Below are 52,031 nucleotides of genomic sequence, written 5' to 3'. Positions count from 1 at the left end.
CCGACTCATGTATATACATGAGTCGGCCCCTTGCGAAGCTTTTCTCGCACCAACACCGGCTTCGATACCTCCCTGCTTCCTTGAAAATTCTACCTCAGAGCAAGGGGATGTCTTCTTATCAGCACCTCCTTCACCGTATTGCAGCTGGCTATTGGCTAGACCCTCCCCAAGTCGGCCCTAGGTGCTAGGTGAGTAGCAGCAATCCCTGGCTAAATAGCTCTACCAACGAGCCATCACATGTAGTCCGCAAGTGTCGTTACCCCAGCGCACAACAGGCTACTGGCACGGGCCGCTGAGCGAAGCAGCCCATATCAGTAGCTTGCTACCCACACAACCCGATGAACGTGTGCCCTGGACCAGCCAGATAGGCGGTAGAGTTCCTGTTTCCTACAGCAACCCAGACAATGCTCCTCCCCTACCCTAGCCCGGCCCGGCCAAGCTACTTGGTGTAGCGTTTGTGACGGCGACTGAGTTCAGCTTCTTCCTTGGCCGCCAATATGGCTTCCTGTTCGGGGGGCAATGGCTCGCGCGCCTGGGCTTTATCCTGCAGGTAAGTCGTCAGTGCGCGTTCCAACACCTCCTGCAGCGGCAGGCGAGCCATGTACGCGTACGTAAACCACTCCCGAAACACAGCGGGCGGTAGGTTATTCGTAAACGGAATACGCAGCGGCTTTTCTTCCGGAACCTTTTCTTCTATACGTACCGTACTTACGGTACTTTCCGTACGTATGATATTAGTAGGCGTATCTCGCTGGGTTGGCTGCAGCGGAATCTGCTCCCGCGCTACTGAAGGATGCAGAATATCGTCGTGACTAGGAGCGGGCGAAGCCAGCCGTACCGGGGGCATTTTTTTGGGTGGCATCGGATTAGTGGAGACGGGTGAGAAATTCGTCCGTAAGCGCTCGATAATCAGTAGCGCCATTGGAGCTAGGCGCCCAGTCGTAGATAGGCTGCTGGCCCGCCTGCGATTCGTCCAGCGCAACGTTTTCCCGGATAGTCTGCTGCATCACCAACTTGCCGAGTACTGGGTCAGCTTCGAGCGCGCGGGCGTACTGATGGTGCAGTGCCTTGCGGTACGTGCGGGCGTACTTCGTAAAGAAGATACCCCCAATGCGCAAGTTTGGGTTGAAGTTGCGGCGAATGACCCCTACCATCTCCACCACCTTGGTCAAACCTTCGCTGTTAAAGAAATTAGGCTGCAACGGGATAAAAACAGCTTCACTGGCCACCATCGCCGACACGGCCAGCGTACCCAGGTAGGGCGAAGTATCGATGAGCACAAAATCAAACTGCGCGGGCAAGGAAGGCAGCCCTGCCACGAGGGCCTGGCCACCAGTCAATGCAATAGTGAGGTCCTGAAGAACATTACGAAAAAACCAACCGTAGTCCATTTCCTGCCCTAGTAGCTTTTCTTGCCTCGTAAGGTCTTCACCCGCCGTAATGCAGTATAGATTGGGGGCAGCTGCATTGAGCTGTGAGTACAGGCCGCCACCAGTGGCTAGGGCTGCCGCCAACGACCCCGGCACAGCCGGCAGTTCCGCAACAGTGGAACTGGCGTTGCCCTGGGGGTCGGCATCTATCAGCAAGGTCTGATAGCCAAGCTGCGCCAGTCGGTGGGCAATAGCCAGGGCAGAGGTGGTTTTGCCCACGCCGCCCTTGCGATTGGCAAACGTAATGATGTGCATAGAGAATAAGAAGACTGTTGTAGAAAACAAATGTAAGTCATACGTATCATATTTTCAATGACTATGAAAAATATGATACGTATGAAAATTATCATAAGTATAGTAACGATAAGTTGCAGTGCATACACAGGTACTTTATGGCAATGTATTTTGCGTAAACAAAGTAAAATTATAGCATCTAATCCACTGATAACCTGTGTAAAAATTTTGAAAGAGCTTGTAAGTATCATATTTGTCGTACAGGTTGTCTATCCGATTATAAATACGATACTTACTGTACGTATGATAAGTATCGCATGTGAATCATCCATCATGCGTTCTGTACTTATGATACGTACACAAGGTTAATATGTCTGAAGCTCACAAGAAAACTGACCGACCTGTTAAGAGTTAGAAAGCATTAAAAGGTGTAGGACAGCCACGGTTAAGCAATTAGAATAAGTAGTCTTGGACTAATGTCCATCTTACTCGAAGGAAACCGGATACTACGTCTGTGAAGCAATCAGCAGTTCGTAGTCGGGCGCGTCGACGTAGCTGGTTTTAGTGGGGTCGAAGGATTCGAGGGCCTGGGTGCCCCACTGCTCATCGACTGTATCCTGGTACATGAGTAGGTGCACGGTGGCCGTCTGGTCAGGGTTGAGGCGCAGTAGCCCGACCGATACGCTGGGCCGCTTTGCGCTCGTTGCCGAAGGCGTGCCAGATAATGCCCACCTGCAGGTTAGGAATGCTGATACCCTCCGAGAGCTGGGCTACGCAGGCCAGCCGTTGAATCTCGCCCGCGTTGAACTTAGCCAAGTTGGCGTCGCTTTGCTTGTTCTTGGAGTGGTAGGTGTGGGCGGCCTGCTCCTCAGCTTGCTGCTGGTTGGAGGTAAAGAGTAGAACATTTTCCGTCTGCTGGTCGGCCAGGTAGCGCATGTAGTGGCCCTTGCCGGGGTAGTTCATCAGGGCCTGCATGCGCAGGATGCACAGCGTTTCGATGGGTAACTGGTCCCGATTAGCATTAGCCAGGCGCTTGCTCCAATAGTGGTAGTTCTCGCGCTCGCTGGTGGTGAACTGGGTGCCGGACTTGGTGGTGAGCACGTAGTCCCGCACGGTGCGTAGCGGTAGCCGGTGCACGACCAGGCGGTAGTCATTAAGCAGGCCGGCGAGCACCGCCTCGTCGGTGGTGTAGTCCACCACGATGGGGCAGTAGGTGGCCACGAGCCGGCTCTTCTCTGAGTTCGCCTGCGCGGGCGGCGTACCCGTCAGGCCCAGGGTGCTCCGCTTCTTGGCCGCGTGGGCTTTCAGGCCCGGCTCGTGCGAATCCTTCAGCGCGTGACACTCGTCGGGGTAGAGCTTCTAGTAGGAACCGGCCGCGAGCGTTTTAGCCAGCGAGCGGTAGGTGGTAAACGCGAGGTAGTCGAGCAGATGCGCCAGGCCGAACTTGTGCGCCTTCTGGGGCCAGGAGTCCAGAATGGCCTGCGTAGAGGCTGCCACCAGGAAGAGCCTACCGGATGGCTGGTTGAGCAGCTGGCTTTCGGTGAGCAGCCGGTCCATGTCGCGCAGGCCGATGAGCGTCTTGCCCAGGCCCATGGTCAGGGCAATGAACGCCCAAGCCGAAGCGGGATGGATCACTCTGAAAACCGAGTTCTTGCCCCCACGGCGGGGCCTTTACCAGCTTGGACGAGGCCCGGCTAGAAGTGGCCTACCATCTCGACACCTACTTCAACCTCGACCGCCGCCACGCCGCCCTAAGCTACCGCTCACCTCACCAATTTGAAGTCGGCCTATTTCAGTACCTACCTTAACTCGCTGTCCGTTTCCACTAGACCACCCCAGGCTGCCAGCAAGTAGAAGCAGCAGGCCTAAACGTGGCGAAGGGCAGCAGGTAGTATAGCTAGTCCGTCAAGTAAAAGCGTTAGCACATGGGCAATGGTGTCTTGGCCGAGGACGGGGGTAGCGCTGCAGGAGGAGTGGGAGACTGAAAGTTTTAGTTGGCGCAAGGGTAGTAGTAGCCAGGAAGGGCAGTGGATTTTAGCAAGCAACAGCTGAGATAAAGGCTGGTGTTTTGGAGGGAAGGAGCGTGGGGCTGCTGAAAAAATGGAAGCTGATTCGGGCAGCAGGGGGAGCGTAGCGGAGAAGTAGTTCAAGGAAGGAGTAGGAGACAGGCGGTTGCTGGGGGAGTAAGTAAAGGAGAGAAATGGGGGGGCGGCTCGTGAAAGCTGCCGCCAAAAGGAGGCGGGCAGGTGCTGGGTGCGGGAAGAGAAGGGCGAGAAAATGGGCGGCGGCAACGGAGAGAAGTAAAGGTTCAGGCAGAAAAGTAAAGGGCGGGGTGAGTGGAGAGGCGGCGGTGAATGGGCGGCAGTAGCTGCCACAGAAGAGAAGGCCAGGTAAGCAGTTGCGGGCGTTGCGGGAAGTAGCAGCGGAGAAATTTTAACTGCTAAAAAGTAAAATCAGAAAGCCACGGGGATAGAAGACAGCAGAAAAACTTCAAGTAGGACGGAGCTATAGTAGGGGGCTAACTGAAAGAGGAGGGACGCGTAAGATTTGATAGGCCAGCAAAAAATAGGGAAGCAGGGAAGCAGCAGAAGTGGCAGGAGCGAGGGGTGAGGTCGTTAAAAATGCAGGTTGGCAGAGAAGATGGAGTGGCAGCAAGAAGGTCGGGTAGGGGTACAGAGGGAAGCAGTTGGCGAAAAGAACTAGCGCGGCTGAAGAAAAAAAGGAGCGAAGGTGCCGGTAAAAATGGAAAGGGTCGGCGTGAAACGCGGCTGGAGAAATTGCGTGCGGCAGGGAAAATTTTTCACGAGGCGAAGAGAAAAGGAAGGCGGGTGCCGACGAAAAGTTGAAGGTCGAGGAAGGGGAGCTGTAGAAGAAGTTGAGTGCGGTACAGGGAATTTTTTGGAAGGGTGCCGGCGAAAAGTTGGGTGGAGTTGGAGTAGGGTTGCGGAAGAAGTGGAATCAGAAAGTAGCCATGGTGAGCGTAGAGTAGCGAGGGGTAGGTGGCAGGATAGCGGGCCGCAGGGTGGAGGGTCGAGAGAGTTGGTAAGCAAAAGTTGTCGCCGGTAGTAGTAGAAAGTTGTAGGTCGAGTAAGTAGAATGAGCGGTGGATTGCCGGGGGAAGTGGGGCGAGTAGCAGATAAAAATTAGCGTAGGTAGTCGTAGCGTGGTGGGGGAGGATGGTGGAATTGATTAAAGAAGTTTCAGGGAAGTGCGGTATAGGAAAGCGTTGGAGAAGCGCGGTTGCAATAGAAATAATAGTCGGGTGGGTGAGTGGTTGGGTATAACTGGAAGCAGCTGGGGGGAGAAAAACGAGACCAGTAAGGTGAGGTAGTCGGTCGTAAGATTGAAGTTGACTAGGTGCGCAGGAAGGAGGAAAGTTGGGAGACGAGGTGAATGGAGTTATAAAAAGGAGCGTAGGATTTCAGAAAAAGTATAAGGAAGGCAGCAGATAAATGAATGAGCTAAGTGGGCGGTAGAAGTAGTTGGGTAAGGGGCCAAGTCGGATAGGAGGAGCACAAGAGAGAAAGAAAAAGAAGCAGGTGGCCTCGGAGGGAGTAGTCGTAAGTAGGGGGCGGTGGAGGGTAGCGTAGGAGGGGATAACTATTTTCTGAAGGCTAAAAAGTAGAAGGAGTGGCTCACGTGGAAGAAGTAAAGGCGGAAAGCGGCAGGTGGAGAATCGGATAAAAGAGTTATGCAGGAGGAGCAAGACCAGGTGGAAGGAAGGAGAAGTTGGGCGAGATAATGGAAAAGGTTGGGGGCGAGAATTAGGAGCAGCTTGAAGAAAGGTTGGGAGGAGTTAAGTCGAAAGAGGTAGCACGGATGAGATGAGGGGAACTGAAAAAATTAAGACGTGAGTGGGATGCAGGAGGGAAGATGAGTAGCGTAGTGAAAGAAAATTGTGAAGTGGTGGAGAAAAGAATCTGGAGCGGCTGGAGAAAAAATGAGACTAGGGTGCCGGCGAAAATTGGAAGAGGTCGAGAGAAAAGTCACTGGAAGAGTTGAAGGAGGGGCAGCAGATTTTTTGGAAGGGGCGCAGAAAAGTGAGAGGTCATCGGCAAAAAGTTGAGGGGCAAAAGAGTGGCGCTGGGTAAAAAGTTGAGGGAGGGGCAGCAGATTTTTTGGAAGGGGCCCAGTGAAAAGTTGGATAGAGTTGAAGTAGGACTGCGGAAAAATTTGAGCGAGGGTGATGAGCTTTTTAGATGGGTGCCGGTGAAAAGTTGGATGGAGTTGAAGTGGAGTTGGGGAGAAAGTTGGGTGAGGCGCGGAAGATTTTTTGGAAGGGTACCGACGAAAAGTTTGGAGGAGTCGAAGTAGAATTGGGCGAAGGGTAGTAGGAAAGAGCAGCGGGGATTCTGAAAAAGTTGAAAAGGAAATTCTAAAAGCTAGTCGTTGTAGTTGGTAGAAGTAGTAGGGGAAAGAAGCGGTAGTGATTCAAAAGAGGCAGAGAGTAGCGTGGTGAGATGCTGAGTAGTTGGATAGCCCGATTGTAATAGAGCGTGGAGATAGTGGCGTGGTGAGGCTGAATAGGGCGAATAGAGTAGGCGTGGAAATATGAAGCAGTGCTAGTCGCTAGTAGTAGGTTTAGTGGTAGGCTAGCCTGTAGCTTAGTAGGCACAATACGACCCGAAATGACGACTTATAGTCATAGTTAGCGAGAGGAGTCCTTCAAATCAAAGCTACCGCATTGATTATCAGTGAGAAGCAGAGCTTCTCGGTGATTTACTACCGTAAAGCATTGATTGTTAGTTTATTTTTGGTGATAAATAGTCTTAGTTTAGTCTTTTTAGTCTTTAAAATATCAAGCTGTTAAGTCAGATGGTGATTTAGAAAAGTAAAATATTAATTTACAGCTTATAAGTGGTGATTATTGCCTTAACCATTCATTTTTAGTTCCATGAGTACAGAAATAAACCCAGGCGCAGAAAAGGCTAAGAAGGCCGCGCCCACGCGAGCGGCAAACTCTGTGCGGATATCAGGCGACGCCTTTCAAAAGCTGACCAAGCACGCGAAAAAATTAGGTGTCAGCAATGGAGAGTATGCGAGCGCAGCAATCGCCTACTTCGCTGATAGTGGCTTCGACCCACGCGAGGAACACTTGCTGGATGGCCCACTCACGCGCTCGAAGATTAGCGAGGGCGTGGCCAATGTGCGAGCGCACAACGCGGACATTGGCAACCGACTTTTTGCGTTGACTCGCGGCTTTGAGAAAACGATGTACCTGTTCATGCAGCAGCAGGAGCATAACATGAACGTGTACCTGGAGGGCATCGAGGGCAACCTGATGAGGCGGCTGGTTTCGATGGAGGACAATCTTTTGTTGCCGCTCGTAGAGCACGTGATGCGCGGAGCAGGGGATGCCTACATCGGCCGCAGCCTGGGCGAGCGAATTTATTTAGAAATTTTAAAGAAGCCTTCCTCGCTCTGGGAGGAGCAGAATGATAAACTGACCGATGAGCGCGAACAAGTTTTAGTGCAGGAGCTAAAGAAATTTATGACGGACCATATGATTCCGCCAGCTGTGTCCACGCGCCGGCCAGCGACCACGCCGGTTCCACCAAAACCAGCAGCGCCAGTTGCGGCCCCGACTCAAGCGCCAGCAGCTACACCGCCCAAACCCTGAGCCCGGATGCGACAGTTCATTGCGAAAGCTGATGCAGAAAACTGCGTTACCAACCGTGGGTAGGGGCGACGGTTTGAAGCTGACTTTATAAGCGAACGCTAGCCGACCCGTTACAAATTCGGTTACAACCGGCGCATCAATCCCGGTTGTAACCGATTCGTTTTTTAGCACCAACCGACGCGCCAACCGAGCCGGAATTACACTGGAAATCTATCGCACTTCTTCCATTTCTTTTCATGTATGCCAAGGTAATTAATCCCAAGACCAACGGGAAAAAAGTGTACGACAACAAGGGTAGTTCACTGCGGACTACGAATTACCTGGTGAAGGAAGCGAAGGCGGCCGGCGAGGAGGCGACCTTCTTTGGTGCGCCAGGCAGTCCGAACAAAACCGCCGAGGAAGTGGTGGCTATGCTCGACGGCAACGTGAAGGGCCTGCGAAAAGATGACGCCAAGTTTTACTCGCTCGTGCTGAGTCCGAGCCCCGAGGAACTGGCCTACATGGGCAACGACCTGAAGGCCCTGGAGCGCTACACCCAGCACGTGATGGACGACTACGCCAAAAACTTCACGCTTAAAAACGGCAAGGAGCTGGGCGAACCCAACCTGGTTTGGGCGGCCATTATTCACCAGGACCGCAAGAACCGCAGCACCGATGAGGGCGTGCAGGGCGAGCGGAAGGAAGGTTTGCAAACCCACATTCACGTAACGGTTTCAGCGCGGGATGCCGAGCAGAAAATCACGCTCAATCCGTTGAGCACTCCCGACCGCTTCAATCGCGTGCAGTTCCAGGCGAAAGCCGTGGCCCAGTTTGAAATTCAGTTTGGCCGGATGGGTAATCTCGACCTGATGAAACCCGACCTCACCCGGAAGGAACTCATCGCGGAAAAGGCCGAAGAGATTACCACCAAGGCGGCCGCCAACAAGCGCGAGAAAAAACCGCTGACTGAACAGCAGCTTGCCGCGAAGGATGCGCGGCTGAACACACAGGTTACCCGACTCAATTCCAAACTCGATGCCAGTCAGCAACTCGACCCAACACGCGTAAAGGAAGTGGCGAAAGAGCGTAGCTATGATAATATTTTCTACGCGACGCTCGGAAAGATTGAACGCAATGCGGAGAAGGGAACCTACACGCACCAGCCTTACGACTACTTAGCAACCGGCAGAGTAAGCCAAGCTGGTGAGTTGCGAATGGAAGCGGCGAGGAATTTTGCTGCACCAGCTGGAATTCCAAGCCCTACTAGTGAGCAGGACCTCGGTGGAGGAACGGCCAGGGCATTGGAGCAAACTATTAGTAGACTATCGAGAGCAATGGCTCCAAAAGGAAAAGCGCAGGACGTGCGCAGCGAGGCCGAGAAGCAACAGGACTACGAAAACGAAATGTAGATTCCTACTCTATTCCTTAATCTTTAAGTACGCTTATTTTTTTGCACCTTCTAGCAACACCACGGGCGTATCCGCCAAGAGGTAAAGACTACCATCCCTAATAGCGCGTCAAATACTCTCCCCACAGAAAGGCTGTTGAAGGTTGCTTAGGATGCGAAAAACAAAGCCAATTCAGTTGGTGGCGTCGATTACTAGTATCTTACCATACCTCTAGCCTTTTGAAGCAATGCTCAGTCCCCTCACCCCCCGCCTACGGCTGAATACGCCGACCTAGTGGAGAACCCCCACTTCCAGTGCCCCACGCAGCAGCCTGTCCTGAAAGCCTACGCGGCGGGGGAACTGGAATTTGAGCGAATGGTTTACCAGTTAATTCAAGACGCACTGAAGCGTGCGCCAGTTGTTCTGGCCCGCCTAGCCGATGAAGCCGAGGAGCGGGCAACGCTGGCACGCGAAGAGGCTGAAATGGCTGCCAACGAAGAGGCCGACGGACCAACTTTCGTTGACTACACAAAGGATGGCCGGTAGCAGAGGTAAGATAGCCGCAGGCTCACAAGCCGGAACAGCTAGTGGCTAACGCCAAGGAGATTCAGCCTGGCACGGTGGCTCAGAAGTAGATGAGGTGCGCGATTGGGATTAGCGTGCCTGAGCCTACACATTACCTATTTCATCTTGATAAAGTAAACTATTATGGCAGAAGACCATTTCTTTTTCTCTTCCCTCAAGCGACAACAAATTCCTGGCGATACTGAGAACAAAGCTAGAAGCGCTCCTTCGCCCGAAAAGCCAGAATTAAAACCTGGCGCCCCTCGTTTCGCGCCGATTCCCGAAAACAACTACAAGATTACCGATGCCGTGACCTTGCAGATGGTAGAGGATGTGGCTGGGGGCTTACGGGCGCACGAGTTTAGGGTCGGGGATGCCTACATTCCTGGCAAGTTTGATACGGTTCACCTGCGGGCTATCCACGGCTACGTAATGCAGGATGTCTACGCGGCCCCGGGAGCTACCCGCAATGACGAGTTACTGCTTGCGAAACTAGCTGCCAAAGACAACCCCGAAGCGGAACTGTTTAAAGACTATGACAGCCGCTTGGGGGCCGGTGGGCAGGCGATTACCCTACTGGCCACCGGTAAGGTAAATGAGCGCCTGGAGGAGCTGAGCGAACGGCTCGCTGAGGATAACTACTTGCGCGGACTGGAGAAACCAGTGTTTATAGAGCGCTTGGCTACCTATCATCTGGAGTACAGCGCGACTTGGCCCTTCCAGAGCGGTAACGAGCACGTGCTAGGCTTTATCCTGAATGAGGTGGGTAGAAAAGCCGGCTATGAAGTGAAGTCGCATAAATCTGCCAACCTGCGGGAAGTGACGTACTCCATCCTCGAAGCCGGCGTTACCAGTGATAAGACTAAGCTTATTCAGGTACTTAACAGCGTCACGGAGCCCGGTCAGAGTGCAGCGGCCGAAGTTCGCCGCCGACCGACGTTGGCAGCTGAGGTAATCCGACTATTCCGGAAATGACGAAGCGGCAAACCGAGAATGATATGGGGCAGCCAAGAGCCAAATTAGTGGGGTGGGGGAATTGAAGGCAATCGCTGGCGCCTTGGCTACCAATGACAGTAACTTTGCCCGTGCCAGGGCTACTGCATACGCAGGTAAAGAGCTAGGTGGCAAGGCTGACTGCATCGCAACAGGGTGACTTGGACAGCTACCACCGTAAGGAGTAGCAGCAAGGGCGGCAGGCCGATAGGGCCAACGTGCAACCCCGCACTCAGTAGCCTGCCACTAGATAAGAAATAGGCCGCTATGCCTAAACTGCAAAAGTCCCTTAACAGTGGGCTAAGGGGCTTTTGCAGTTTAGGCGTAACGGTGCCTCTACTAGTCTTTGTGAGTGGTAAAAGCATGAATAAGTGTGGGTTATCGGAGACTGCTAGCTACTGAAATTTTCCCCCGACGAATGGGGCCACTTTGCGTTTCTGCGGGCTCAACTGGGAGTTCATTGAAGAGGGTGGGGCAAACCGGTTTGATGAGGATGGACGGTTTGCCCTGTCTATAGCTAGGATAACTCTACAGTAAAGCATTCCCGCATTTTTTAATGCGCTCCAGTACGAAAACAGGTGGGTGCCGCACTACTCCTAGACAGATGGGTGTCGCTGGCTGGCATGCGAAGTTGGCCCGACCGGTTCGGGATGAGTTCTGGTAAGCGAAACTGCTACTCGTTGGCCGACGTTGTTACCTGACGGTAGACACTACCAGTCCTATCCTGGATGTTACTGAGCATTCTCAGCTTTGAGTTTGGTTTGGGCCTGGGCGGCCTGCTCGGCTTCGAAGGCCTTGCTCAGCACGTCGAGGCGACCTTCCATGCCGAAGCCCCGCGCCTGTTCCACGTACGCGGCCCGCGCTCGGCTGCCCTCCCAGAAAAGCCGGTACTTCCCTTCCGCCTGGCCAGGGCCGAACAGGTAGGTGACTTCCGGCCGGAGCACGGTCGAGTTGCCGATGGCTAGGAAGCGACAGAAATTGCCATCAAGAAAATAGTAGAGCTGGGTCGAGACCTGCGCCTGGTGCTGGCCAAACCAGCCTTCTTTCCCTTCATAAGAATACGTGCGCGTCAACGTACCCGGGGTGGGGGGCAGCGGGCGCAGGTTGGAAAAGGCGCTCAGGGGCTGGCCGAAGGGGTGGCCCGCGATGCCGTTGAGCGAATCGACCCGGCTGCCGAAGGGAAACTGCGGGGTGGGGGCAGCGGCAGTACCGGCGGTTGCCGGGGCTTCCCCCGTGGCCGGGCTGGGGGAGGAGCAGCCGGTCAGCAGCAACCCGGTCAGCGTAAGCAGTGAGGCGGTAGCTACGCAGAAGCGGAAGGCAAGAAGCATGGTAAGCAGAAAGTAAGCAGCAAGGAAATGGCGGGGAATAGCTAGGCAACAGTCTCTTATTGCTTTGAAAATGGTCCTGGCTTTCGGTAGCAGTGGCCCAGGCAGGACTGGGGTTAGCCTGGTAAGGCAGTACTGGGGGACGAGGCAAGTCGCCAGCCCGCTCCCCAGCAGGCGTAGTCTTAAATGGTCAGCCGATGCCCCGTGACCGGGTGCGCGTCGTCGGGCCTAGCCGCGAGCGGCTACTGGCCAGGGGCGGCCTCCGGGGCCGGCCCAGCCGGGTGCTCGGGAACGAACTGGTGGCCCACCTCGCCGCGGGCGCGGCGCAGCGCCCGCACCTGCTCGTGCACCGTGGCGCGGGTCAGCGCCGAGTCCACGCGGCCGGGGCGCTCCTGCGGCCCCTGGTGCGTGGCGTGGAAGAGTTCCTCGGCCACGGCGTTGCCCAGCGCCAGATTGGTCACCAGCGTGAAGACGCGGTGGCTGTAGGCCAGCGGATTGGCGGCGATATCGGGCAGCGCCTCCAGGGCTTCGTCCTGGTAGTTGGCAAAGCGCTGGAACACGTAGGCGGCGCGGTCCGGGGAGACAGGCGGGTCGAGCTTAAGCAACTCCTCGGAGGCCGCCAGCCGCTGCGTCAGGTGTTGGAGGGCTTCGTCGTCGAAGGACACGGCGTCGCCCGCCACCCACACAGCGGGTTTCAACTGGAGCAGGGCATTGCCCCAGGCCGCGAAGCTGAGGGTCGGAAAGTGCTCGGGCAGGGCCCCCATCGCGTAAGCCAGGGCCAGGGAAAGCTGGCGCGGCGTTGCCTGGGCGTAGGGGATGCAAACGGAGGTGGGGTTGGGTGCAGGAGTCATGAACGGGGGAGCGACGGGCTGCCTGGTGAAGGAACAGGAACCGCACAAACTTACACCTCTTTTTGCAAAAGGGGAACTATATGTCCACAAGATGCTCGCCGGCTGGCCGCAGCTTGCAGCGATGAAGAAACCGGCCAGCATTCAGGCCTTCGGCCAGCACCTGCGCCGCCTGCGCGAGGCCCGAGGCTGGAGTCAGCAGGCGCTGGCCGACGCGGCGGACATCACCAAGAAGACAATTTACCGCATGGAGACGGCGCAGACAGCCCCCACGCTGGACGTGCTCGTGTGCCTGGCCGAAGGACTGGAAATTTCCCTGGCCGAATTGGTGACCTTTCCGGCCACTGCCTGATTGCGCAAAAGGCGGTACGTGCCCGTCGCAGCAGCGGTAGCCGGGATAGTTGCCTGCTGCTGCGAGTCGATACTCGTATTTTCACGCACCCTATCGACCAACTCGCAGGCGATGGCGGGCAGCTTTTCGTCGCCCATTGCTTCTACGACGCGATTGCTGCCCCCAAGCGCAGCCTCAATAGCCCCTCTTCCTCAGCTCCCAGGCCAGCTTTCGCAGCTCGTCAAGGTAAGAGGGGCTCCGCGCCCTTGCTGACCGGCATCTCCAGGTCGGAGTGGGTGATGGCCGGGTCGTCGACCAAGTCGCGTACCTCCAGGCCCAGGGCCCGACTCAGGGAGATGAGCAAGTCAAGGGTTGGGGTGAGCTGCCGCAGCTCCAAGCGCTTGCTGGTGGACTGCTCGACGTGGGCGATGTCGGCCAGCTGTTGCTGGGAATAGCCCCGGGCCTTCCGCAACGGGCGGAACCGGTGGGTAGGCTTGAAGACCGGCCGGATTTTTCACGTAGCAAGCCGGGAAGGCCAGAGCAGGCAATTATGGACATATATGTCCATAATTGCCTGCTCGTACCTAGCTTTGTGGCCCTTGCCGTCTTTTTCCCTGCCCCCGGACCCTCGTTGCCCCTGCTAATTAGCCCAGCTGGTGGGCTGGGCCGGAGCACCCCAACTTTCTAGCCATGCTACCAGCTGATTTGCCCGCGCTGCCCCCAGGGGCTGGGCGCATCCCCTTCGTCTCCGCTTCGGCACGGCAGGCCGCGCAGGCGCTGGCCTATGCCACGGAGCGACTGGCCGCGCGCTTTCCAGGGCTGGACTGGGCCACCTGGAGCGACACCTTCCGGGACGTCAACCCCGACCTGGTGGTGCAGGGACCGGTGGTGTGGTTGGAGGGGTCGGTGCTGGAGCAACTGGTGCAACGCCTAGCCGCTACCCCCGCCTCCCCCGTGCCCGACCCACCCGTGTTCGGGCCGGCGGCCGCCGACCTATCGGCGCAGCGCACCCCTCCTCCTCAGGACCTGGCCCGGCAGGACCTGGTGCAGCTAGAGGAAACCCCGGCAGTGGGTAACCCGCCCCTTGACGAGCTAGCCGTGACGCTGGCCCAGGACGAGGCCACCGCGACGCGGGTCGACGCGGCGACCCACGAGTTCGCGGACGAAGCGCCCCGGCCGGCCCCGCTGGTGCTTGGCCCGCCGCCCGTGCCAGCAACCCTGGATGCTGCGGCCGTTGACGTTTCCGGGGCGGGGACACCCCCGGCGCCGGCGGCCACCCCGGCGCCCCCAGCACCGGCGCCGGAAGGCAGCTTGGCCACTACCCGCCGCACGTTCGGCGACATCGTCCAGCAGCACCCGCGGGCCAATGGCAAAATAGGCTTCACGGTGCGCGAGTTATGTCAGGCGATGCGCATCAGCGCGGCCTCGCTGCGGGAAGCCCACGCCAACCCAGGCCGGCTCTCGCTGCGCGCAGTGGGGGCCTTGGCCAGCTTGATGGAGGAACCCTTTCCGTCGGTGCTGGCCGACCTGCTGGCGGGCGCGGGCACCAGAAAAAAGAGGCGAAACAAGTGAGCCGTCCGGCAGGTCAGGTGGGAGCAGGAACTGGTCAACTAAGCCAGGGGTAGGCGCCGCGTAGCAGGCACTCTCTGGCTTAGTTGACTATCCGTTGGCCGGTTGGCTAGGCAGCTAGTGGTACGAGGTGTTGCAGTAGTTGTTCAACCACCGGGCTACCGGGCGCGGGTCCCCCGCCCGGGATGCCCGGGGGTAGTCGGGGGCAGCCGGGTAAGTCCCAGCGCTGGGCCTGCACCACTTGCTCGGCCAGCGGGTAGAGCCGGGCCGTGCGCCGGAGCAGCGCGCCGAGGTGGGGACCGCAGCGCGTGTCCGGCGTGCGGGCTAGCTCCGTGAGCACCCCGACGCTTAGCTCGCTCGTGTGCAGCACGTACTGGGCCAACTCCAGCGCGGGCCGGCCGAAAAGCGGCGGGTCAAGCAGGGGTAGCTCGGGCGAATGGCTCAGGTATTGGACTAGCTGCAATAAGTCGTCCGGAGTGAGCGTCACCTGCGTTCCGATAAGCCAGAGTACGGGACGAAACTCCGCCAGTGCCCGGTCGAAGGCGCGTGCGGGCAAGGTCGGAAAGTGCAGCCGCAAGCGGACTTGCAGGTAGTGCCCGAGCTGGGCACGTTGGCTCGCCGTGGCCTGCGCATAGGGCAGGGGCGAAGAAGATAAGGAAGACATTAGAAGCTAAGAAGAAAAAGCGGAGGGGGCACGTGGGGGCCGGCCGCTGGGGAGCCAGCCGCAAAAAGTAGTCGCAGGGCTGGGGAGCACCTAGGGCAGTAGAGACCCAGTGGTCGGGGCTGGCTGGTCACGCAACTGCTCCTCCTCCAGCCAGCTAAGCAGGAGTTGCTGGGCTTTGGCTTGCAGGGCTTGGTAGTGCTCGTGCAAAGCCTCCCGGAGCGTGTCCGTAAAGGGGGTACCCGTGGCGGAGGCAAGGGTAATGGTCACCTGCCGGGCATGGGCGTGGAGCGTGACGGCAGTCAGCCCGGTTAGCTCCAGCTTGTCGAGTTGGCGCAGCTGACGCTTCGCCTGCTTCCGGGCGCGGCGCAGCAGCTTGAGGTCGCGGCGGTAACTCATCGTGCTGGCTGGCTAAGCAGGTCAGCAAAGGTGAGCGCGTCGGCCATTTGAAAGCGAGCGACGGCCACGCGGTCGAACGTACCGGCCCGGCGGTCGGACCTGTCGGGGAAGCAAGCACCGGGTACCCAACTCGGGGCCGCCTGGCACGGGCGGGAGCGGTGGCTGCGGAAGCGGGCGGAACACAACTGACGCAACGTGGCGCGCGTGGCGAGGTCGCGGCGGTGGCGGGCAGCTTCGGCTTGGCGGCGGGCGATTTCGGCTAGCACATTTGCGCCCCAGCGAGTAAGCCGAGCGATATCGTCAGTTTCGTGGACGAAATGGTTGGCCCGCAGCTGTTCCGCTTCGCTGAAGAGGGGGTTGCCAATGAGGGGTAGTAGGACGTGCTGGCGTAGCTCGCCAAGCACGGGTTGCCTGGTTACATGTGTTTCCATGTAATTTTGGGGTAAGGTTTACAAGAACCCAACTGTAGTGCCTGTTACTAGCAGGTGCTATGATAGGAGACCATCCCTTGCCGGGGATGGTCTCTTTTGCGTACTATAGTTCAGTTTGTCCGACTTGGACAATACAAAAGTATACTAAAGTCTAGACTTTACAAGAAAAAGAGACTATAAAATCTGTTTTTTTGCTGTCTGACCAGTCATAGATTTGCGGCATGGAAAAGCAAGCCTCACTCTCCCCACGTAGCCCCCAGATTAACATTAAGCTGACAGAGGAAGAAAAGGTACTTTTTCAAAAGGTAGGTAAAGCACGCGGCCTTAAGGTTTCTGCATTAGCCCGCTCGCTTATGCATGATGAAGCCCGCCGCTTAGGCATATCGTAATAAAAGCTGTTGGATACGCCCGGACTTAGTCAATAATTCGTTTTTTCCTCATTTCAAAAGCACTCTCAGCTAACTGGTCGGGAGGGATTTTGAAATAAGGGTACACTATCGTTTGTGAAAGTCAGCCAGATTAGCTAGCCCAGCCCGTATTGGGCATCATAGCATCTCCAGGGGTATGCGCTTGCTAGGGCGGGGAAAAGCGGCTTCTAACGCAGCTATGTCGCTGGCCGACAAATGCAAATCAGCAGCCAATCGGTTTTCCTGCACGTGCGAAACACTTCCGGCTTTAGGTATAGCCATCACCTGGTTCTGGCTCAACACCCAGGCTAGCGTCACCTGCGCCGGTGTCGCATTCAGGCCCACCGCGACTTCACGCAGCCGCGTATTAGCAAGCAACCGTCCCTGTTCGATAGGACTGTAAGCCATAACTGGTATACTCCGGCTCAAGAGCCATGGCAATAGGTCGTACTCCGGGCTGCGTCGGGTTAAATTATAAAGCACCTGGTCGGTGGCACAAGCCGCGCCTCCAGCGGCAATGAGTTCTTGCATATCCAGCGTATCAAGGTTACTCACGCCCCAACGCAGGATTTTGCCCGCCTCCACCAGCTTTTCCATGGCCTCCACTGTCTCGGCCAATGGGACGCGGCCGCGCCAGTGCAACAGGTACAGGTCAAGTCGGTCAGTACCCAGCCGCTTCAAGCTTGCCTCACAGGCTTGCGGGAGCCGCTTGTGGGAGGCGTTTTGAGGATAAGCTTTGCTGACCAGGAACACTTGCTCGCGAAGCCCACGCAACGCTTCGCCGACCAACCGCTCGGACTCGCCGTCGGCATACATCTCCGCCGTGTCGATAAGGGTTAGCCCAAGCTCAACACCTGCGCGTAGGGCTGCCAGTTCACTTGCGCGTTGAGCAGGTTGTTCGGCCATCATCCAAGTGCCTTGGCCGAGAGCTGGTACCTGGGTACCGTCGGGAAAACTTATAGAGTTCATGACTCATCTTAACGCATAGGAGAGGCACTGGTTATTGGGGCCCTTATTGGATGCTTTTCGAGAGGGCGTTTCCAGCGCGTAGAGGCCCTTTTTTCGGGCATTTCTCGCTAACCCTTATTGGAGTAGTATCAGGTAGTGAAACTATACGTTTCTCTGCTCCCAAATGGCTCCCTATGTAGGGAAGTGTGCATATCTAACTCTCACAGGATGGTAATAAGCAGATGAGCTTCATGAATCTCTACCAGGGCTCGGTACAGGCTATCCGCAATTACTACGCTCACAACTTAACAGAAATAAACCCTGCCCGAGCCTTAGAATGGCTAGGTTTCATTAGTGGCTTATTCTACAAGCTCGATGAGGCTCATCCCCCAACCACCCCGCCCGCGCCCTATTATCTTTCCCTTCTAACCCCAACATCGCCTAGCCCCCGAAGCTGGGTGTTCTCATGCCTTGACTTGCTATACCTTCGCGGGCATGAAGCGTTATCTCCCCAGTTCCCCAATAGGCTGGCTATTCTTAATATTACTTAGTATGGCAGTCGCCTATGCAGTTTTTTGTTTCGTAATATTTCCTCTTCTCATCCCTGCCGAGTGGGGCGGTGCTACGCAGTAGTTCTCTTCCTTAACCAATACTGAATATACCAAGATGAATTAGGTAAGTGAATAATTTTTACACTGCTCCACAAAAAAATATAATATGCAAGTCTTTTTCATAACCCCTTTTACACCGAAATACCGTGATGTCTATAAAACATTAGTTGCAGCAGCCGCTGTAGCGGGTGCCGTAGTGACGCGCTTTGATAAGGTGCCTGATACCAAGAAACCAAACTTAATTCCTTTTATATTAGAGGAGATAGAAAAGGCGGAGCTTCTTATTGCCGATGTGTCAGATTCTAATCCGAACGTTTTCTTTGAGTTAGGGCTTGCCTTGTCCAATAAAAAGCCGTGTATTATTATATGTCAGCAAGGAACGATTATTCCTGCTGACGTTGCAGCTTACAGGGTGATTATATATGATAGGGCTAGACTAGATGAAACGCTTCTGCCACAGATTGTAGAGATATTCTCTCACAAAAATGTATCTGAATTAATAAAGAAGGAGATAGTATCACAGCAGAAAGCACAAGAAAAGTCAAAGACCGTTTTTGTCAGTTATAGCCATATGGATGGCGAATATTTAAAAAGATTAGAAGTTCACTTAAAGCCTTTTGAAAAATCTGGAAAAATAGAATTGTGGTCAGACACCAGAATAAAAGCTGGCGAGAAGTGGAAAGAGCAAATTGAGCATGCCCTTGGGAGAGCGGCAATTGCGCTGCTTTTAATAAGTGCTGATTTCCTTGCCTCGGATTTTATTATAGAAAATGAACTACCACCTCTACTCGACGCCGCAGAGAAAAAGGGCACGTTAATTCTACCTGTCATACTGAAACCTTGTCGGTTTACGAGACACGAAACACTTGCAAAGTTTCAGGCTGTCAATGACCCCAGAAATCCGATGAGCAAGATGAGCGAGAACGACAGGGAGGAGGTCTACGTCAAAATAGCTGATAGCGTAGATAATGTTCTTTAACTCCTAAATTAAAAGCTAAGTATCGCCCATCCAATAAAGACCCTGAGCACCTCAATCGTTCTCGCTCCCTTTCCTTTACCGATGCCGGGTACGCTAAGCTGAACGGCTCTGAGTATATTATTGACCATTTGGAATTAGATAAGTACGTGCTATATGAGCGACTTTGCAGCAAACACATTGTCTGGCCTAATTGGGGCACTCTTGGGTTCAGGTGCTGCATATTGGCTTACTCGTCAATCGCAAAAAGTAACATTTGCTTTTGATTTACACAAAGAGTTCAATACTATTGAGATGGGTAAGCACCGCCACACGGCGGAGGAGTTAATAAAAAAGCATCCAACTTTAACTTTCAAGCAACTAGGCGAAAAAGACACGGATAGTATGGATTCTTTGTACGTGATAATCAGGTTTTACCAGCGCTTGGGACTAGCTGTAAAATATGCTCAAGTGCATAAAAAACTTGTTCGCGACATGTTTGATACTAATTTTTATTACTGGTATTATGGCTCTTTCAAGCCAGGGTTTATTGACTTGAATGAGAATGGTAGCGAGCATTTAGAGTATCTATTGATTTGGTTCTATAGAAGAATTAGCTTGAGCAGGCACAAAGCCTTAAGATTTCAGAGTGAGCAGTGGCTGATTAATATAAAAAGCAAAGGCGATTCATCGCCTCAAGGGACTTAGCCATGGTCGCCCTAATATGAATGCTCCTACTTGACGAGGTGCGACGGCGTGGGGTGGAGAGACTACTTCCTTTATGCGGGAATGTGTATGTCAGTAATTTAGTGTGCGAGCAATTACTGGCTAATCCAGCCATGTTTACGCAGTATGTTGCTCAACTGCGAGACATTAGCCCCAACCACTGGGTCAACTTGTAAGTACTCTATATCGACCCTGCTAGGCAAGGACAGCCGAGCTAGGAAGCGTGACAAGACTTTATTCACTGGGTTAGGAGTTGCAATTATCAAACTCTGGATGCGCGCAGGTTCATTAGGCCAGAAAGCGTACTCTAATAGTTGTCCGAGTGCCTCTCGCACAGCTGGCCGCAAGCTACTTGGTCCAGTACTTGATTTAAGTTCAAACAGTAACCGAGCGTCCGTAGTTGGATTTCGCACCTCCAAGTCAATGCGGGTACCGTAGCCGGTCGAACTTTCAACAGCTACATTTTCTGCCCCACAGAGGTCGCAGAGCTGTCGCCATAAGGCAATACTCATTTCATAATGTGTATCGGCAGGTTCTATTCGCTGTTTTTCCAATATATAGCTCGCTCTGCGGTGGTTCGCTTCCAGAAGTGACGGATAGCTCCCTCCCCATACCGGAGCAATGCTATCAGGCTGTAGCAGCCTCAACATTTCATCATAGAGCAGGTCATGTGCCTGAATAAAGTTGGCTGCCCATTCGACTAACTCCTGCTCAGTGCGCACCGTTAGAATATTAGGCGGCATTGTATACCAGCCAACATTAGACTCAGCCTCGCTATCGAGAAAGTTTTGCAGTAGAGCTTTTTGCTCATGCGTTAGATTGGCTGAGACTGAGCGGGCAGGAGGAGTTTTTCGCTGATAATCTAATTTGATTACCAGCTTACTTACCTTATCATCTCGGCCCCCATCTACACCCAATGTAAAAAAGACATGAGGAGTCGCTGCTCCCTGCTTTGTAAAACTAGCCCAAGTATAAGGCTTGTATATAGAGGTTTTAGTGCCCCAGTCCACTGCGCTCCAACTGTGCCGCAATGTCACTTTATAGTTGAATAGCCGCACTCGTTCGGCTACTAGATTAGCCAAGCGCTTGGTCTTGGCAAATACGCCATGACGCAGTTGTTGACCTATCTTCCGATGTTCAGCATTGCTTTTATCGTAAGGACGACCGGCTTGTGCCTCAAACAGCGTAATATCTTCTAGTGTAAAAAAATACATAATTAATGCACGTGTAGCTGACGCCACAATATTACAAGCACCTATCCAGGTCGTGTGTAGGATAGTAATATAGCTGTCGTTACCCTTTGAACGCCTGCTCGACGAGGCCCGCAGCCTAGGTATCGAATAACCCGCACCACTCGCCACCCGCCCATCATTAATCACACCCACCGCAACCGGAACGGGAGAGTATATTTTTTATAAAAAGTCACCTATACTTGCTCGGCCGTATTGTAGCTTGGTAGTATGGAAAATCAGTGGATACCAATTGGTCAGCAGCAGCCGCCTACAGGGCAGCCCGTCCTAGTTTTTGAGGATTCTAATAGGGAGTATGATGCGCCTATGCAGGATACCATGCGTGTGGCTGTCTACCAAGGAGAGGGCCGTAGATTTGGATATGCAGATGCACTAGGTGGGCGGCACCCTGCTCAGAATGTGACCCACTGGATGCATTTGCCATCTGCCCCTGCTGTGCACTAACATCAAGGTAAGCCTGCGCCCTGGCCTACAATGAGGGCCGTCACCTTGGCATTGAAACGCCCAAAAAGTAGTCCGCGTAACATTTAGATTTACTAAGGATTGGTAATATCGACAATGACCAACTCGACCATTCAGGAACTTATCAAGCTTCACAGAAGCGCTATAGATTCCCCCCACGCGGAGCAGATTAGAGGTGACTTTGAAAAGGTTTTGGAAATCTTTGTGGCCGCTAACTACCCGGAGGGTGTGGAAGGTAACACTCTGATGTGTTCCATACATGACTCATTCCCAAGCCACCATAGCTGCATTGCTTGCAACTTGCAAGACAATGTGAGGCTACTTGAGCGCTTCCTGTTACAAGCTGGGAATGTTTCTGATATCCATTTCACCTTCACAACATTTTTGCTGCTTCTCTACCTAATAGGAGAAAGAATACAGGTTTATATTGAAATGGCGGAGTTGCCGGAATCCTACCGCCTACAGCACTTTGGTGTCATCCAGGAGATACGACATTGGGCCAATTTTATCAAACACCCCAAAGCATTTATGCTAGTGGTACATCCTCAATGGGAATATGAGGAGTCAGTATATGAAAGTTCATCAAGGGCCACTAAAGGACGTGTGACTATTGATACTGCTTTTGTAAAGGACAACTACAGGCACGAGGCAGATAACAAGGCGTTGGAAAAAGTGCTGGCTCGCCAAAACGATGTTGTCGTTCTTTTTCCTAATCCGGTTAATTTGATGAGTCGTTTTGTAGAGATGCAACAGAGATTTATCGGCCTGATAAGTGAAAATAAATTCGTCAGGGATATGCTAGAAAGACGTACTAAAGAACGGCACGAGCAGGTTGACCCAACGAAGCGCCGGGGTACGCGGCCGGTAGATACGCATATTGGTGCAGAATAACATTTTAGTCCCCATCTCCCCACCAGGAGCCGGGGCTTTTGACTTATGCTAATTCTGCTTCGCAGGCCTCTACAAGCTTTTGGCAACAGCCCTCTAGGTCAAAGCCGAGGTTGCCGTGCTCAGCCTTTTTTAGAATTAGAGCATCAAGTGGGGTGCCATGCTCAGGGCACTTAACACCCTCTAGCCGCTCTCTCACTGCATCGGCGGCAGCTAAATAAATCTTTCGCTCTATGCCTGAGCTGAACTCGCTCAAGGGTACTTCTTTGCCGTCAATACTGGCTTTGATTTTAATCATGCTGCTGGAATATATGTGAGACACTAAGCTACAGACCTACACTCAACCCATCCGCCGAGTGCGGGGCGGGGGAGTGTGTTTTTAAAAGCCGCCACATACTGCTTTACTCCCCTCGCTTGGTAAGCCGCTGGCAAAAAATGCACTCAACGGGGTCACCCACGAACGGATAGCTCACAATAGGCAGCTGCTTTCGTAGCATTGATAGGTTGAGCAGGCGCTGTTGGTGTGATACACATTCATGTTGCTTTCTTGGTTGGTGCGCAGAATGGATACAAAGCGCTCCTCTTGGAGCTGTACGGCGGGCATCTGGGGCATGGCAGTGAGAATAGGGTGAGCATGAATATGGGGCCGGGCGGCCATATTTACAACGTGCTTGTTTCGCTCTCACTCTTCAAAGTGCCATTCGCACCCACAGTCCACTACTGCCCTCTGTCCCTGCTCCCGTTGTGTACGCTTCACCTTCGACAAGCCAGTATTAGGGAGAGGTCGTTATTCCAGCCGAGCGAGTAACTCGAACAGAGGCTGATTAACATAGTAATTGGAGTTTACCTGCTTTTGCTTGACCAGCACGCCGTCTTCAGCTAGTTTGTTTAAATAACTGGCGGCTGTGGGCCGGCTCACATTCAGTTCCTGCTGTAAGAACTCGATGCGGGTATACGGATGGCGAAACAAGTTATTGAGCAAGTCCTGGCTATAGAACTTGTAAGTTCGCAGCCGGTGCTTGGTTTGCTGCATGAGAGCGCGCATCTCTGTGATTAAGATGATGCTTTCTCGGGCTGTTTGCTCGATACCTGTGAGTAAATAAAGGAGCCAAGGTTCCCAGTTGCCCGTGTCGCGCACAGCTTGCAATTGGTGGTAATAATCAGCTTTATTTTGGGTGATAAATCGACTCAGGTAAAGCACGGGGATATCCAGCAACTCTTTCAAGACCAAGTACAAGATATTGAGAATGCGGCCCGTGCGGCCATTGCCGTCGTAAAAGGGGTGGATGCTTTCAAACTGAAAATGGAGCACGGCCATTTTAACAAGTGGGTCTACATCCTGTAATGAATCATCATTGAAGTACTGCTCCAGATTAGCCATTAAGTCGAGAATAATGGCCGGGTCTTGAGGCGGCATGTATACCACTTTCCCAAACTGATTTTTGAGGGTAGTGCCGGGCAACTTCCGGTAACCCCCGCTATCACGCTTCAACTCCTCCTGGATTTGAGCAATGTGATTGGTGCTCAGAAACCCGTATTTCTTGACCAACGCGGTGCCGAGTCGTAGGGCAGATGCGTAACGTTGCACCTCTTTGGCCGCTTGTGAATCGCCCAGGTTAAGCTCAGCGTTGAACAGTTCATCGTGGGTGGTGATGATGTTTTCAATCGCGGAACTGTCTTTCGCTTCTTGTAAAGGCAGCGTATCCAGCAAAATGCTCTCGTTGGGGATGGCCGCTACCAAGCCTTTAAGCTCGGCAAGTGCCCGGTGAGCCGCGGGCAGCTTCTTCAAGACAGCACGTGTTTCTAATTCTACGGTAGGTGGTAGGATGGAGGGTTGCCAAGTATCCGGCATATCAGAAGAGCCAAGTGGCTGGAGGAAAAGCCTACTTGGCTTTGTAAAGAAAAACCAAATTTCTTTACAAAGTATTTGACCCATATAAAAGAAAAGGACTGTTTCTTTACAAAGGGTAGGCAATTGTCAACTGCTATGTTGGCCGCGGATAGTGTAGCCCGTCTTCAGTAGCACGGGTTTTTGTAAAAGTAAAGAGTCAAGAACGACCGTCCTTAGTAAGACTCTATTCTGTCCAGATTTACCCGACCACCTCAAAGCCAAACGGTAGTCCCGGCCCGTACCATTCGTGGCGGGTAGTTTGCGGACAGCGGTGGTCAGCACAATGGAGCAGCCAAAACTGCTTACACCTAGTCAAATCCCTCAACCACACCTTGTTACGCTTAAGAAGGCATCGGAGCCCTTCTACGCGCGGCGGCAGTCCCAGAATACCATAAAAATGGAGCGGCTCACTGAAGCACGTCGAGTATTCTACCGGCGGTCTGGCTACCTAAATTCTAATATTAGTAGGAGCGGATGGGCCCGAGCAGAACAGTAGTTGTAGAGGCTCCGCCCAACGCACAGGTGCCCTTTACCCGAACGAGGCCGGGGGCGTCCCGGTGGGCAGCATCGCGCTGGCCTTCAAAATCAACAACTACGTTCTGGCCCTTTAAAGTAAGACTCAGGCGCAGGATATGCTGCACCGTATTGGTAAAGTGCAGAAACCAGGTGATAATCAACGGGGCTACCTGCCTAAAGCGAGTGGCCGAGCCCCCCACCTGCTGGTAGAGCGCCGGGAAGGGAGAGCCGGCTAAATCGCTGAGCCCACTACCCGAAAGCCAGCGCATGGGGCTTTGCTCGGGCGGTTGAACGTTGAGCAAAAGTAACTCGGCGCGGGCTTGCGCCTGCATATCGGGCGTAAGGTTACTGTAGGTAATTTCGGTGCGAGCGCTGAGTTCCTGCGTGTCGGCAGTGAGGTGCCAGGTTTCGCGATTGTTTTCCGTCACGGCGTGCAGGTCCTCCTGGGTGCAGCGGTACGAGTGCCACCGGAATACCACGCTGGCCAAGTTATCGTGCGACTGGCGCAGGGTCGTCAGAAAAGCCATCTGGGCGGGCGTAGCCGGCCGCAGGGCCATTTTCAGCTGCTTGCCAATCTTGGCCTGCTGCACGGGAATAACTTCCCACTCGCCGCTGCGCCGCACAAGTAGCGCCTGCTGCGTGCCCGTCATACTGGCTGCTTTCGACTTGCTAGGTGGCGATGCGGCTACCCCCTTTTTTTTGGTGCTGGCGGCGGGCTTCTTCGCCGCTACGCCGGGTGGCTCGGGTAGGACGGCTGATTTTTTGGCCACGGCCACGGACGTGACGACGGGCTTCACAGTAGCTTTTTTGACAGGGGCCACGAAGATTTCGTGAACGCGCTTGGCTACCTGAAATAGCGTTTGGTTGACCTGGCCCTCCGTCAGCAAATCCAGTGGCTGCTCCGGGCTGTTCACGGCCTGAAACGCGCCGAGGGGCGTCAGCGAAAAGGCGCTGGTGCTCAGCAGTAAAGGCAGAATAGTAGTGCCTTCCTTCGCGGCTGCTTTAAGGAGTGGCGGCAGCTCATCGGTATGGATAAAATCCGAAGCCAGAAAGTTGGGGCTAATCAGCAAAATCGCCACCTTGGTCTGGGCCAGCGCCTTCTCAATCTCAGCTCGCCAGTTGTCGCCTGACCGCAGCCTGGTATCGACCCACACGTTAATATGAAAGTCGCGCTCCAGCGGCTTCAGGTGGGTTTTCAGGCGTTCCATCCAGGCTTTATCACGCTGGCTGTAGCTGATGAAAATGTCGGTGCGGGCTACGGCCGTCGCTTTTTTAGCACTACCCTTTTTGACAGTGGAAGTAGCTTGCTTGGAAGCAGTTTTCTTAGCGGGAGTGGCTTTTTTAGCAGCGGTGGGTTTGGAAGCAGGCATAGCGCGGCGCGGTTGAGATACCAAATAACACCCTTGGCCGACGAATAATCGCGGGCCTAGGTGGGGTATGCCGCGCCAGCAAGGCTAGCAGTTCGGCTTCGACGGCTTACCAACCCTAGTTGCTATTGACCACTGCTAATGCCGCAGAGCCGGCCTCCGGCCTCTACCTGACGGGCTGGGCCAGCGATAAACAGGCTTGGCGCTGCCTACCTGCACCATCTCTACTCTCACTAGCGAGCTCCATTGGCGTGCTAATTCTGTTCTATCAAAACGGTTAAAAGAATAGGCTCGCTAACTTCCAGCGAAAATTTATTCTTCCATCATGCAGTCCACTCAACAAAATTCTGTCACTAAAGTAGTTGCCCTGGCTGGCCGCCGTACCGATGCGTCGGATACACAGACCAGCCGGTTTCCGCTAAAAAGTATAGAACGGGTTAAAAAGGAGCTGCAACACCTATTCCTGGCAGCCAGAACTGAAAAATTAGTCTGCTCAGCGGCCTGCGGAGCGGATTTAGTAGCGTTGGAGGTAGCTGGCGAACTCGGTATAGAGCGCCACGTGATTATTCCGTTTTCGGTGCCAGAGTTCCGTCGCATATCAGTGACGGACCGCCCAGGCGCGTGGGGCCCGCTTTATGACCAGGTAATGGCAGCCGTTTCAGCACAGGGTCTTCTCCAACTACTTGGCCGGGACACAACTGACGATGCTGCTTTTTCCGTAACCAACAAGGCTATTATTAAGCAAGCCCAACTGCTGGCTGGCGGCGCCATTCCGTTAGCCGTTGTGGTATGGGAAGGGGAATCGCAGGAGCCCATCGATGCCACCCGGGAGTTTCTACGGTTGGCTCGGCAAGCAGAATTTGAAGCGCAAACTATCATCAGTGTTAAATAGCTGGTATCCGTTTCTGTCGTATTGCCACAAGGTTAGTCTAATTCATTGTTCCTTGTCCAACAAATCAGGTGCCTCATGCTAAAAAGAATTTTCATCAGCTTCGATTATGAGAATGATAAGCATTATAAATTTTTGCTTACCGCGTTGAGTGCTCACCAAGGGTTCGAATTGATTTTCGAAGACCTCTCCTCACGCGAGATTAACTCAGCAACTATTTCGGTAGTCCGCGCCGGCTTGACTGCTAAAATTAATCGCGCTGATTATACGCTGATAATAATTGGTAAATATGCCAATGAGCTGCACAAGGACTTTAAGCTTATTGGTTACCGGAACTGGATAAATTTTGAAATTGCCCAAAGCAAAAAGTCTGGTAATAAGCTTATCGCAGTTAAGTTGGATAGACTTAATGTTTCACCGGAAGAGCTTTATAATTCGGGAGCTTCTTGGGCGATGAGTTATACCGTTGATGCCATTGTTAAAGCCATAGATGCAGCATGAGTACCGGAGAGAATAGCAGAAGTGAAAAGTCATTAGAGCTTTACTATGACCATTACAAAGATACCTTTAGTTACTTAAGAACTTACATAGCCACCCGGGACAGGATTTTCTATATAACCCTTGGCCTGCTAATAGCTATTTTTTTTCAATCAAATAACCCGGATGTAGCCAAAAATATATCCGTGGTTTTGGTGAAGAAAAACATCGGAGACAGCATCTATATTAATGTGAATTTTATAAACAGCTTGCTACTGTTCGCTTTTCTAAGCCTTATCATAAAGTATTTTCAACTTACGCTGCTTATTGAGCGGCAGTATCCGTACCTGCACACGATAGAGGAGGAACTCACCCTGAGCCTCGGTGTCAAAATAACTAGGGAGGGAAAAAGTTATGTAGAAGCATATCCTTTTGTTCTTTCAGTTATCCACCGAATTTATAGTTTATTATTTCCGGGGGTCTTGGTTGCGGTTATTATAGTTAAATTTTTGAATGAGCTTAAATTTTTCGGGAACGAGTGGAAAAACGGCTATTTCATATTTGATTCCCTGATACTGTTTTTTATACTCGCCATAACGGCCGCTTACATATCTTGGGCCCAGTTCAAGGATTTCCAAAAACCGACTGCGCTTCCGGCTTCGGTAGTTTTAGAAGCCCCGGAGGAATTGGTGGCGCCAGAGTTTCTTGACGAAACGAACGATAATAAGCCGGTGTAAATTATTCCCGGCTGTTAAAGCCAGTCTTACCTAATATATGTCTACCGCTACCCGAACCAGCGTTTTTATCAGCTACAGCCACGCCGACGAACGCTGGCGAAAATTGGTTGAAAAGCATTTAGCACCGCTTGGGCGCGACCACAGCTTACGCGTTTGGAGCGACCAAAACCTGAAGGCTGGCGAGCCATGGCTGATCCGCATCCGCCGCGAGCTAGCGACGGCGCGGGTAGGAATTATGCTGGTCAGCCACCATTTTATGGCGTCGGATTTTATTCATTCCGATGAATTACCGCCGCTGCTGCTGGCGGCTAAGCAAGAAGGCGTGACCCTGTTAACAGTGGTGGTAGGGCACTGCCATTTCACCAACTCACCGCTTAGTAAGCTGCAGGCATTCAATAAGCCGGATAAGCCGCTGGAAGCGCTAACGACTCCGCAGCGAAATAAGGAAATGGCCCGGCTATGTGCCCTAGTGATGAAAATTTTTGGCCTAAAGTCTGGGCCGGCGAAACCCGCTGTAACTCTAGCCGCAGCTTCTAAAAAGGAGGCTGCACCTGCTCGGCCCAAGCGCCTGACCACGTCTACTAGCAAAGTAGCCCCGGCTGCCGAAGCAACTACAAAGCCAAAGGTGGTAGCCAAGCCCAAAGTGACAGCTAAAACCAAAGCAGATGGCGCTAAGCCCAAGGTAGTGACCAACCCCGCGAATAAGGCTACTACCAAGCCAGCTCCTAAGCCGCCGTCTAAAACCGTCCCCAAAACAGTTAAGAAAGCCGCACCTCGCGCCAAGAAATGACTTCGTTTTAGGCAGGTTTGGGAATGAGACTACCCAGTGAAAATGTGAACTGCCCAATAGGCTAAGATAGCGACCTGGAAGGGCAAGACAGCAGAGCATCTCATTGCTGCCTAAGCAGATAATGCCTTCTTTAACTTTATCCTAGATGGAATTACCAACGATACGCCAGACTTATCTACTGCCAGCCACTTCGCAGGCCATTAACAAAGCGCTGGCGACCCTGGCTGCATTGGGCCTCGCCTACGAAGAGCCTCACGCAGTTAGCAGTTTAACTGAAGCACTGCTTGCGCTGGTGGTCGAAGTACCTACCATCCCGGTGGTGCATCGCTTCGAATTGATAGAGCTTCGTCATGAGCTGGTAGCAGAGCGAAATAAGCGTACCGATAGACCTTCGCATCGAGAAGCGCGGGGGTGGAATGCTGGCCCACTAGCCGTCGCTTATCCGGATTCGTTTTTTTCATCTGCCGGCCAAGAAGTAGTAGCTGCTTCCATTACCGACTTGGTTGTACGGGAACGCATTATCCAACACTTCGCGACGCAGGGCATTGTTGTGCATAAAATCACGTTATCTAAACCGGCTGCTGAAGCGTTGGGTGCCGGGCGCTTTTTTCCGCAGGACGGCTGGTATGCCTTTGCAGAGGAGGCGCGGCCCGCACTACCAGAATTAGCCACTTTACTGGGAGCAGTAGAAAGATAATTCAAGGCCTATAGCTCACGCTTTACTATGCTTTTGAGCATAGGCTTGGCTAATCTACTGCAAAGCGTTAAAATGAAGTAGCAAGCTCTTGGCTAGGTTTTCATTGCGGCTGAAGACGATGAGTTGCAAATCAGTCTGTTTACGCTCCGGCTGATTTTTTTAAAAGCAATCTATTTCCTTCGCGTACCGTGTGAACCCAAGGGATAGGCTTTAAATCAAAATCAGCTGGATTGATTCCTTCCTCGCCAATAAACTCAGCATACCCGATATCTGATGTAACGATGGGGAAAGAGAAACTAGGAGTGTGTGCCATCAACGCTATCGAGTAAGATGAACAAGCTGATTCGTGCGGCGTAGTCCTGTTGCCGTGCAGCGATAAATAAGCGCTTGCTTCCTGTCCATCGTAGAGTTTAAATTTAGCATCGTGCATCAATGCCAGAATTGACACAAAAATAGCGTCAAATTTTCTACTGAATGCTTTGCTCTGAAATGCAGCTAGCCTCAGGTCTTTTACAACTCTACCTAGCGCAGTATTGAATTGGTATTGTAATTTATCGTAGCTAAGTGCGCCGATACCTAGTACCGTTCCGCGAATGAATTTTAGTAAGTCATCAATAAAGCGGATTGAGTTCAGTGTTAACTTTGTATTAAGGTAATAAAAACCCGCATTTTTGGTAAAAGCTTTTTTTAATAGCTGATGCGCATCATGTTTATTTATATTGTAATATTTTATTAAAATCTCATCCGTTAAATCATCTAGGCTATCAAGAACGAAAAGTTGATAATCATCTTTTGAGATAGTTAGTAGGCTAATATAATTTAGTATTTTATCTGTATAAAAATTATCCGGCTTATTGGGTTCGCGCGTCATGATATTGGACTCAATCAGCTTTTTTGTTCCCTCCGAAGCCATCTTCATTTTTGCGTACCTCGCGTTGATGGCTTTATGGCAGATGCCCCGTTCTCGTTGGGGGTGCGCCACGAAGTCGGCTACTTCGCGCAGGAACGTTTCTTCCCGCAAGTATTCCCGCACATCAATAAGGAGCATTTTTATATCATACTCATCGAACTGGTCAGCGGCTATCTTGTGCAGGCTTCGATTTAGCGAAGCAGTTAATTTCGAATTAGGCGACATAATCTAGTGATGATACGATAAGTGCTAAGTAAATGGAGTTGCTTATAAGCCTAACTCCTTGGCCGAGTTGTGCTGCCGCACGTTGTCGAGGCGAGTGTAGCGACGAATCATCGCACTGGTCTTATGCTTAGTCTGGTTCATCACCTTGCTGTCGTCAGCCCCGTTAAGCTTGGACACTGTTACAAAAGAGGCGCGCAGGGAGTGCGCAGTATAGTTGCTGCCTAAATACTGTTGAGTAATCAAGTTGATGTACTTGGTCGTCATCCTCCGAGTAGTCACCTGCTGATTTTTGCGTAGCGACACAAATACACACCCTTCTGACCGGTCAAGCACCCGCAACCAAGCTTGCAGCGAGCGGATGGGGCAGAGGGCGACGTCCGGCGAATAAAAGATGGCCTTTTCCTCCGCTTGACCAAGCTGGTTGGTTTTGCTCTTATCGAGCGAGACTACGAGGCCTTCTTCGTCGAAGGCCAAATCCTCGATATTGAGCGCTTCCAATTCAGAGCGGCGAAAGGCTCCCGTGAACCCCAGTAACAGCAACGCTCGATTGCGTAGCCCCGTGGGCGTGGTGACATCGATGCTTTTAATGGTGCGCTTGAAATTGGCCAGCGAGAAAGCCGCCGCTTGCTTTATGCGCGTTTTCTTCTCCCGGGCGATGCCTTTGAGTAGCACCTTGATTTTTTTATCGGCCGTAGGCGAGTCGAGGCCCGCCAACTCGTGGGCCTTGGCGATGGCCGAGGCATGGCGCTGGATAGTGGCGACCTTTTTGCCCGCGTCCGCGAGCTCGGTCAGAAATCCCGCGAGCGCCTCGACCGGCGCGGGCAGGGAATTCATCCCGTGTAACTGACACCAAGTGGTGAAGCGTTGCCAGTCGCCGGCGTAGGCGCGAATCGTGTTGGCCGCCCCGCGCAGGCCCGTCTCGACGTAGCGGTTGGTGGAATCCACCAAGTGCGCGGGCACCTGCGCGGTGGGCAGTTCGGGAACGAGGAGCGCGTGGTTCAAGGTGACCTATTATATACGGAGTGAAACGGTCGATTTCGACCACTTTTCAAAAGTAGGCGATAAGGACTGATAATAGGGCTTTATCAGTCCTTATCGAGTAGCTTTGCGAAGCACTCATTATTCGGAGATGCCACTTTCCATACTAGTTCTATGAGCCTTGCCACTGCCTGCGAAGAATTGAAAAAGTTGGTTGCCACCTACGATACCCGGTGGCTGCTTGGGGACTTGTCCAGCCTAATGCGCTTTGCAGGTGGCCAGCATGCTCAAGACCAATTAGGAGAACTTTCCTCTCCCCTGCGGCAATTTTACTTTTTAGCAGGCCTGCTGGTTTCCTCCGACCCAACTTTAGGAACCGATCTTCGATACACGCCTGAAAAATGGCAGCAAATGGTCCGTCTGCTTAATGAGATTGAGCAGCAATATGAGCAGTTGTATCAGCCGAAGGATGAAGAAGCGATTACCGAGCAATGGATGAAAATTCGGCAGGTAGCTATGCCATCTTTCATGGCCTACTTCAATCAAGGCCCGCTCAATTATGAAGAGCAGGGATTGTGGTGGCTCAACCGATTGTACCCCTCGTTCGACGAGCTGATTGTAGCGGAGACTGGCTTGACTGTGGCCGATTTTGACGCATTCTACCAACAACTAGACGAGTTGATGCAGCAAAACTTCCAGAGTTTTATGTCGCCTCGGGCACCGATGCGCCCTGACTGGCGCACCTACACTAAGGTAGTGATGCGCAACACCGCTCCCCCTGCACTTCAAGCCTTTTTAACTCCCAAAAAAGAAGCGCTTTTTCACTTTATGGCCGACAAGGGAATTGCTACCCGCTTCTTTCCGGTGGAACTTGTATCGCCAGCGTTGCCGCTGGAGAAGGTGGAGAAGCTGCTAGCACTACTAGCCACAACCCGCCAGGCTACCGATTTCCTGTACTATACCAGTACGAAGCCAGCTAATCCCTTGCTTGCCCGGCCAATAGTAGATTTGGGTGATGGACTGTATCAGGTATTTGAGGTTAAGCAAGTGCTCCACGCCATTACAGCGATACTGGACCGAATTTGCACATCCACAAATGCGTCCAAGCGTCGCTATATAAGTCTGAAAGGAAAATTGTTAGAAGACAAACTTGTGGTATTGTTCGAAAACTTTTTTCCCGGTTGTCAGATTTTTCGCAGCTACTACGTAGATGGCAATGAGCAGGATATCTTAGTGCTGTGGGAGAATTGCGCCTTTATTGTGGAAGCTAAAGGTTACAACCTACGCGAGCCGCTACGCGACCCTGACCGCGCCTTTGTGCGTATCCAGGACGATTTTGATGCTTGCTTAGGCTACGGTTATTCCCAAACCCGCCGTGTGGAGAAGAAATTTATCGAAGGAGTACCTCTGCGCCTAACCGACGAGCACGGTAATCTACGCGCCGAGATTGACACGCGTCAGTACGCTCACGATTTTTCTATCATTGTCAATCTGCACTCCTTTGGGCAGGTGCAATGTGATTTATCTGCTCTATTAAAGCTGGGTAACGACGACGTGTTCCCCTGGGCCATCCGGCTCGATGATTTGGAGGTCTTCCTACTGACTTTATTAGCTCAAAAAAAGACCCCACGTGACTTCGTAGACTTCTTGCTATTCCGAGAGGAACTACACGGCAAACTCACCTGCCTAGACGAATTGGCTATATGCGGCGGATTCCTGAGCGGACAGTTAACAGCAAAATCCACACGCCAGCGGAAATACGTTACTGTGCACCCCGATTTAGCTGATGTATTTGATGAACAGTACCGAAAGGGGATGGGGTTTGAAAACGAAAAGCTACTAGTGGAAAAGCGAAGCGGTAACTACCTATTCATGTAAAGTGCCAGATTCCTTATTGAGTGAGCTTGACTTGCTTAACAAATAGCGGGCGAATAAAATTACTCAAAGTCATACTGTTGTAAGAAGGCCATTCAAGGCTGATGTTAGCTCCATAGGAGCGTCTTCCGCCTAGCTAGGTGTCTGCTTCCCGCCCAAGTGAGCCAGTTTGAGTTGGAGCCCAGCGACCTCGAAACGCTCGCTAGATAGCGCTACTCAGGTGGCATGCTTAGAGGAGGGTTCTTAGGATGCCACCGGACGCTATCTTTCACCTAAACTTCATGTCTAGGCCCGCCAAATAGGACAGCATTAAAAAAAGGTGTAGTACAAAAGCGTCGCGCATCCCCAGGCGTTCGCCTTCCAAGCCGCTGCTCACGGGTACCCCTCCCTATCCCTCTTCACACCACGCCCTGCTTGCGAGCCTATTTGCGCCAGTATCTTTGAACGTGATGAGCGCGTTGCCAACTTCTCTTTATTTTACTAATGCCGCAGGACTAGTGCAGGAGTACGCTGACTATGTACGCCTGCAATACCATCCCGGGCCGCGCCGCTTTGACGAGTTCACCGCCGTGCTCCACCACGTGACACGCGCCTTATCGCGCTACCGCCTGGGCAAGCTACTCATTGACCAGCGCCAGATGACGCCCTACTCGCCGGCTGAGCAAGTCCATGTGGTGCAGCACTGGTTGCCACGCACCATTGTGGACGGGCAGTACCGCTATGGCGCGGTGGTGCAGGCTCATGACGTGTTTGCGCGCTTGGTCATGGACACGATTCGCACCCAGGCCCAGGAACTGCCGCTCACCTACCGGTTCTTTCCCGATGAAGCAGCGGCCATTAGCTGGTTGCAGACCCAGCAACTACCATCTCCACAGACGCGGGGCTGAAGCGCTCTGGTCCGAGCAGAGACAATAGGTAGTGCTGCACTTTACTAATCGCTACCTATCTGAGCTAAGTGAAACCAGTTACCTTATTCACTGGGGCGAGGTTTTCCTCGGTTGCTAACTGGCTCAATTAGGCGGGAAGCGTACATTCGCGCTAAGCGCTTTTGGCGGCGCTCAGCCCGCGCAATAGCAATAACCGCGAGACGCAATTGGCCAAGCGGCTGCTTAGTGATGCCAAACAGCTGTCGTTTCCCACTCGGCTGGGAAGCCCATCTTGGTAGCGTCCACCTGGTATTCCCGAATTAGCGCCTCGACCTTCGCAGTAAAAGCGTTCCCTGGATTGAAGCACTGCAACAGGTGGTTGATGAGCGCCACCGCCCCGTACATCGTGGTGTTCGCGTCGTCAGGCATGTCCACGGCAAATTTGAACTGCTTGCGTGAGGGAATAGTTGGGCGGTCGGCCGAGAGAATTCTATTCCAGAGCCGGCCGTGGTGGGCACAGACATTGCGAACGTTAGCCAGCCAGAGAAACCACGTATCTAGGGTGGAAGGGGCCTGCTGAAATTCGGTAGCAATTTGCCGTTTTGTCTGGTCGGTTAATAAAGCTCTGAACAGGCGCGCAAGCTCCCCCAGCGATAAGGTTTCCAGTGCCATCTGCGAGGGTGGAAATGGCTCATCTGGATAATTCCGCTTGAATGTCTTCAGAAACAACTCTTTCGGCTGCTTGAACTCTTGCTGAAGTTTTTCTAGAAGCTCCTGCCACTGCCCTATATACTTTCTGTCAAACAAGTTTTCGTCGGTGTACCAGAAAAAGCCATGCTCCAGGCTGTAGTAGTTGGTCAGCTTGGCCCGCAGTACTACTTCCACGCGTTCCATATATTCCATGACAATTGCCCGCAGCTGCTTATCGAATTTATAAGCGCGTACGATGTCATCGAAGCTCGTGCCTTGCACGAAGCGGTGTGAGCGGTCAGCTAATTGCAAGGGGTACATGTAACCACTGAGTCGGTAATAGCCAATGCTATCCAGATACCGAGTCGCGCGCGCCTCGTCAGGGATAAGTAGGTTACGGCTCTTGAGCAGGGTCAGCATATCCGCACTGGAGAGCGGCTGCTTGCGGTACTGGTGGGACATGCTAGACCATATGAAACGGCAACGCCCCTAGCTGCTAAGCTAGAGGCGCTGTAATTTCGGTAAGAAAGCCCCGCAGATGCGCTTGCAAGCCTTGGCGTGCGGGGGATTAATGAGACAAAGGTACGAAATTTCGCCCGAATTCGGGCGATTTCGTTTAGTGAAAAAATCAGGTCTCACATGCAAGTGCCTTCAAACAAGGTATTTATACTCTTGATTTTGCACTATCTCTCTATTTTTATTCATAAAATTTAGGGGCAGGATATTTTCTGTTTTACCAAAAGTTTTTTCTTCGTTTATTAGCTCTCAGTAAGGAGTATTACTCACTACTGAAAGGTCTTGAAAAGAAGTTTTACCTCTAAAAACCATTCGTCATTATGGGCCTCAAACCTGGACCAAAACCAAACAAAGAAGACGGCACACCCGACAGAAGAAGACGGGTTGACCCACCGAACGCACCGAAACACCCCGATTTGAAGCCTCACAAGCATAAAAAAGGTGATTAACGGGCTCAGAGCAGCAAGCTAGTTCAAGCCATATCGTGCAAATTGCGCCTGCAATCCCGCAGATTCCACACCCTAAGAACCCTCGCACCAACTCCTGAAAGTTTAGTGCGAGGGTTCTTGTCTTCTATAAGCCAACTCACTGGGAGGTAGTCGAGCTAGGCGACCATGCCCAGCAACAGAAAGAGCAGGAAGCCCACGAAGAAAGACAGCGTGAGCAGTGGAGTTTCGGTTTCCTCGTGGGCCTCGGTTAGCAGTTCTTCAGTGACTAGGAAGAGCAGCGCCGCCAAGCCAAAAGAAAGCACAATTTCCAGTAGGTTGCCAGTAGCCCCGCGCAGCACCGTGTTTCCGATACCAGCTCCCACGAGCAGCATCAGGGAGGTGCCCGCCACGATGGCCACGGCCCGGCCTTTACTATGCCCGCCGTCGCGCAGCTCCACGGCCGTAGCCAAGCCTAGCGACAGCAGTTCAATGGTCAACGCGATGGCCAGTAAGGTGCCTTCTTTCGCGCCAGCGGCAAAGCCAATGCCGAGCAGCAGCCCATCAATGAGAATGTCGATGCCGATAGCCACCAGCAGGCCCCACGGTAGTGGCGACGCGCTGGGAGAACCCGTACCAACTGATGTTTCGGAGGTCGTTTCCTGCTGCTTTTCTAAGCGCTGGGTAAAGTAGCGCAAGCCAAGCATCGTGGCTACCCCAAGGCCAAAACCAATAGCTACTTCGTAGGGAGCGTGGTGCTGCACGATGTCGGGCAGCAGTTCCACGGCGACGACGGAGAAGATGACGCCAGCTGCGAAGTGAAGAATGGCACTGCGCAGTTTTGGGCCGGGCGCTCGCCACACAGCCAGCGCCGCCCCGGCAATCATGACGATAGCGGGCAGCAGCGAGAAACCTACTAAGGTCGTCCAGGGAGGCGTAACTGCCGTAGGAATAGTCAGTAGCATGAGGTTAGAATTTCATGCGCTGGATGCGCACGGCGTTGAGAATGGCCAGCAGGGCAACCCCCACATCGGCAAAGACGGCTTCCCACATCGTAGCCAGCCCACCCGCGCCCAGCGCCAGGACAACAGCCTTCACGGCAAAGGCCAGCCAGATATTCTGCCACACCACGTTATGCGTGGCACGGGCGATGCGACGGGCCGTGGCAATCTTGCTGGGGTGGTCGGTCTGAATCACCACATCGGCGGTTTCAATGGTGGCATCCGAGCCCAGGCCACCCATCGCAATGCCCACGTCGGCTAGGGCCACCACGGGCGCGTCGTTCACCCCGTCGCCCACGAAGGCCAGCTTGCGGCCCTCGCTCAGGTACTGCTGCACGTACCTGGCCTTGTCTTCGGGCAACAGGCCGCCGTGGGCTTCGGTGATGCCCAACTCCTTGGCCACGCGCTGCACGATGCTGTCCTTATCGCCGGAGAGCATGACGAGCTTGGTGATGCCGTCGGCTTTCAGCTCCCGGACGGCCTGGGCCGCGTCTTCCTTCGGGGCGTCGGCTACGGTGAGGTAGCCGGCGTACTTCCCGTCGATAGCGGCCACCACGATGCTGTCAGCTACCTGGTCTACTTCGGTTGGGTAGCCGACGTTGAACTTGCTTAACAGCTTGGTATTGCCGGCCAGTACGTCCCGGCCGTCTACCCGACCACGCAATCCGTGGCCGGCGATTTCCTCCACGTTTTCTACGGCTACGCCGGCAACTGCCTCCCCGACGTGGGCGACCACAGCGCGGGCAATGGGGTGGGTAGACTTGGTTTCCAACGCGCCAACCAGCCGCAGCAGCTGCGCGGGCTCAGTGCCGGGCGCGGGCTGCACCTGCTGCACGGCAAACACGCCCTTGGTCAGCGTGCCGGTCTTGTCCATCACGACGGTATCAATCTCGCGCAGCACGTCCAAAAAGTTGGAGCCCTTGAATAGGATGCCCGCCTTGGAGGCAGCCCCGATGCCGCCGAAGTAGCCTAGCGGAATGCTGACGACCAACGCGCAGGGGCAGGAAATGACCAGAAACACCAGCGCCCGGTAAAGCCAGTCGCGAAAAACATAATCGTGCACGACCAGCAGCGGCACCAGCACCAACAGCGTGGCCAGCCCCACCACGATGGGGGTGTACACTTTGGCGAACCGGGTGATGAACTGCTGGGTCTTGGCCTTGCGGCCCACCGCGTCCTGCACCATTGCCAGAATCTTGCTGAGCTTGGTATCCTGAAAGCCCGCCGTAACGGTCACTTGCACCAGGCTTTCGAGGTTAATCATGCCCGCCAGCACGGCTTCGCCCGGCTGCTTGGTTTGCGGGGCCGACTCGCCGGTTAGGGCGGCTGTGTTGAAGCTGGCGGCCGTCGCGTTCAGCGTCCCGTCGAGGGCTACTTTCTCGCCGGGCCTGATTTCCATTATATCCCCCACCTGCACGGCTTTAGGGTCAATGACTAGATTCTTGCCGCCCCGCACCACCGTCACTTCGGTAGCCTGAATTTCAAGCAGCGCCTTGATGCTGCGCTTGGCCCGGTTCACGGCCGCGTCCTGAAACAACTCGCCCACGGTATAGAAGAGCATGACGGCCACGCCTTCGGGGTATTCACCGATGGCAAACGCGCCGATGGTGGCGATGCTCATCAGCAGAAATTCGTTGAACACGTTGCCGCTGGGGATGCTGAGCACGGCGGCCTTGACCACGTTCCAGCCCACCAGCACGAAGGCCAGCCCATACCAGGCCGGCCGCACGTAGCCGGTAAAGAAGCCCGCTTGAAAGTGGTCCAGTGCCAGGCCGACCAGCAGCAGCACCAGGCTAATGCCGGGCAGTAGGTAGGGGTTAGCGCCGGCCGGGCCGTGGTCATGGTCGTGCTCCTCCTCCTCATCTAGGTCCAGTTCGCCGGAGTCATGGGAGTGCCCGGCGTGGCTATGGTCGTGGTGGTCGTGACCCGCCGGCTTGCCCTCGGCGGGAGCATGGTCGTGACCCGCGACATCGTGGCCCTGGGGCTCGGCCGCAGCTTGGGGCGTGAGATGCTCGCGGGTGAGCGCGCCCACATTGTCGAGGTTCACCTGCTTGGCGGTGTTCAGTTCCTCGTTGGTATTGGATGAAGTAGGGTCCGGCATATACAGTCTATACAAGAGTGTTAAGAGAAGAGAGAAGACGCTGGCCGGCTACCATTCCACGAAAAAGCCGGCGATGCCTACCCCCACGAGCACCGCCCCCGTCAGGCGGCGCTCGTAGCGGGCGATTCCGGCTAGGGGCAGGTGGTGCAGGCCCCGAAAGGCCACGGCGACCAGCACGCACATAGCGGCCACGGAGGCTACCAGGTACACGGCCATGAGCAGCGCCAGCACGAGTGGCCCCCGCGTGCCGGCCGTGAGAAAGAAAGTCTGCACTTCCAGGCAGGGAGCCAGAAACATGGTCAGGGCCAGGCCGAGCACGAAGTGCTTGCCCCGGCGCGAGGGGGTAGTCGGGTCGGGGTGCGCATGACCCGGCCCCGAAAGCGCGTAGAGCAGGCCAATGCCGATAAGCAGCGCCGGCGCAGCCCAAGCGGCCACCTGCGCAAAGTGGTCTGAAAGCCGCCAGCCCAGCAGCCCCAGGGCCAGGCCCAGCAGTACGGTACTCAGTACGTGGGCCAGGCCGGCTACTGCCGTCAGCCCCACCGCCCGGCGCAGGGGCCAGCGTTCAGCCCGCGCCACGGCCAGCACCGGAGCCCAGTGATTGGGGATAGCGGCGTGAAGCAGACTGAGCAGGAGGGTGCCGGTGAGTAGTTCGAGCATGAGCGGGCGCGGAATGGATTAGTCTTCGTCGGCCGTATTCTTGAGCTTGGCCAGCAGCGAATACGCACCCTTGACTACGAACGTCGTGGTAGCCGGCAGATTCGCCGGGCGCTTTACCTCCGTATAGCCGTCTTCGCTGCGGCCGGTAGGCAGGGCTATCATCCGGTAGGAGCCGGCCGGGCTAACCGGTATGAAGCCGTACGTCTGACCGGCGTAGCGTACCACGGCCGCCTCGGGCAGGGTAGGAACGGTGTTGCGGCCCGTTTCAATGGTAGCCCGCACGTAGAGGCCCGGCAGCAAGGCCGGGTCGTTCTCCTGGTCGAGGTGGCCGTGCACCCGCACCGTGCGGTCGGGACCGTTGATGGCGCGGCTGATAAGGTAGACGCGGGCCGTGCGCTCGCGGCCCGCGGCCGAGTCGCTGGGCAGGGCGAAGCGGATGAGCTGGCCGGCCTGAATGCGCGGCACGTCCTTCTCAAACACCGATAGCTCGACGTGCAGGTGGGTGGGGTCTACCAGCTCAAACAGCGCATCGGCGGCCGTCACGCTTTGGCCTACCGTCACGTTCACCGCCCGCACGAACCCGCTGCGCGGGGCCCGCACGGCGGCCGTGCTCACGAGCTGGCCCCCGACCGGCAGGCCGGCCAGCCGCAGCCGGGCGGCCTGGGCCTGGGTTTGCACCCGCAAGGCATCGTATTCGGCCTGCGCCCGCTGGAAATTCTTTTGGGGCGCTACTTCCTGCTGGTAGAGTTCACGCTGGCGGTCCAGGTCGGCTTTGGCGTAGCGCAGGCGGCTAGTGGCTTCGAGGTAGTCCTGTTGCAGCTGCACGAACTCAGGATTGCGGATGATGGCCAGTACCTCCCCCTTGCGCACCCGCGAGCCTTGCAGCAGACTCGTGCTTTCCACGAAGCCGCCCAGGGGGGCAGCCACGGCCAGCGCGCTTTCGGGGGGCACGTCCAGCGTGCCGCTGACGGCCAGGCCAGTGCCCAGGGGGCGTTCTTCGAGGTGGCCCAGCGCCAGGCCCGCGGCCTGCTGCTCAGGGGCCGACAGGCGCACGACATCGGCCGGCGCGTCAGCCTCAGGTTTTTCAGTAGCCGCTTCGGCCTTCTCCGCCGTTTTCTCTTTGCCGCCCGACCCGCAGGCAGTAAGCAGCAGCGCGGTCAGCAAGGGAAGTCCCACCCGCCCGAGTCGTGACAACAGCAGGGGAGTAACTTGATTGAATGATGGAAGCATCAGGTGATAAAGCGTTGAATTATTGGGCGTCGCCGGCCAGCAGCGCGTCCAGTTCGATGACGGTTTGGTTATGGGCCAGCAGGGCGCTCAGGTAGTCGGTGCGCAGGCGCAGGGCGCGCTCCAGGTTGAGCAGATATTCCGCATAGCCGGTTTCGCCGGCCTTGAATGCCCGCGTGCTAAGGCGCACAAGCACGGCCGCTTGCGGCAGGCCCGTCTGCTCGTAGAAGCGCAGGCGCTCAATCTGCTCGCGGCGCTGGGCCAGCAACTCATCCAGGCGGCCAGCCAGCTCGGCGCGGTAGCGGGCGTAGCTGATTTGAGCCGTTTGCTCCTGCAAGCGGGCGGCCTGCACCCGCGCCTTTTGGGGGCGGCGGTACAGGGGCATCCCCACGGAGGCCTGCACGCCCTGAAAGCGGTCCCCAGGGCCATAGTCGCGCTCAGTGCCGCCGATACCGCCGATAGTTTGGGGACCCTTCAAGGACTGGTTGAAGTACCCCACCGTGAAGTCGGGTAGCCCCCGCGCTTGTTCCAGGCGGGTTTCCGCCCGGCGCTCCTGAATCTGTTGGGCCAGCACCCGCGCCTGGGGATTGGTTTGAAGTAACGCCGTATCGGCCAGGGCCGGGGCCGCTGCCGTAGCCGTATCCAGTGCTACGGCAGCAGTTGGCACTAGGGGGCGCAACACACTGTCCGCCACCGTCACGGGGCCGGCTTGTTGGAGCAGGGCTTGCAATTGCCGACGCGCCACGGCGTAGTCCGTGCGGGCCTGCCGCACCAAGACGCGGGTTTCACCCTTCTGCACCAGGGCCGTGGCGGGTTCGAGCCGGGCCACTTCGCCGGTTTTGAAGCGCAGGTTGGCCGCCCGCAGAAACTCCGCGTACAGGCTGTCCTGCCCGCGCAGGGTGCGCAGTCGATGGCGGGCGTACACGGCCTGCTCGTAGGCCAGGCGCACCTGCCGGCGTAGTTCTACCCGTGCCTGGGCGAGTTGCAATTCCCGCCCAGTCAATACCTGCCCCGCTACCCGCGCCGCGTTGCGGTACACGCCGGGCAGGGCCAAGGGCTGCACAATGGAAAACTGATTGTCTACCCGGTAGGTGTTGTACTGGCCGACCGAGCCGTTAAGGGTCGTTTTACTGAAATCCACGGCCCCGCGTCGCAGGGCTTGTTGCGCCTGCACGGCCCGCTGGGCGGTCTGTACGGTGCCCCCCGCGCCCAAGGCCTGCGTCACGGCCTGGGCCGAGTTCAGGGGCGAGCCAGCCGGGGGCAGCTGCACATCCTGACCCTGCACCCGGCCCGGCAGCAGGGTTGCTAGCCCCATGACCAGCAGTAAGCATACAGTCTGCGCAATAGTGGGGCGCGGCGTGCTCGCCGGGGGTGCCATCGACTTGGTCGCTCCTTTTTCACTCAGAGCATACAGCACTGGCAGCACCAGCAGCGTCAGCAGCGTGGCCGTGACCAGGCCGCCGATAACCACCGTGGCCAGGGGCCGCTGCACTTCCGCCCCCGCCGAGGTAGCCAGCGCCATCGGCAGAAAGCCTAGGGAGGCGACCGTGGCCGTCATCAGCACCGGCCGCAGCCGCACCTCCGTGCCCTTGCGAATGCGTTCATAGAGGTCGGTTACCCCTTCCGCTTTGAGCTGGTTGAAGTAGCCGATGAGCACGATGCCGTTGAGTACCGCCACCCCGAACAGGGCAATGAAGCCCACCCCGGCCGGGATGCTGAACGGCATACCCCGCAGACACAGGGCCAGCACCCCGCCAATGGCCGAGAGGGGAATGGCCGTGAAAATCAGCAGGGCCTGCTTGACCGAGTGGAACGTGAAGAAGAGCAGCACGAAAATGAGCCCCAGCGCCACCGGCACGGCAATGCTGAGCCGGTCGGTGGCCTCGCGTAGGTTCTCGAACTGCCCGCCGTAAGTGGTGTAGTAGCCCGGCGCAAACCGGACTTGCTGGCCTAAGCGCTGCTGCACTTCCCGCACCACCGTTTCCACGTCCCGGCCCCGCACGTTGAAGCCGACCGATACCCGGCGCTTGGTGTCGTCGCGCTGAATCTGGTTTGGCCCCTCGACCAAGGCCACGGTGGCCACCTGCTCCAATGGCACCTGCTGGCCGGTGGGGGTTGCGATAAAGAGCTGGCGCACGCTGTTGATGTCCCGCCGCAGGTCACTGCGCAGGCGCAGCACCAAGTCGTAGCGCCGCTCCTGCTCAAATACCTGCCCGGCCGTCTGGCCAGCGAAGGCGGTTTGCACCGTGCGGTTTACTTCGCCCACGCTCAGCCCGAAGCGAGCCAGGCGGGCGCGGTCGAGGCGCACCACGATTTGGGGCAGGCCGGTGACCTGCTCCACGTACACGTCTTCGGCCCCCGGCACCCGGCGCACCACGGCCCCGGCTTGGCGGGCGTAGTCGGCCAGCTGGGTGAGGTCTTCGCCGAAAATCTTGAGTACCACGTCCTGCTTAGCGCCCGAAATCAGCTCATTGAAGCGCATCTGGATGGGCTGCTGAAAGCCGAAGGTGACGCCGGGAATGATGCCCACGGCGGCGGCCATCTGCTCGGCTAGGTCGGCTTGGTTGTCGGCTTTTTTCCACTTAGCCTGGGGCCGGAGAATAACCATTACGTCGGCTGCTTCGACCGGCATGGGGTCGGTGGGAATCTCGGCCGCGCCGACTTTGGCCACTACTTCCTTGACCTCATCGGGAAACTGCCGCTTGAGAATGCCGGCCGCCTGCTGGCTTTTCTCGACGGTGTATTCCAGCGACGAGCCGGGCAACGTGCGCAGCTCCACTGCGAAATCGCCCTCCGCCAGCTGAGGAATGAATTCCCCGCCCAGGGTGCGGAATAGCAGAAACGCCCCTACTAACAGGGCGACGGCCGAGCCAAGGACGATGGTTTTGTGACGCAGCGCGCCCGCCACCAGCGGGTCGTAGCGTCGGGTAAGCCAGCCCAGCAGCCGGTCGGAGATGGTGACTTTCGGGTCCGCGTTGCGACTCAGCGCCAGCGCCGACATCATGGGCACGTAGGTAAGCGAGAGGATAAAGGCCCCCAGAATGGCGAAGGCCACGGTCTGGGCCATCGGCCGGAACATGCGCCCTTCAATGCCGGCCAGCGCCAGCAAGGGCAGGTATACGATAAGGATGATGATTTCCCCGAAGGCGGCCGAGGAGCGGATTTTGCTCGCGGCCTGGTAGGTTTCCTCGTCCATCTGCTCGCCCGAGAGCCGGCCCGTCAGCCCGGCCCCGCCGCCGTGCAGGCGGTGCACAATGGCCTCGACGATGATGACGGCTCCGTCCACAATAAGCCCGAAGTCAATGGCCCCGAGACTCATCAGGTTGCCCGAGACGCCGAACAGGCGCATCAGGCTGATGGCAAAGAGCATGGCCAACGGGATGACCGAGGCCACCACCAGCCCGGCCCGCCAGTTGCCCAGGAAGAGCACCAGCACGAATACGACGATGAGCGCGCCTTCGAGCAGGTTCTTTTGGACCGTGTGAATGGCGCGGCCCACCAGCTCCGACCGGTCCAGGTATACGTCCACTGTTACCCCCTTTGGCAACGTCTGGCGGATGGTGGCCATGCGCTGCTTGACGGCTCTAATCACGTCGTTGGCGTTGGCCCCTTTTAGCATGAGCACGATGCCTCCGGTTACTTCCCCCTCCTGGTTGCGGGTCATGGCCCCATAGCGCACGGCTGAGCCCAGCTGCACGGTGGCCACGTCGCGCACCAGCACGGGCAGGCCGTTTTGGGTGGTGCGCACCACGATGTTGCCGATGTCGGCCGGGGTTTGAGCCAGCCCCTCGGTGCGGATATAGTAGGCCGTGGGACTGCGGTCGATGTAGGCCCCGCCCGCGTTCTGGTTGCCCTGGCTGACGGCCTGGTACACCTGGTCCACGGTCACCCCGGCCGCTTGCAGGCGCTGGGGGTCCAGGGCTACTTCGTACTGTTTGAGCAGCCCGCCAAAGCTGCTCACGTCGGCCACGCCGGGCGTACCCAGCAGCTGCCGCCGCACTATCCAGTCCTGAATGGTGCGCAGCTCGCGGGCGTCGTACTGCTTTTCGTAGCCCGGCTCGGCCCGCACCAGGTATTGGTAGACCTCGCCCAGGCCGGTGGAAACCGGCGACAGCTCGGGCCGCCCGATGCCGGCCGGAATCTGGCTTTCGGCTTCCAACAGCCGCTCGCTGACTTGCTGGCGCGCCCAGTAAATATCAGTTTTATCTTCAAAAACGATGGTTACGACCGAGAGGCCGAAGCGCGAGAACGAGCGCACCTCCTGGCGGCCAGGAATGGTGGCCACGCTCTGCTCGATGGGAAAGGACACGAGCCGCTCGATGTCGCCGGCTGCTAGCGAAGGAGCCACCGTGTAGACCACCACCTGATTCGTGGTGATGTCGGGCACCGCGTCGATGGGCAGGTGCGTGAGCGAGTAGCCGCCCCAGGCCACCAGGGCCAGGGTCAACAGCCCGATAAGTAGTTTATTGTGGATGGAGAAATGAATCAGCCGGTCGAACATGAAGCCGCTGGGGAGTAAAAAGCCTGACCATAGGAAAGACTTTCCGGCGCGCTCAGCCTTGGCTACCAAGTGAATAGCACGCGAACGCACGGCAGCCAGCCCCGCGTTTGGCAGGGCCGGCCGCAAGAGCCGGAAAGCAAGAAATGGTTAGGCCCCCTGGGGCGGCTGCCACGGAGTGACCGGGGCGCGGGTCTGCACGGCAGGCACGTTCCGCACGCTGAAGCGCTGCGCCGAGTAGGGCGCTACCGGCCGGGCGATGAAGGCCAGGGCCGGAACGGCGGGCATGGCGAAGCCCGCGCAGCAGTGGCACTGGCACAAAGGCGAGCACCAATCGATGCCCCCCTGGGAGGTGCCTCCGTCGTGGTGCGCGGCCCGCACGATAGTCCCCTGCACGAGCGTGGCGCTCGGCTCCACATCGGAGCAGGGCAGGCAGCCGAGCACCGAAAAGTAAAGAGCAAAGAGTAGAGCCAGGACGCGCATTGGGGCAAAGGTACGGAAAGGAGGTAAGTCTTATGGTTCCTAAACTCTGAAAAATCCGACTCAGCCTGAAAATGCCTCGCGGGCTTTTTTTACTCCTTATAATAAGGAGTGCGCCGATGTGGACCCGGCCGTCTGGTTTGGTTGCTATAGACCGGGCTCTTTTGCCCCGAAGCCATCTATAGCAGGGCTGCCAGTTTATCGGCACTGGCCTTCAGTTGAACCTGCCGGAAGTTGTCCAAGACCTGGGTGACCGTTCGGGGCGGATTCTTTAGAAAAGAAACTTGCTGCCGGAAAGCGACCCGCGCCGGCTCTGGATTCAGGTCGATTAGATTGGTGGTAATAACAGCGGGATGCTGGGCCCCGATATCGAACTGGGCCAGCTGGTGCGCCGGAAAATCTTTGAGATTGGCCGTGACGATTATTGTGGCCTGGCACCGCATGGCGGCAGCCAGAATATGTCGGTCGTCCGGGTCAGGTAAATCCAGCGCGGCAAGGAGTGGCTCATCCTGCTTAACCTCGGCAGCTGGAAAAGCCGCCCGCAGTGCCGCGACAGTTTTTTGCAATTGCCCCGCGTTGAGGTCAGCACGGTTTTTAAGCAGGTGGCGCGTCCATTCATCCGGGATGCGGGCGGTCCATTTGGGCGTGTACAAGCCGAAGGAAGCCAGCTGTAGGAGCAGGCCCCGGATGGGCGCTGGGTACAGGGCGCACGCATCCAGCAAGGCAATGAGCCGGGGGAAGGAATCATTCGTAGCCCAGACTCAATTCCTGCGCCTGCTGCGCTAAAAACCGGAGCTGCTGCCGACGCTGCTCGGCCTGCTGGGCTTCGTACTGCAACAGGTCTTGCAGCAGCACCCGCCGATGGCTACCCACCTTTTTAAAGGGCAGCACGCCCTGCTCCAGCATTTTGACCAAGTGGGGCTGGGAAACGTGGAGCATGTCGGCAGCCTGCTGCGTGCTCAGCTCAGCAGCCGAAGGAACAAGCGCAATAGCTTTCCCCTCGGCCATGCTCGACAGAATGAAGCTGAGTAGCTCTAGGGCCTTGCGCGGAATGGTAATGTCCTCGTCACGCCCTGGCAGCCGGATTTTAACTCGGTCCGTTCCTTCGGCCGCAATGGCCCGGGTGAAGCTAAACAAAGAATCCCTGGCTACGCGCTGGTCCTGCAAGGATAGGGTTTCAAGAATGGCTTTCATAATAGCAGCGTAAAGAATCAGGTGCAAACCTGCCAAACGAAATAAACGAAACAAAATTCTGCTTTCACTAGTCAATTCCGGCCCTATCCTGGCTCACGCGCTGCCGCTGGCTATCAGCAGCGTCTACAGGGAAGCCCTACGTCGGGCAAAGGTGGGGCAAGCCAAGCGCGGGAATGCCCAATAAGCACAGCACTTCCGCTAATGAATGGGAGCCAAAACGCCTAGAAGTGCTCCCTATTACCGGGAGCGCTCACCAGGCGCTGGCGAAATAAAAAGCAAACCGTATTTTAAAGCAGTACCCTCAAAAACAAGCTAATAGCGGACACGCTTTCCAAATTTGAACACCTAACCAATCGACCTGTTAAGCAAGCTGCTTGCTTTTGGGCCAGGCACCTGTTCAGGGGCCGTATTTTAGTGCCTTATTTCTCGTTTTCCGCGCCTTATGTCTGCTTTTACTCCGGCGCACCCGGCTGCTATGCCGGCTTCCGACGACCTGCTGGAAGTGCTGTTCAACGTCTCGATGACGGGTGTTATCTTCTTCCAGCCCGTGTTCGCGGCCGACGGAGTTGAAATCGTGGACTTTACCTACGTGCGGCTCAACGCCGCCGCGCAGCAGATGCTCCAGCTGCCCGAGCGGCCCGAGCAGTCGTTTCTGGACCTTTACCCCGATGCCCCGCCCACCGGCGTCTTCGACTTCTATTGCCAGGCGTTCCGGTCGCGTGAGGGCCAGCCGCACCAGCTCAACTACCCGCACGACGGGCTCGACGCCTATTTCTACCTGGCGGCGCGGCGCAGCGGGGCGCTGCTGGTCGTCAGCTTTACCGATACCAACAACCAGCCCCGCCCGGCGGTGGAAGAGGCCCTGCGCCAGGCCCAGGCCCGCGAGCAGGCCGCTCGCGCCGAGGCCGAAGCCCGGCAGCGCGAGCGGCGGGCGGTGTTTGAGCAGGCCCCGCTGGCCCTGGCCCTGCTGCAAGGCCCCACGCACGTGGTGGAGTTTGCCAATGAGCGCATGGCCCGGATATGGGACCGGCCCCAGCGTTTCACGCAGCTTGGGACCATCGAAAGGCAGGCCTTGCAGCGGGTCGAGCAGGCATAGGTCAGCCCCGCCCATCGCCAGCGGCAACAGCCCCAAGGCGGCCAGACCCCAGTTTTTGCGGGCCTGCACCAGACCGGCCCCAATCAGCGCGGTGCCGATGGCAACGCGGGCCGCACGGCCCTGGGGAGAGGCAACCAGAAGCAGGAAATTGTCTATAATGGCCAGTAAACAAGAATCGGCGCTTACTTAAAATTTCCCCTTTTATGTTGTGTAAACGCAACATACTGCCTAATTTCAGGCCGGTTTATTGCGTTTGTACAACATAAATTGGTATAGTCTTTCTGATACGGCCATCCTGCGGGAAGTCGGCACCAGCCTGCGGCAGATTCGGCTCAATCGCAACCAGTCTCAGCAGGCCGTGCTACGGCGGCGGGCATCGACCGGGCCACGCTCAGCCTGTGGGGCAGCCGGTAGGGGTAGTCAGCTGGGATGCCGACCGGGCCCGCGCCACGTTCGCCTACGAGCCCGCCTTCATTCGGTCGCGGCTAGAGGTGGCGCCTTTACAAATGCCGCTGACGTGCGGGGCCGATACAGTGTACGCCTTTCCGCGCCTCAACCCCGAGACGTTCCACGGCTTGCCGGGCCTGCTGGCCGATTCGCTACCCGACCGCTTTGGCAACCAGTTGATTGATGCCTGGCTGGCCCTACAAGGCCGCAGCCCCGAAGGCTTTTCGCCGGTGGAGCGTCTGTGCTACACGGCCAACCGGGGCATGGGCGCGCTGGAATTTGAGCCGGCGCTGAAAAGCGGGGCGACTACCGGCTCGGAAGCGGTCGAAACAGCGGCCCTCGTTGAACTGGCGCAGCAAGTGCTTGACCAGCGGGAAGGCCTGCACGTCAACCTGCGCCACGAGTCGACCGAGGCGCTGGCCGCCCTGCTGGCCGTGGGTACATCGGCCGGCGGCGCCCGCCCCAAGGCGCTGATTGCCTATAACGACGCCACGGGCGAAGTGCGCTCGGGCCAGGTGACGGCCCCGGCAGACTTCGGCTACTGGCTGCTGAAGCTGGATGGGGTGCGTGACCAGGTAGTAGCTGACCCTCAAGATTTTGGGCGGGTGGAATACGCCTATTACCACATGGCCATCGCCAGCGGCCTCGACATGACGGAGTGCCGCCTGTACGAGGAGAATGAGCGGGCACACTTCATGACGCGCCGCTTTGACCGCACGGCGACGGGCGAAAAGCTGCACGCCCAGACGCTGTGCGCCCTCGGCCACTTCGACTACAACCAGCCCGCCACCTACTCTTACGAGCAGGCCTTTCAGGTGCTACGCCAACTGCGCCTGCCCTACCCGGCCGCCGAGCAGCTGTTTCGCCGAATGGTCTTCAACATTGTGGCCCGCAACCAGGACGACCACACCAAGAATATTTCGTTCCTGATGGATGCGGCGGGCCAGTGGCAGCTGGCTCCGGCGTATGATGTGGCGTATTCTTACAAGCCCGGCAACCGCTGGCTGATGCAACACCAGCTATCGGCCAACGGCAAGCGCGACCACTTCACGCGGGCGGATTTGCGCCATGTAGCCAGGGAGATGAACGTGCGCCGGGCAGATGAGCTGGTGGATGAGATACTGGCGCAGGTAGCCCACTGGCCGGCGTTTGCCGCCGCTGCCGGCGTAGCCGAAGGGCGGGTGGCTGAAATTGGCGCGGCGCACCGGCAACTACGTTGAGAGAAGCCTGTTTAACCCGTTAGCTGTTCGCGTAGCAAGCACGAAAAAGGCCGTTTGAGCTACCAAAAAATCCTTCTTCGGTCGGCCTTTCTCCGGTTGCCCTAGCCCTGGCCCTACCTTTGGCCCATGCGTACCGGTCGGCCGTTTTCAGCAAACCAATCCGCCCGGCCCCTGGTGGCGGGGCCAGTGATTGCGTTGGCTTGGCTGCTGTTCAGCGGCTTTATGGTGCTGCTGATTTTTGGGCAAAACCTCTCGGCCGGCACGCCCACCAACTGGGGCGAGGCGCTGGGCGGGCGCTTGCTACATGGCCTGATTTGGGGGCTGCTGACGCCGGTAGTATTCGCGCTGGCGGCCCGCTTCGACCTCACCGAGCGGCGGCGCTGGTTGCCCAAGCTGCTGGTGCACGCGGCGGCCAGCTACGGGCTCACCCTGACCTACCGCCTCGCGTATGCCGGGGCGATGGCTGCGGCCGGGGCCCTGCCGGGCGGCTTTTCGCTGGCCAGCGTGGTGGCCAATGCCAATAATTGGGTGCCCATTTACTGGATGCTGCTCTGCATTGCCTACGCGGTGCAGTACCGCGAGCGGTTTCGGGAGGGCCAGCTGCGGGCCGCCCAGCTCGAAACCCAGCTGGTGCAGGCCCAGTTGCAGGCCTTGAAAATGCAGCTCCAGCCCCATTTTCTGTTTAATTCGCTGAATGCGGTGTCGGCCCTGATGAGCGCCGACGTGAAGGCCGCCCGCCGGATGCTGGCCCAGCTCAGCCAGTTTTTGCGGCTGGTGCTCGACGGGGCCGACGCCCACGAAGTGACCCTGGCCCAGGAGCTGCACCTAACGCGCCTCTACCTCGAAATCGAGCAAACCCGCTTCCCCGACCGCCTGGCCGTGGCCTACGACATCGGCCCCGGCACCGAGGGCGCGCTGCTGCCCGCCCTGCTCTTACAGCCGGTGGTGGAAAACGCCGTGCGCCACGGCCTGGCTCCGCAGGCGGGGGCGGGAGAGTTGGCCATCAGCGCCCGGCGGGCCGGCACCCGCCTGCTGGTGCAGGTGGAGGACAACGGCCGGGGCACCGCCGACACCGCCGCCCGCGGCATCGGCCTGCGCAACCTCGAAAGCCGCCTGGCCACCCGCTACGGCCCCGACTACGCCGTGGCCGTGGACACGGCCCCCGGCCAGGGCTACTGCCTGCGGCTGTCGCTGCCCTTCGTGGCCGCCGCGCCGGCCGCCCAACCCCTCGCCACGGCATGAGCGCTAGCATCCGCACCCTGCTGGTCGACGATGAGCCGCTGGCCCGCCACTTGCTGCGCGAGCTGCTGGCCGACTTTCCCACCCTAGTCGTGGCCGGCGAGTGTGCCAACGGCCCCGAGGCCCTGGCCGCGCTGCAAGCCGGCGACTATGACGTGGTGTTTCTGGACGTGCAGATGCCCGGCCTCGACGGGGTGCAGGTGCTGCAACAGCTGCGGACTGCCGGCCAGCCCCTGCCCCTGGTGGTGTTCGTGACCGCCTACGACCAGTACGCCGTGGCGGCCTTCGGCCTGCACGCGGTCGATTACCTGCTTAAGCCCCTCGACCCCGACCGCTTTGCCGACTGCGTGCGCCGGGTGCAGCAGCAGCTAGCCCAGCGCGACAGCCACGCTGCCGGGGCCGACCTGGTGGCCCTGCTCCGCGCCTGGCCCCCGGCCGCCCCTCCCCCCCTGCCCGAGTACCAAGACCGCTTCCTGGTGAAGCAGCCGGAACGGCAGTTTTTCGTGCCCGCCGCCGACGTGTGCTACCTCGAAGCCACCAGCAGCGGCGTGCTGCTGCACTTGGCCGGGGCCACCCACCCCCTGCGGGCCACCCTGAGTCAGCTGGCCGAGCGCCTCGACCCGGCCCGGTTTCTGCGCATCCACCGCTCGGTTATCATTCACACCGAGCACATTGTGGAGTTTAAGCCATGGGCGCACGGCGAGTATCTGTTTAGGATGGCCAATGGGCTGCACGTCACGTCCTCGCGCAGCTATAATGGGGTTATTCAGTTGTTTTTGAAGCGATTTGGGTGAGGGTAGGGCTCGCCCTCCGCGTTCACCCCACCCCCTAGCCCCCTCCCCTTCGGGAGAGGGGGGACTAGTTTTTAGTTCTAAAAATCTATTAAACAGCACTCTACATAGTAGAACTAGTCCCCCCTCTCCCGAAGGGGAGGGGGCTAGGGGGTGGGGTGAACGCGGAGGGCGACACCCCAAAAAAGCCCCTTCACCCCTCACAAAAGCCC

The 52,031-nt window shown here is 56.4% G+C and carries 48 protein-coding genes and 1 pseudogene; 23 read left to right on the top strand and 26 right to left on the bottom strand.

What is annotated here, in order from left to right; genetic code table 11:
* Nucleotides 1–439: 439 nt before the first annotated feature.
* The 4 genes from VFO93_RS19110 to VFO93_RS19095 all read right to left on the bottom strand — a co-directional run bounded on the left by VFO93_RS19110 (nucleotide 440) and on the right by VFO93_RS19095 (nucleotide 3,299).
* The gene (locus tag VFO93_RS19110) at nucleotides 440–862 is read right to left on the bottom strand and encodes a hypothetical protein (protein WP_325135984.1); all 423 of its coding nucleotides are present in this window, start codon (nucleotides 860–862) and stop codon (nucleotides 440–442) included.
* 4 nt (nucleotides 863–866) lie between these two features.
* Nucleotides 867–1,685 (bottom strand): ParA family protein, encoded by an 819-nt coding sequence (locus VFO93_RS19105; RefSeq protein WP_325135983.1) that lies wholly within the window; start codon nucleotides 1,683–1,685, stop codon nucleotides 867–869.
* Nucleotides 1,686–2,315: 630 nt separating this feature from the next.
* Nucleotides 2,316–2,885, bottom strand: a complete 570-nt coding sequence (locus tag VFO93_RS19100) for a helicase-related protein (protein WP_325135982.1) — start codon at nucleotides 2,883–2,885, stop codon at nucleotides 2,316–2,318.
* A gap of 138 nt (nucleotides 2,886–3,023) precedes the next feature.
* Nucleotides 3,024–3,299: a hypothetical protein gene (locus VFO93_RS19095; RefSeq protein ID WP_325135981.1), complete on the bottom strand. Its 276-nt coding sequence runs from the start codon at nucleotides 3,297–3,299 to the stop codon at nucleotides 3,024–3,026.
* A gap of 3,259 nt (nucleotides 3,300–6,558) precedes the next feature.
* On the opposite strand from VFO93_RS19095, the gene VFO93_RS19090 reads away from it, so the two are divergent.
* The 4 genes from VFO93_RS19090 to VFO93_RS19075 all read left to right on the top strand — a co-directional run bounded on the left by VFO93_RS19090 (nucleotide 6,559) and on the right by VFO93_RS19075 (nucleotide 10,190).
* On the top strand, nucleotides 6,559–7,284 hold the full coding sequence (locus tag VFO93_RS19090) for a hypothetical protein (protein WP_325135980.1): 726 nt from the start codon (nucleotides 6,559–6,561) through the stop codon (nucleotides 7,282–7,284).
* Nucleotides 7,285–7,520: 236 nt separating this feature from the next.
* Nucleotides 7,521–8,672, top strand: a complete 1,152-nt coding sequence (locus tag VFO93_RS19085; RefSeq protein WP_325135979.1) for a DUF5712 family protein — start codon at nucleotides 7,521–7,523, stop codon at nucleotides 8,670–8,672.
* Between the two features lie 273 nt (nucleotides 8,673–8,945).
* Nucleotides 8,946–9,197: a hypothetical protein gene (locus tag VFO93_RS19080; RefSeq protein WP_325135978.1), complete on the top strand. Its 252-nt coding sequence runs from the start codon at nucleotides 8,946–8,948 to the stop codon at nucleotides 9,195–9,197.
* 162 nt (nucleotides 9,198–9,359) lie between these two features.
* Nucleotides 9,360–10,190: a hypothetical protein gene (locus tag VFO93_RS19075; RefSeq protein WP_325135977.1), complete on the top strand. Its 831-nt coding sequence runs from the start codon at nucleotides 9,360–9,362 to the stop codon at nucleotides 10,188–10,190.
* A gap of 749 nt (nucleotides 10,191–10,939) precedes the next feature.
* Here VFO93_RS19075 and VFO93_RS19070 read toward each other — a convergent pair.
* Together VFO93_RS19070 and VFO93_RS19065 are read right to left on the bottom strand one after the other, a co-directional pair.
* Nucleotides 10,940–11,536, bottom strand: a complete 597-nt coding sequence (locus tag VFO93_RS19070; RefSeq protein ID WP_325135976.1) for a hypothetical protein — start codon at nucleotides 11,534–11,536, stop codon at nucleotides 10,940–10,942.
* A gap of 239 nt (nucleotides 11,537–11,775) precedes the next feature.
* The gene (locus tag VFO93_RS19065) at nucleotides 11,776–12,384 is read right to left on the bottom strand and encodes a hypothetical protein (protein ID WP_325135975.1); all 609 of its coding nucleotides are present in this window, start codon (nucleotides 12,382–12,384) and stop codon (nucleotides 11,776–11,778) included.
* Between the two features lie 121 nt (nucleotides 12,385–12,505).
* Here VFO93_RS19065 and VFO93_RS19060 point away from each other — a divergent pair, with 121 nt between their 5' ends.
* A complete protein-coding gene (locus VFO93_RS19060; RefSeq protein WP_325135974.1) occupies nucleotides 12,506–12,733 on the top strand; it encodes a helix-turn-helix transcriptional regulator in 228 nt (75 codons plus the stop codon).
* Between the two features lie 220 nt (nucleotides 12,734–12,953).
* Here VFO93_RS19060 and VFO93_RS19055 read toward each other — a convergent pair whose 3' ends face one another.
* Nucleotides 12,954–13,223 carry a helix-turn-helix transcriptional regulator gene (locus tag VFO93_RS19055; protein ID WP_325135985.1) on the bottom strand — a complete coding sequence of 90 codons (270 nt, stop codon included), beginning with the start codon at nucleotides 13,221–13,223 and terminating at the stop codon, nucleotides 12,954–12,956.
* A gap of 359 nt (nucleotides 13,224–13,582) precedes the next feature.
* Between VFO93_RS19055 and VFO93_RS19050 the strand changes: the two genes are divergently transcribed.
* Entirely contained in the window at nucleotides 13,583–14,284 is a 702-nt protein-coding gene (locus tag VFO93_RS19050) for a hypothetical protein (RefSeq protein WP_325135973.1), read from the top strand.
* A gap of 106 nt (nucleotides 14,285–14,390) precedes the next feature.
* On the opposite strand, the gene VFO93_RS19045 is transcribed toward VFO93_RS19050, so the two are convergent.
* From VFO93_RS19045 to VFO93_RS19035, 3 genes are all read right to left on the bottom strand, one after another.
* Nucleotides 14,391–14,945, bottom strand: coding sequence for a hypothetical protein (locus VFO93_RS19045; protein ID WP_325135972.1), 555 nt, complete (start codon nucleotides 14,943–14,945; stop codon nucleotides 14,391–14,393).
* Between the two features lie 90 nt (nucleotides 14,946–15,035).
* Nucleotides 15,036–15,341, bottom strand: coding sequence for a hypothetical protein (locus tag VFO93_RS19040; RefSeq protein WP_325135971.1), 306 nt, complete (start codon nucleotides 15,339–15,341; stop codon nucleotides 15,036–15,038).
* On the bottom strand, nucleotides 15,338–15,772 hold the full coding sequence (locus VFO93_RS19035) for a hypothetical protein (protein WP_325135970.1): 435 nt from the start codon (nucleotides 15,770–15,772) through the stop codon (nucleotides 15,338–15,340). The genes VFO93_RS19040 and VFO93_RS19035 overlap by 4 nt, the downstream gene beginning before the upstream one ends.
* Before the next feature lie 221 nt (nucleotides 15,773–15,993).
* On the opposite strand from VFO93_RS19035, the gene VFO93_RS19030 reads away from it, so the two are divergent.
* Nucleotides 15,994–16,161, top strand: a complete 168-nt coding sequence (locus VFO93_RS19030; protein ID WP_325135969.1) for a hypothetical protein — start codon at nucleotides 15,994–15,996, stop codon at nucleotides 16,159–16,161.
* Nucleotides 16,162–16,317: 156 nt separating this feature from the next.
* On the opposite strand, the gene VFO93_RS19025 is transcribed toward VFO93_RS19030, so the two are convergent.
* Nucleotides 16,318–17,148 (bottom strand): aldo/keto reductase, encoded by an 831-nt coding sequence (locus tag VFO93_RS19025; protein WP_325135968.1) that lies wholly within the window; start codon nucleotides 17,146–17,148, stop codon nucleotides 16,318–16,320.
* A gap of 218 nt (nucleotides 17,149–17,366) precedes the next feature.
* Between VFO93_RS19025 and VFO93_RS22410 the strand changes: the two are divergent.
* The 3 genes and pseudogenes from VFO93_RS22410 to VFO93_RS19015 form a co-directional block, all read left to right on the top strand.
* A pseudogene (locus tag VFO93_RS22410) lies at nucleotides 17,367–17,678 on the top strand (TIGR02391 family protein); the annotation flags it as partial.
* Nucleotides 17,679–17,844: 166 nt separating this feature from the next.
* Entirely contained in the window at nucleotides 17,845–18,717 is an 873-nt protein-coding gene (locus tag VFO93_RS19020; RefSeq protein ID WP_325135967.1) for a toll/interleukin-1 receptor domain-containing protein, read from the top strand.
* A 153-nt stretch (nucleotides 18,718–18,870) separates the two neighbouring features.
* Nucleotides 18,871–19,401 (top strand): hypothetical protein, encoded by a 531-nt coding sequence (locus VFO93_RS19015; RefSeq protein WP_325135966.1) that lies wholly within the window; start codon nucleotides 18,871–18,873, stop codon nucleotides 19,399–19,401.
* Between the two features lie 113 nt (nucleotides 19,402–19,514).
* On the opposite strand, the gene VFO93_RS19010 is transcribed toward VFO93_RS19015, so the two are convergent.
* Nucleotides 19,515–20,633: a hypothetical protein gene (locus VFO93_RS19010; protein ID WP_325135965.1), complete on the bottom strand. Its 1,119-nt coding sequence runs from the start codon at nucleotides 20,631–20,633 to the stop codon at nucleotides 19,515–19,517.
* Nucleotides 20,634–20,879: 246 nt separating this feature from the next.
* On the opposite strand from VFO93_RS19010, the gene VFO93_RS22405 reads away from it, so the two are divergent.
* Together VFO93_RS22405 and VFO93_RS19005 are read left to right on the top strand one after the other, a co-directional pair.
* Nucleotides 20,880–21,113, top strand: a complete 234-nt coding sequence (locus VFO93_RS22405; RefSeq protein WP_414653605.1) for a DUF551 domain-containing protein — start codon at nucleotides 20,880–20,882, stop codon at nucleotides 21,111–21,113.
* Between the two features lie 114 nt (nucleotides 21,114–21,227).
* Complete coding sequence (locus VFO93_RS19005) at nucleotides 21,228–22,022, top strand: hypothetical protein (RefSeq protein WP_325135964.1); 795 nt, start codon at nucleotides 21,228–21,230, stop codon at nucleotides 22,020–22,022.
* A gap of 43 nt (nucleotides 22,023–22,065) precedes the next feature.
* Here VFO93_RS19005 and VFO93_RS19000 read toward each other — a convergent pair whose 3' ends face one another.
* The 3 genes from VFO93_RS19000 to VFO93_RS18990 form a co-directional block, all read right to left on the bottom strand.
* Nucleotides 22,066–22,317 (bottom strand): hypothetical protein, encoded by a 252-nt coding sequence (locus tag VFO93_RS19000; protein WP_325135963.1) that lies wholly within the window; start codon nucleotides 22,315–22,317, stop codon nucleotides 22,066–22,068.
* Between the two features lie 489 nt (nucleotides 22,318–22,806).
* The gene (locus VFO93_RS18995; protein ID WP_325135962.1) at nucleotides 22,807–23,955 is read right to left on the bottom strand and encodes a Fic family protein; all 1,149 of its coding nucleotides are present in this window, start codon (nucleotides 23,953–23,955) and stop codon (nucleotides 22,807–22,809) included.
* A 416-nt stretch (nucleotides 23,956–24,371) separates the two neighbouring features.
* Nucleotides 24,372–25,796, bottom strand: a complete 1,425-nt coding sequence (locus VFO93_RS18990; protein ID WP_325135961.1) for a TIR domain-containing protein — start codon at nucleotides 25,794–25,796, stop codon at nucleotides 24,372–24,374.
* A gap of 322 nt (nucleotides 25,797–26,118) precedes the next feature.
* Here VFO93_RS18990 and VFO93_RS18985 point away from each other — a divergent pair, with 322 nt between their 5' ends.
* From VFO93_RS18985 to VFO93_RS18965, 5 genes are all read left to right on the top strand, one after another.
* On the top strand, nucleotides 26,119–26,685 hold the full coding sequence (locus VFO93_RS18985) for a hypothetical protein (RefSeq protein ID WP_325135960.1): 567 nt from the start codon (nucleotides 26,119–26,121) through the stop codon (nucleotides 26,683–26,685).
* Nucleotides 26,686–26,760: 75 nt separating this feature from the next.
* On the top strand, nucleotides 26,761–27,183 hold the full coding sequence (locus VFO93_RS18980; protein ID WP_325135959.1) for a TIR domain-containing protein: 423 nt from the start codon (nucleotides 26,761–26,763) through the stop codon (nucleotides 27,181–27,183).
* A complete protein-coding gene (locus VFO93_RS18975; protein WP_325135958.1) occupies nucleotides 27,180–27,896 on the top strand; it encodes a hypothetical protein in 717 nt (238 codons plus the stop codon). The genes VFO93_RS18980 and VFO93_RS18975 overlap by 4 nt, the downstream gene beginning before the upstream one ends.
* 37 nt (nucleotides 27,897–27,933) lie before the next feature.
* A complete protein-coding gene (locus tag VFO93_RS18970) occupies nucleotides 27,934–28,686 on the top strand; it encodes a TIR domain-containing protein (RefSeq protein WP_325135957.1) in 753 nt (250 codons plus the stop codon).
* Between the two features lie 145 nt (nucleotides 28,687–28,831).
* Complete coding sequence (locus VFO93_RS18965; protein ID WP_325135956.1) at nucleotides 28,832–29,383, top strand: hypothetical protein; 552 nt, start codon at nucleotides 28,832–28,834, stop codon at nucleotides 29,381–29,383.
* Nucleotides 29,384–29,522: 139 nt separating this feature from the next.
* On the opposite strand, the gene VFO93_RS18960 is transcribed toward VFO93_RS18965, so the two are convergent.
* Both VFO93_RS18960 and VFO93_RS18955 read right to left on the bottom strand, forming a co-directional pair.
* Nucleotides 29,523–30,518 (bottom strand): hypothetical protein, encoded by a 996-nt coding sequence (locus VFO93_RS18960; protein ID WP_325135955.1) that lies wholly within the window; start codon nucleotides 30,516–30,518, stop codon nucleotides 29,523–29,525.
* A gap of 42 nt (nucleotides 30,519–30,560) precedes the next feature.
* A complete protein-coding gene (locus VFO93_RS18955; RefSeq protein WP_325135954.1) occupies nucleotides 30,561–31,520 on the bottom strand; it encodes a tyrosine-type recombinase/integrase in 960 nt (319 codons plus the stop codon).
* A 150-nt stretch (nucleotides 31,521–31,670) separates the two neighbouring features.
* Here VFO93_RS18955 and VFO93_RS18950 point away from each other — a divergent pair, with 150 nt between their 5' ends.
* Together VFO93_RS18950 and VFO93_RS18945 are read left to right on the top strand one after the other, a co-directional pair.
* Nucleotides 31,671–33,374, top strand: coding sequence for a hypothetical protein (locus VFO93_RS18950; RefSeq protein WP_325135953.1), 1,704 nt, complete (start codon nucleotides 31,671–31,673; stop codon nucleotides 33,372–33,374).
* 578 nt (nucleotides 33,375–33,952) lie between these two features.
* Nucleotides 33,953–34,258, top strand: coding sequence for a hypothetical protein (locus VFO93_RS18945; protein WP_325135952.1), 306 nt, complete (start codon nucleotides 33,953–33,955; stop codon nucleotides 34,256–34,258).
* Nucleotides 34,259–34,480: 222 nt separating this feature from the next.
* On the opposite strand, the gene VFO93_RS18940 is transcribed toward VFO93_RS18945, so the two are convergent.
* The 9 genes from VFO93_RS18940 to VFO93_RS18900 form a co-directional block, all read right to left on the bottom strand.
* Nucleotides 34,481–35,389, bottom strand: a complete 909-nt coding sequence (locus VFO93_RS18940; protein ID WP_325135951.1) for an Abi family protein — start codon at nucleotides 35,387–35,389, stop codon at nucleotides 34,481–34,483.
* 658 nt (nucleotides 35,390–36,047) lie between these two features.
* Complete coding sequence (locus VFO93_RS18935) at nucleotides 36,048–36,833, bottom strand: ZIP family metal transporter (protein ID WP_232341663.1); 786 nt, start codon at nucleotides 36,831–36,833, stop codon at nucleotides 36,048–36,050.
* Nucleotides 36,834–36,837: 4 nt separating this feature from the next.
* Complete coding sequence (locus VFO93_RS18930; protein ID WP_325135950.1) at nucleotides 36,838–38,970, bottom strand: heavy metal translocating P-type ATPase; 2,133 nt, start codon at nucleotides 38,968–38,970, stop codon at nucleotides 36,838–36,840.
* Between the two features lie 48 nt (nucleotides 38,971–39,018).
* On the bottom strand, nucleotides 39,019–39,627 hold the full coding sequence (locus VFO93_RS18925; protein ID WP_157569779.1) for a hypothetical protein: 609 nt from the start codon (nucleotides 39,625–39,627) through the stop codon (nucleotides 39,019–39,021).
* Nucleotides 39,628–39,645: 18 nt separating this feature from the next.
* Nucleotides 39,646–40,821 (bottom strand): efflux RND transporter periplasmic adaptor subunit, encoded by a 1,176-nt coding sequence (locus tag VFO93_RS18920; RefSeq protein WP_325135949.1) that lies wholly within the window; start codon nucleotides 40,819–40,821, stop codon nucleotides 39,646–39,648.
* A gap of 55 nt (nucleotides 40,822–40,876) precedes the next feature.
* Nucleotides 40,877–45,355, bottom strand: a complete 4,479-nt coding sequence (locus VFO93_RS18915; RefSeq protein ID WP_325135948.1) for a CusA/CzcA family heavy metal efflux RND transporter — start codon at nucleotides 45,353–45,355, stop codon at nucleotides 40,877–40,879.
* Between the two features lie 147 nt (nucleotides 45,356–45,502).
* Nucleotides 45,503–45,835 carry a DUF6660 family protein gene (locus VFO93_RS18910; RefSeq protein ID WP_144853167.1) on the bottom strand — a complete coding sequence of 111 codons (333 nt, stop codon included), beginning with the start codon at nucleotides 45,833–45,835 and terminating at the stop codon, nucleotides 45,503–45,505.
* Between the two features lie 176 nt (nucleotides 45,836–46,011).
* Nucleotides 46,012–46,554, bottom strand: a complete 543-nt coding sequence (locus tag VFO93_RS18905) for a PIN domain-containing protein (protein ID WP_157569774.1) — start codon at nucleotides 46,552–46,554, stop codon at nucleotides 46,012–46,014.
* A gap of 22 nt (nucleotides 46,555–46,576) precedes the next feature.
* Nucleotides 46,577–47,026, bottom strand: a complete 450-nt coding sequence (locus VFO93_RS18900) for a helix-turn-helix domain-containing protein (RefSeq protein ID WP_144853171.1) — start codon at nucleotides 47,024–47,026, stop codon at nucleotides 46,577–46,579.
* A 442-nt stretch (nucleotides 47,027–47,468) separates the two neighbouring features.
* On the opposite strand from VFO93_RS18900, the gene VFO93_RS18895 reads away from it, so the two are divergent.
* From VFO93_RS18895 to VFO93_RS18880, 4 genes are all read left to right on the top strand, one after another.
* Nucleotides 47,469–48,122 carry a PAS domain-containing protein gene (locus VFO93_RS18895; RefSeq protein ID WP_157569772.1) on the top strand — a complete coding sequence of 218 codons (654 nt, stop codon included), beginning with the start codon at nucleotides 47,469–47,471 and terminating at the stop codon, nucleotides 48,120–48,122.
* A 398-nt stretch (nucleotides 48,123–48,520) separates the two neighbouring features.
* Nucleotides 48,521–49,789: a type II toxin-antitoxin system HipA family toxin gene (locus tag VFO93_RS18890; RefSeq protein WP_317164954.1), complete on the top strand. Its 1,269-nt coding sequence runs from the start codon at nucleotides 48,521–48,523 to the stop codon at nucleotides 49,787–49,789.
* A gap of 126 nt (nucleotides 49,790–49,915) precedes the next feature.
* Nucleotides 49,916–51,031 carry a sensor histidine kinase gene (locus VFO93_RS18885; protein WP_325135946.1) on the top strand — a complete coding sequence of 372 codons (1,116 nt, stop codon included), beginning with the start codon at nucleotides 49,916–49,918 and terminating at the stop codon, nucleotides 51,029–51,031.
* Nucleotides 51,028–51,822, top strand: a complete 795-nt coding sequence (locus tag VFO93_RS18880) for a LytTR family DNA-binding domain-containing protein (protein ID WP_325135945.1) — start codon at nucleotides 51,028–51,030, stop codon at nucleotides 51,820–51,822. Before VFO93_RS18885 ends, VFO93_RS18880 begins: the two co-directional genes overlap by 4 nt.
* Nucleotides 51,823–52,031 lie beyond the last annotated feature (209 nt).

This window comes from Hymenobacter sp. (assembly GCF_035709525.1).
Taxonomy (GTDB): Bacteria; Bacteroidota; Bacteroidia; order Cytophagales; family Hymenobacteraceae; genus Hymenobacter.
This window is presented reverse-complemented; position numbering and strand designations above follow the sequence as displayed.

Excerpts from the sequence above, each read along its gene's own strand:
- VFO93_RS19025 (WP_325135968.1), bottom strand. The coding sequence starts at position 17,148 with ATGAACTCTATAAGTTTTCCCGACGGTACCCAGGTACCAGCTCTCGGC.
- VFO93_RS19005 (WP_325135964.1), top strand. The coding sequence starts at position 21,228 with ATGACCAACTCGACCATTCAGGAACTTATCAAGCTTCACAGAAGCGCT.
- VFO93_RS18980 (WP_325135959.1), top strand. The coding sequence starts at position 26,761 with ATGCTAAAAAGAATTTTCATCAGCTTCGATTATGAGAATGATAAGCAT.
- VFO93_RS18935 (WP_232341663.1), bottom strand. The coding sequence starts at position 36,833 with ATGCTACTGACTATTCCTACGGCAGTTACGCCTCCCTGGACGACCTTA.
- VFO93_RS19070 (WP_325135976.1), bottom strand. The coding sequence starts at position 11,536 with ATGCTTCTTGCCTTCCGCTTCTGCGTAGCTACCGCCTCACTGCTTACG.
- VFO93_RS18940 (WP_325135951.1), bottom strand. The coding sequence starts at position 35,389 with ATGTCCCACCAGTACCGCAAGCAGCCGCTCTCCAGTGCGGATATGCTG.
- VFO93_RS18880 (WP_325135945.1), top strand. The coding sequence starts at position 51,028 with ATGAGCGCTAGCATCCGCACCCTGCTGGTCGACGATGAGCCGCTGGCC.
- VFO93_RS18910 (WP_144853167.1), bottom strand. The coding sequence starts at position 45,835 with ATGCGCGTCCTGGCTCTACTCTTTGCTCTTTACTTTTCGGTGCTCGGC.
- VFO93_RS19035 (WP_325135970.1), bottom strand. The coding sequence starts at position 15,772 with ATGGAAACACATGTAACCAGGCAACCCGTGCTTGGCGAGCTACGCCAG.
- VFO93_RS19045 (WP_325135972.1), bottom strand. The coding sequence starts at position 14,945 with ATGTCTTCCTTATCTTCTTCGCCCCTGCCCTATGCGCAGGCCACGGCG.
- VFO93_RS18965 (WP_325135956.1), top strand. The coding sequence starts at position 28,832 with ATGGAATTACCAACGATACGCCAGACTTATCTACTGCCAGCCACTTCG.
- VFO93_RS18975 (WP_325135958.1), top strand. The coding sequence starts at position 27,180 with ATGAGTACCGGAGAGAATAGCAGAAGTGAAAAGTCATTAGAGCTTTAC.
- VFO93_RS18990 (WP_325135961.1), bottom strand. The coding sequence starts at position 25,796 with ATGCCTGCTTCCAAACCCACCGCTGCTAAAAAAGCCACTCCCGCTAAG.
- VFO93_RS19030 (WP_325135969.1), top strand. The coding sequence starts at position 15,994 with ATGGAAAAGCAAGCCTCACTCTCCCCACGTAGCCCCCAGATTAACATT.
- VFO93_RS19020 (WP_325135967.1), top strand. The coding sequence starts at position 17,845 with ATGCAAGTCTTTTTCATAACCCCTTTTACACCGAAATACCGTGATGTC.
- VFO93_RS19105 (WP_325135983.1), bottom strand. The coding sequence starts at position 1,685 with ATGCACATCATTACGTTTGCCAATCGCAAGGGCGGCGTGGGCAAAACC.
- VFO93_RS19060 (WP_325135974.1), top strand. The coding sequence starts at position 12,506 with ATGAAGAAACCGGCCAGCATTCAGGCCTTCGGCCAGCACCTGCGCCGC.
- VFO93_RS19040 (WP_325135971.1), bottom strand. The coding sequence starts at position 15,341 with ATGAGTTACCGCCGCGACCTCAAGCTGCTGCGCCGCGCCCGGAAGCAG.
- VFO93_RS19065 (WP_325135975.1), bottom strand. The coding sequence starts at position 12,384 with ATGACTCCTGCACCCAACCCCACCTCCGTTTGCATCCCCTACGCCCAG.
- VFO93_RS18925 (WP_157569779.1), bottom strand. The coding sequence starts at position 39,627 with ATGCTCGAACTACTCACCGGCACCCTCCTGCTCAGTCTGCTTCACGCC.
- VFO93_RS18915 (WP_325135948.1), bottom strand. The coding sequence starts at position 45,355 with ATGTTCGACCGGCTGATTCATTTCTCCATCCACAATAAACTACTTATC.
- VFO93_RS18895 (WP_157569772.1), top strand. The coding sequence starts at position 47,469 with ATGTCTGCTTTTACTCCGGCGCACCCGGCTGCTATGCCGGCTTCCGAC.
- VFO93_RS18930 (WP_325135950.1), bottom strand. The coding sequence starts at position 38,970 with ATGCCGGACCCTACTTCATCCAATACCAACGAGGAACTGAACACCGCC.
- VFO93_RS19015 (WP_325135966.1), top strand. The coding sequence starts at position 18,871 with ATGAGCGACTTTGCAGCAAACACATTGTCTGGCCTAATTGGGGCACTC.
- VFO93_RS19075 (WP_325135977.1), top strand. The coding sequence starts at position 9,360 with ATGGCAGAAGACCATTTCTTTTTCTCTTCCCTCAAGCGACAACAAATT.
- VFO93_RS18950 (WP_325135953.1), top strand. The coding sequence starts at position 31,671 with ATGAGCCTTGCCACTGCCTGCGAAGAATTGAAAAAGTTGGTTGCCACC.
- VFO93_RS19010 (WP_325135965.1), bottom strand. The coding sequence starts at position 20,633 with ATGTATTTTTTTACACTAGAAGATATTACGCTGTTTGAGGCACAAGCC.
- VFO93_RS19000 (WP_325135963.1), bottom strand. The coding sequence starts at position 22,317 with ATGATTAAAATCAAAGCCAGTATTGACGGCAAAGAAGTACCCTTGAGC.
- VFO93_RS18970 (WP_325135957.1), top strand. The coding sequence starts at position 27,934 with ATGTCTACCGCTACCCGAACCAGCGTTTTTATCAGCTACAGCCACGCC.
- VFO93_RS18985 (WP_325135960.1), top strand. The coding sequence starts at position 26,119 with ATGCAGTCCACTCAACAAAATTCTGTCACTAAAGTAGTTGCCCTGGCT.
- VFO93_RS18885 (WP_325135946.1), top strand. The coding sequence starts at position 49,916 with ATGCGTACCGGTCGGCCGTTTTCAGCAAACCAATCCGCCCGGCCCCTG.
- VFO93_RS18960 (WP_325135955.1), bottom strand. The coding sequence starts at position 30,518 with ATGTCGCCTAATTCGAAATTAACTGCTTCGCTAAATCGAAGCCTGCAC.
- VFO93_RS19090 (WP_325135980.1), top strand. The coding sequence starts at position 6,559 with ATGAGTACAGAAATAAACCCAGGCGCAGAAAAGGCTAAGAAGGCCGCG.
- VFO93_RS18995 (WP_325135962.1), bottom strand. The coding sequence starts at position 23,955 with ATGGGTCAAATACTTTGTAAAGAAATTTGGTTTTTCTTTACAAAGCCA.
- VFO93_RS22405 (WP_414653605.1), top strand. The coding sequence starts at position 20,880 with ATGGAAAATCAGTGGATACCAATTGGTCAGCAGCAGCCGCCTACAGGG.
- VFO93_RS18900 (WP_144853171.1), bottom strand. The coding sequence starts at position 47,026 with ATGAAAGCCATTCTTGAAACCCTATCCTTGCAGGACCAGCGCGTAGCC.
- VFO93_RS19085 (WP_325135979.1), top strand. The coding sequence starts at position 7,521 with ATGTATGCCAAGGTAATTAATCCCAAGACCAACGGGAAAAAAGTGTAC.
- VFO93_RS19110 (WP_325135984.1), bottom strand. The coding sequence starts at position 862 with ATGCCACCCAAAAAAATGCCCCCGGTACGGCTGGCTTCGCCCGCTCCT.